Here is a 55,772-nt window from a genome sequence, read left to right on the forward strand (position 1 = left end):
CTGCTGCAGGATCTGGGTGCGGGTCAGCTCGGCGGTTTCCTTGGCGAAGTCGGTGTCCTTGATGCGGCTGCGCGAGGAGGACAGGTTTTCCGACGAGGTCTGCAGGTTGGCCACGACCGAGGTGAAGCGGTTCTGGATCGCGCCGAGGTCGGCGCGGGTGCTGTTGATCGCACCCAGGGCCTTGTCGACGATTTCCATTGCCTGCTGGGCGCCCTTCACGGTGCTCACGTCCAGGTTGCTGGCGTACTTGGCGGCCGGCGCCGCAGCATCGGCAGTGGCCGTGAAGGTCGCCTGCGTGTTGCCTGCCCAGGTGCCGGGGGTCGCGGTGATCGCCTTGAACGAGCCATCAGCGTTGGCGCTGTCCTTGACCGAGGTCAGGGTGACGCCGGCGGTGCCGTTCACTTCGGCGTAGACACCGGTCTCGCCGATCTTGGCGTTGATCGCGGTCACCAGCGCTTCACGCGAGGCCTTGCCGGTGGCAGCGGCGTCGGCGCCCTGCTTGACCGAGACGTCAGCGATGGCCACGCCATTGATGGCCAGGCCGGTGATGCTGAAGTCAGCGTTGGTGCCCGGATCGGCCAGGGCCAGCGCGTTGGTGTCGAAGCGGGCACCACCCAGGGCGTTGGCCTTGGCGTCGATGGTCTTGTCGATGGCGATGGCCTGGCCGGCGTTGGCGCCCACCTGGAACAGCTGGCTCGAGAACGAACCGTCCAGCAGCTTGGTGCCGTTGAAGTCCGACTGCTTGGCGACGCGGTCGATTTCCGAGACCAGCTGGGTCACTTCGGCCTGCAGCGCCTTGCGGTCACTGGCCGAGTTGGTGGCGTTGGAGGCCTGCACCGACAGCTCGCGGACGCGCTGCAGGTTGTTGCCGATCTCGGTCAGCGAGCCTTCGGCGACCTGGGCCAGCGAGATACCGTCGTTGGCGTTGCGGATGGCGACGTCGGTACCGCGGATCTGGGTGCCGAAGCGCTCGGAGATCGCCAGGCCGGCGGCGTCGTCCTTGGCGCTGTTGATGCGCGAACCGGAGGACAGGCGCTGGATGGTGGTGGCCAGCGAGCTGCCGCTGGTGCTCAGGTTACGCTGAGCATTCAACGACATCGTATTGGTGTTGATGACTTGTGCCATGAGGAGAGGTCCTTGAGCGGTTGCACGTGAGTTGGGTTAGACGCCCCCGACGTGCCCCGGGGGCGGCTCATGTCAGCGCTGCAACAGGCTGAGCACGTTCTGCGGTACCTGGTTGGCCTGGGCCAGCATGGCCGTACCGGCCTGCTGCAGGATCTGGGTGCGGGTCAGCTCGGCGGTTTCCTTGGCGAAGTCGGTATCGCGGATGCGGCTGCGCGAGGCCGACAGGTTCTCCGAGGAGGTCTGCAGGTTGGCCACCACCGAGGTGAAGCGGTTCTGGATGGCGCCGAGGTCGGCGCGGACGCTGTTGACCGACTCCAGGGCCTTGTCGACGATCGACATCGCCTTCTGCGCGCCCTCGGCGGTCGTGACGTTCAGGTCCTTGACGAAGCTGACCGCTGCACCGGTCAGGGTGCCGCCGTTGGTGCTGGTCTCGGTCAGGCCCAGGCCGGCGAGGGTGGCGGCGGTGACGCCGGTCGGCGGCGTTGCGGCGCTGACGCCCAGGGCGAAGGTCTGGCCATCCTTGACCGACGCCAGGCTGATGACACCGGCATTGACCGAAGCAACCACGCCGGTTTCGCCCAGCTTGTTGTTGATCGCCGCCGCGGTGGCCGAGGTGATCGATTCGCCGGCCTTCACGGTGAAGTCACTGATGGTGACCGTAGTGGCGGTGCCACCCGGCGGAGTGACCGAGACCTGCAGGCCCGAGTAGGTGGTGTCGGCGGTGGCTTTGTCGGCGGCGGCCAGGCTGGTGCCGGTGTAGCCGTTGGCAAAGGTGGCCGCGCCCAGTGAATCGGCCTTGGCGTTGACCACGCTGTTGATGGCGATGGCCTGGCCGGCGTTGGCGCCGACCTGGAACAGCTGGCTGGTGAAGCTTCCATCCAGCAGCTTGGTGCCGTTGAAGTCGGCCTGCTTGGCCACGCGGTCGATTTCGGAGACCAGCTGGGTCACTTCGGCCTGCAGCGCCTTGCGGTCGCTGGCCGAGTTGGTGGCGTTGGAGGCCTGCACGCCCAGTTCGCGGATGCGCTGCAGGTTGTTGCCGACTTCGTTCAGCGAGCCTTCGGCGACCTGGGCCAGCGAGATGCCGTCGTTGGCGTTGCGGATAGCCACGTCCAGGCCACGGATCTGGGTGGTGAAGCGCTCGCTGATGGCCAGGCCGGCCGCGTCGTCCTTCGCGCTGTTGATGCGCAGGCCGGACGAGAGGCGCTGGATGGTGGTGGCCAGCGAGCTGCCGCTGGTGCTCAGGTTGCGCTGAGCGTTGAGCGACATCGTATTGGTGTTGATTACCTGTGCCATGGGGTCGTCTCCTCTTATATGGAACCCGTTGGTGAATGAAGCGAAGCGCCGCCTGTTTTTTTGTGTGGCTGTGTGCTTCGCCGTTGCCAAATGAATAACGGCGCTTTGTCAACAACCTTTAGCCGTGAATTCCGTTGAAGTCGTAATTCGTTGCCGGAGGCTGTTTTTCCGGGTTTTTCCAACCCCGAAGGGGCGTGTAGGCGCACCCGGAAGGGGCGGTTGGGCAGGCCCAACCAGCGCTGATGAAGGTATCGGCGGGGTGGGGCCGGGCTTGATGGGCAATCACGGAAAATCCGCCGAGCGCTGTCTGGAATGCTTCGCGGCGACGGGCCACGGAAACGAAAAAGGCCGCGATGCAAGCATCGCGGCCTTTCGGGGCTGAGGCGGGGGTGCTGTCAGCCGATCTTGTTGAACAGCGACATCGACTGCATCTGCGAGAAGATCGTCTGTGCCGCCTGCAGCGCGGTGCTCTGCAACTGGTACTGGCTCAGCGCATCGGCGTAGTCCAGGTCGCGCATCTGCGACAGCGTGGTTTTCAGCGTCACGCTGTTGGCTTCGCGCATGTCGGCGGCGTTGTCCAGTGCCTTCAGCTGCGCGCCACCGGCCGCACGCGAATCGATCATCCGCTCCGACGCGCGCGCCACGTCACGCAATGCACTCTGCAGTTCGTTCTGCTGGGCGCTCATCTTCGCGGTGGTGCCGGTGTCGGCATCCAGTGCGGCGATCAGCTTGTCCATGGTGTCAAAGATGTCGCGGCTGCTCGCCGGCTTCACGTTGAAGCTGTCGCCCGCTGCCGGCGCGCCGGTAATCTGCAGCCGCACGCCGTTCACTTCCACGTTGTCACCTGCCTTGAAGGTGCCGGTGCCGGTCACGTTGCCGGCGCCATCCAGCACCTCGTACTGGTCGGCAGCGGTGAAGCGGATGCTGAAGGACTGCCCGTTCCAGCTGTCGCTGCCATCACGGGTGATGTTGGTCAGCACGCCGTTACCGGTGTTGCCCGCCGCAGCGGCGCCATCGACGAAGCCATCGCCGGTGGGGATGCGCATGAAGATTTCGCTGCCGGGCAGGGCATCGCGCACGTAGGTATCGGGGCCGACCTCGATCTGGCGCTGGGTCTGGTCACCGCGGTAGACCACCTTGCCATTGATCCTGGCAAACGGCGGATCGCCGTCGTTGGTGCCGCCGAATACATAGCGACCCGTGCCGTCCTCGGCGTTGGCCAGCGACAGCAGGCCGTCGCGGATCTGGTTCAGTTCGGTGATCAGCGTCTTCTTGTCGGACGCGCTCAGGGCGGGGTTGCTGGCCTGGATGGTCAGGTCGTTGACGCGCCCCATCAGATCATTGACCTGGGCCAGGGTGTTTTCCTGCACGCCCAGCCGGTTCTGCACGTTGCCGGCGTTGAGCTTCATCCGTTCCAGTGCGGCCAGGCTGCGGTCCAGTCCGACCGCTGCGCCGGCCCCGACCGGATCGTCCTTTGCGGAGACGATCTTGCTGCCGGTGGCGATCTGCTGCTCCAGGTGGCTGAGCTTGGCCTGCTTGGCCATCATCAGCGACACCGACTGGTTGTACATCATGCTGGTGGAGATGCGGCTGCTCATCGGCGGACGGCTCCCAGGATGGTCTGGAACATGCTGTCGGCGGTGGAGATCAGCTGCGAGGCGGCCTGGTAGGCCTGCTGCAGGCGCAGCATGTCGGCCGCTTCCTCGTCCAGGTTGACGCCGGACACTTCATCGCGCGCTTCCTGCGCCTTGTCGTTGATCACCAGTTGCGCTTCCAGCGAGTACTCGGCCGAACGGGCCGCAGCACCCACCTGGGTGGTGAGGCCACCCAGCGCGCCGTTCAGCGTCACCGTGCCGGCATTGAAGGCCTTGGCGCTCTCGACCTTGGCCAGCCTGGAGGCGTTGCTGTTGTCGGAGGAGCCGGCCGGCGTCGGGGTGATGTTGAAGGTGTCGCCGACCTTCGGCGCACCGTCCAGCACGAAGCTCCAGCCATTGGCGCTGATGGTCTGGCCGGGCGTGTAGGTCTGCGGCGGGCCACCATCGATGGTGTAGGTGGTGGCCGAGGTGAACACGATCGCGGCCGGATTGCGCAGGTTGGCGTTGCTCGAATCGGTCACGGTTACGCCACTCAGCTTGCCGGTGCCCGTGTTGGCCGTCGCGGCGGCGCCCTTTACCGCGGCAGCGGCTGCAATCCGGGACGGATCGGTGATGGCGATCTCCATGCTGCCGGCGACGCCTGCGGTGGGCTGCAGCAGGAATCGGTCGTTGGCAGCGGGGGTGCCACCCACGACCAGCGTGACGCCGTTGATCACCAGCGGATCGGCGGCGGTGCCGGTGCCGGCCAGCGGAACGCTGGCGCCGGTGTCGGCCCGGCTGGCCTTCCAGTTGCTGCCATCGAACTGCAGCACCACGTTCTGCGCGTCCAGCTTGCCCAGGTCGCCATAGGTGGCGCTGAGGCTGGCGGTGCCGGTGTTGGCGTTGTTGGCGGTGACGCGCGGGTTGCCGATGTTGAAGAAGTCGCCCCCGAGCTGGCCATACATGTCCACGCCCTGGTGGTGGGCCTGGTTGAAGGTCTCGGCCAGGCCGACAGCCAACTTGCCCAGTTCGGCCTGGGCCGGGGTCAGCACGGTGTCGCGGAACTCCATCAGGCCGCCGATCTGGCCGCCTACTGCCTTCGGGTCGAGGCGGATGGTGTTGCCCTGCGTTTCCAGGGCCAGCTGCAGGCGCTCGGGCTGGTACGGGTCGGCCACGGTGGTGACCTTGGTCGCGGTGGTGCCCACCACCAGCGCGTTGCCGCCGGCGGTGTAGACATTCATGATGCCGCCGTCCTGGATCACCGCGGTGCCGCCGGTGTAGCCGATCAGCTGGGTGATCAGCTGGTCGCGCCGATCGAGCAGGTCGGGCGCGGCGGTGGCGATGTTGGTGCCGATCGCACCGTTGATCTGCGCGATCTCCTGCGCCAGGCGGTTGACCTCGGTGGCACCGGCCAGCAGGCCGTTGTTGACCTCGCTGTTGAGGTTGTTCAGGTGGGTGTTGAGCTGCACAAAGCGGTTGGCCAGGGCCTTGCCGCCATCGAGCATGTTCTGGCGATCGGCCGTGCCGGAGGCATTGGAGGACAGGCCACTGACCGAGTCGAAGAAGTTCGACCACACACCAGAGACATTCGTGGCCGCATCAGAGAACAGCGCGTTGACCCGGTCGGCCATGCCCGAAAGCTGTTTCAGGCGCGCCAGTTCGCCGCTGCTGTCGAGCAGGCGCGAGATGGCCAGCTGGTCGGCGGTGCGGCGGATGTCGGTGATGCGGGTACCGTTGCCGACCGTGCCGTAGCCATAGTTCTGCGGATCGGCGGTGGCGAAGTTGACCTTCTGCCGGCTGTAGCCGGGCGTATTGAGGTTGGCCACGTTGTGGCTGGTGGTCGCCAACGCACGCTGGAAGGCGAGCAGGGCACCGGTACCGGTGGAAAGTACGTTGGACATGGGATTCCTCAACGACGGGTGATACCCAGCGCCGCGGTCGCGGTGCTGGCGAAGGTCTGGCCAAGGCGCGAGCCGGCGTCTGCCACGGCGGCGACGGCGCGCTCGATGGTCGGGCCGCCGGCGATCGCGGCGATCTTGGCCGCGTAGCGCGGATCGGTGGCATAGCCGGCGCGCTGCAGGCCACGGGCGAAGCCCTGCACGTCGGTGCCGGCCTGCAGGGCCTGCTGGTAGCGCGGGCTGGTCTTCAGCAGGCGCACGTAGTCGGCAAAGCTCTCGGCCGGCGAACTGTAGGCGCGGAAGCTGGCGGTCTCGTTGCGGCGCACGCCATCGACATATTCATGGGTGCCGGCTACGGCGCGCTGGCCGTTCCAGCCATTGGCCTTGATGCCGAACAGGTTGTGCGAAGTGCTGCCGTCGGCATGCTTGATGTGGCGCTTGCCCCAGCCGGTTTCCAGCGCCGCCTGGGCGACCAGGGCGCGGGCATCCACGCCCAGTTCCTTGGCCGCACGCTGCGCGTGCTGCCAGATGCTGGCGACGAAGCCTTCCGGGGTGTGCTCGCCGAGCCGGGCGACAGCGGTGCGGGTCGCCATCGCATCGGCCGGGCTGATCGCGGTGCCGCGGTTGCTGGCGGTGGCCGACCACTGGTCGCTGTTGGCGGCCCAGTCCTCGCCCTGCAGGCTGCCGATGTACGGATCGTCGGTGCCCAGCGAGCGGTGCATGCTGCTGCTCTCGCGCCCGGCGATCAGATCCAGGGCCTGCTCCATCGGCGCCACTGCCGCCTGCGCACCGTGCTGCGCACCGGCAGCCATCTGCTGCAGCAGGCGCACCGCCTGGCTGCCGTCTTCCAGTGGCAGCGACGGTGCCGGCCTGGCCGGTGCATTGAGCTGGTAAGCACGGCTGGCCTTGGCCGGATCCACGCGGGCATCCAGCGCCGGGCCATCGGCGGCCTGGCCGGACAGCTGCCGGCTGATCATGCTGGACAGGCCCAGGCCTTTGCCGCGGGTCATCGCCTCGGCAATCTTCTGGTCGTACATCTCGCGGAACATCTTGTTCTCGCCGGGAAACAGCGAGTCGCCGAAGCTGGCGTCACGCATGCTCTTGACCAGCATCTGCGCGAACTGGCCTTCCAGCTGGCGCGCCACCTTGTCGATCCTTGCCGGATCGTTCTGTTGCGCCGGGTGCAGGTCGAATGCGGGATTGATGCGCATGTCAGATCACCTCGAGCTCGGCACTCAATGCGCCGGCCTGCTTCAGGGCTTCCAGGATCGCGATCAGGTCGCCCGGTGCCGCACCTACGGCGTTCACCGCATGCACGATCTCGTCCAGGGTGGTGCCGCCGCTGAACTTGAACATGCGGCTGCCGTCGTTGGTGGCGGTGATGGTGGACTGCGGGCTGGCCACGGTGCGGCCGCCGGACAGGGCATTGGGCTGGCTGACGTTGGTGTTTTCCTGGATGGTCACGGTCAGCGAACCGTGCGAGATCGCCGCGGGTCCCACGCGCACCTGCTGGCCGATGACCACGGTGCCGGTGCGCGAATTGACCACCACCTTGGCCGGGGCGCTGCCCGGGGTCAGTTCCAGGTTCTCGATGCGCGCCAGCAGGCCGACGCGTGCGCCCGGGTCGGTCGGCGCGGTGACCGCGACGGTCACGCCATCGATCGCGCGTGCCGCACCTTCGCCGAAGGCGTTGTTGAGCGCGGCGACCATGCGCGAGACCGTGGTGAAATCGTTGTTGTGCAGGTTCAAGGTGATGTCGCCGCCGTTGGCCAGCGGATCGGGCAGGGCACGCTCCACGGTGGCGCCGTTGGGGATACGACCGACGCTGGGCACGTTCACCGAGACACGGGAACCATCCTTGCCCTGCGCACCGAAGCCACCCACGATCAGGTTGCCCTGGGCGATGGCGTAGATCTGCCCGTCGGCCCCGCGCAGCGGGGCCATCAGCAGCGAGCCGCCGCGCAGCGACACCGCGTTGCCGATCGAGGACACCGTGATGTCGATCGGCTGGCCGGGCTTGGCGAACGGCGGCAGCTCGGCATGGATCGCAACGGCGGCCACGTTCTTCAGCTGCGGGTTGACGTTCGGCGGCACGTTCACGCCCAGCTCGCCGAGCAGGTTCTTCAGGCTCTGCACGGTAAAGGGCGCCTGGCTGGTGCGGTCGCCGCTGCCATCCAGGCCGACCACCAGGCCGTAGCCAACCAGTGCGTTGCCACGCACGCCGCCGACCTGTGCCAGGTCCTTGATGCGCTCGGCGCTGGCCGGGGCTGCCACGACCATCAGCATCAGCGCGACGAACGACGCCACGCGGCGCTGCCAGGAAGAAGAGGGGAGGAGTTTCATGGCCATACTCAGAACGGCGTCAGGCCGGAATTGAAGAAGCGGCTCAGCCAGCCCATCGCGTTGGACTGCGCGACCGGTCCGCGGCCGCCGTAGACGATGCGGGCCTCGGCTACGCGGCTGGAGGGAATGGTGTTGTCCTGGCTGATGTCGCCAGGGCGCACGATGCCCTGCACCTGCACCAGTTCATCGCCCTGGTTGAGCCGCAGGTTCTTCTGCCCCTGCACCACCAAGTTGCCGTTGGGCAGGCGCTGGATCACGGTGACCGTAACGCTGCCCTGCAGGCGGTTGCTCTGCGCGCTGTTGCCCTTGCCGGTGAAATCACGCTTGCCTTCCGCACTGGCGCTGAGGATGTCCTTGCCGCCCAGGGTGACCGGCGCGCCAAAGATGCTCGGGCTGCCCAGGCTCAGGTTGGACTCCTTGTTGGTGGCGGTGTTTGCACTGGTCTGCGCGGTGGTGCTTTCCAGCAGGGTGATGGTCAGCAGGTCGCCGACATCGCGTGCGCGGCGGTCTGAATACAGCTGCAGGGTCGGGCCGGCGGCATAGATCGCCCCGGCGGTGGGCGCGGCCTGCGGCGGCATGATCGGCTGGATCGGCGCCATCGCCGGGTAGGGGCGCACGTCGCCCGCGATCACGCAGCCACCGAGCAGGGCGGCCACGGTGCAGGCGAGGGCAGTGCGGGCAAAGTTGGAAATGGGCGACATGGCGGTTTCCCGGTTGGGCCGGTCAGATCTTGTTGTTGAGATAGCCGAGCATCGAGTCGGTGGTGGAGATCGCCTTGGCATTCATTTCGTAGGCGCGCTGGGTTTCGATCATCGACACCAGCTCTTCCACCACATTGACGTTGCTGCCTTCCAGCGCCCCCTGCACCACGGTGCCGAGGCCGTTCAGGCCGGGATTACCGTTCTGGGCCGGGCCCGAGGCCGTGGTTTCCAGGAACAGGTTCTCGCCGCGCGCCTGCAGGCCGGCCGGATTGACGAAGTCGGTCAGGGTCAGCGCACCGACTTCCACCGACGCGGCGTTGTCGGCCATCTTCACGCTGATGGTGCCGTCGCTGCCGATGGTGACCGACTGCGCGCCCTCGGGAATCTGGATGCCCGGTTGCACCGGGTAGCCGCTGTTGGTGACCAGCTCGCTGTCCTGATTGATCTTGAACGAGCCATCACGGGTGTAGGCCGAGCTGCCGTCGGGCATCTGCACTTCGAAGAAGCCGCGGCCGTTGACCATCACATCCAGGGCGCGGCCGGTCTGCTGCTGGCCACCCTGTTCGAAGTTCTTGGCGGTTGCTACCACGCGCACGCCGGTGCCCAGCTGCAGGCCGGTCGGCAGCTGCGTCTGCGCCGACGAAGAGCCGCCCGGCTGGCGCACCTGCTGGTACAGCAGGTCCTCGAAGCTGGCACGGTCCTGCTTGAAGCCGGTGGTGTTGGTGTTGGCGAGGTTGTTGGAAACCACCGACATGCGCATCTGCTGCGCATCCAGTCCGGTTTTCGCGATCCACAATGCCTGGTTCATCTTCGATGTCCTGTCTGGTGAAACCGGCCGCGTGGTGCGGCCCTTGTATGCGGGTGTGCAAGCGGTGTGCCAGCGCCGGCATCAGCCGGCGCCGGAATTCCGTCAACTGCCCAGGCGCAGCATGCTGTTGGCGCTGCGCGCGTTTTCGTCGCCGTGTTTGATCACCTGCACCTGCATTTCGTACTGGCGCTGCAGCTGGATCATCTGCACCAGTGCCCCGGCCGCATCGACATTGCTGCCTTCCAGCTGGCCGCTGTGCACTGCGGTGCCCTGTGCCGGTGCGAACGGCTGTTGCGGGTCGGTATTGCGGAACAGGCCATCCAGGCCGCGCTCGAGGCGCTCGTCCGGTGCCTGCACCACCTTGATCCGGCCGATCTGCGCCATGGTCTGCGGGCCTTCACCCTGCGGGATGATCGAGATCGTGCCGTCGGCACCGATCTCCATCGCCTGGTAGGGCGGAATGGCGATCGGGTTGTTGTTGTCATCCAGTACCGTGCGGCCGCCGGAGGTCACCAGCTGGCCATTGGGGGTGACCGACAAGGCCGCGCCGCGCGTATACGCCTCGCTGCCATCGCTGGCCTGCACCGCCAGCCAGGTGCCGCTCTGCAGCGCCAGGTCCAGCGGTTTGCCGGTGATGTGCTGCGCGCCGGGCGTGCGGTTGAAGCCAGCGTCGACGTGCAGCGCATCCACCCGCGAGGCAAAGCCGGGGCCGCGGATCGGGAAGGCTTCGGTGTTGGCCAGCGCTTCCTTGAAGCCGGGGGTGTCCGAGTTGGCGAGATTGTGGCTGAGCGTTCCCTGCGCCTGCAGGGAGGCGCGGGCACCGGTCATCGCCACGTAAAGGGCTTTATCCATGCGGGGAGTTCCGTGACAGGGTCAGCGGGTCATCAACGGATGTTGATGACCGTCTGGGTGATCTGGTCCTGGGTGGTGATCATCTGTGCGTTGGCCTGGAAGTTGCGCTGCGCGGTGATCATGTTGACCAGCTGCTCGGTGAGGTCGACGGTGGACGCTTCCAGCGAACCTGCCTGGATCTTGCCGAGGTTGGAGGTATCGGGCATGCCGGTGCGCGGCGTGCCCGACTCGAAGGTCTCGACCCACAGGTTGTTGCCCTTCGATTCCAGGCCCTGCGTGTTGTTGAAGGTCGTCAGCGCCACCTGGCCCAGCGGCTTGTCGTCGCCGTTGGAATAGCGGGCGTAGACCACGCCGGATTCGGACACGGTGATTTCATTGAGCTTGCCGGCGGCATAGCCGTCCTGCTGGGTGTTGCGCAGCGCGAACTTCTCGCCGTACTGGGTCGAGCCGTTGATATCCAGCGTCATGTTCAGCTGGCCGGCGCCGGTGGTGGGGGTGAACGTGCCGAGGCCGACCTTGCCGTTGGCCGGGGCGGTCAGCTTGCCGCTGTTGTCGAAGGTGACCGCGGTCGGGGTGCCAGCGGGCTGGCCATCGACATAGTTGTGCACGGTCCATTCGTTGGGGTTGGCTCCCTTGACGAAGTACGAGACCTGGATGTGGCTCACGCCCAGCGAGTCGTACACGGTGATGCCGCCGCTGGAATGGTTGTAGCTGTTGGAATCGGCCGGGTCGAAGGTGGCCACCGTCGGCTGCTTGGCGTTGGCCGGCAGGGTGAAGCCGACCTTCACTTCGCTGGTCTGCTTCGGCGGGCTGTCGGTGGTCAGCAGCTGCAGGTCGACCAGGCGGCCGGCGTCGAAGTTGGTGCCATCGGCATTCGGTGCGAACACCTGCAGGCGCGCACCCTGCGGATTGACCACGTAGCCGGCCGAATCGGTCTGGAAGTTGCCGGCACGCGAATACACCCGCGAACCGTTCATGTTCATGGTGAAGAAGCCCTCACCGGAAATGGCCATGTCCAGGCTGCGCCCGGTCTGCTCGTTGTGGCCCTGGATGAACTGCTGGGCGACGTTGGAGACGCGCACGCCCGAGCCGGTCTGGTTCTTCGACAGGCCGTAGCTGGTGGAGGCGAACAGATCGGCGAACTCGGCGCGCGACTGCTTGAAGCCGGTGGTGTTGACGTTGGCGACGTTGTTGGCGGTGACGCTCAGGTCGGTGTTGGCGGCATTGATGCCGGACAGCGAGACATTGAAGCCCATGGGATGCTCCTGGTTGATGCGGGATGTGCGGCTCAGCTGACGCGGAGCACGTAGTCGATCGGGGCCGTGCCCAGGCCCTTGAGGTTCAGGTACAGGCCGTCGGAACCGACGGTCACGCTTTCCACCGGCGCCTGCACGTAGGTGGACAGCTTGGTGCTCTTGCCGGCGGTATCGACATGGTTGGCGACGATGGAGTACTTGCCCGGCTCCATGCGTTTGCCGTTGGCGTCCTTGCCGTCCCACTGGAAGGCGGTCTCGCCGGCGGCAGTGGCTTCCACGCTCAGCGAGGTGACCTTGGCGCCGTTGGCATCGGTGATGTCCACGGTGATGATGCCGGCCGAGGGCGCGGCCACCGTGCCTTCGACGCTGCCCTCCTTCTCCAGTACCAGCTTTTCCGACGGCACCAGCACCTGGTGGCCGACCAGTGCCGCGCCACGCAGCACCTGGTCGCTGGCCATCGACTCCTGGAAGCCCTTCACCGTCTTGTTCAGATCGGTGATGCCCTGCACGGTGGACATCTGCGCCATCTGCGCGACCATCTGGGTGTTGTCCATCGGCTTCAGCGGGTCCTGGTGCTGCAGCTGCTCGGTCATCAGGCGCAGGAAATCGGCCTGGTCCAGCGTGTTCTTCTTCTTGGTGGCGTTGCTGTTCGGGGCGTTCAGACCAAGTGCGGTATAGACGTCCTGGTTGGTCTGGTTGTTGACGGCGGTGGTCATGGCGGTATCCGGTACTGCGGGCCTCAGCGGCCCATGGTCAAGGTGGCCAGGGCCAGTTCCTTGGCGGTGGTCAGCATCTCCACGCCGGCCTGGTAATTGCGCGAGGTCGAGATCAGGTTGACCATCTGCGCCACCGGGTCGACGTCGGGCTGGTAGATGTAGCCATCGCCATCGGCCAGCGGGTGGCCCGGCTCATAGCGCTTGATCGGCGCCGCATCGCTCTGGGTGATCTCCTTCACCTTCACCGAGGTGATGTTCGGATCGTTCTTGCTGGTGACAGCCTGGAAGATCGGTTCCAGCGGCTTGTACACGGCGTCGGCGGAACCGGCGACGGTGTCGGCGTTGGAGAGGTTGGAGGCGATGGTGCTCATGCGCACCGACTGCGCCTGCAGCGCGGAACCGGCGATATCGAAGATCGGCAGGTTGCTCATGGCTTATTGCCCCGTGATCGCGGTCAGCATGGAACGCACCTTGCTCTCGACGAAGCTGAGCGAGGCGCGGTACTCAAGAGCGGCGCGGCCATAGGCGGCACGCTCGGCATCGGGATCGACGGTGTTGCCGTCCAGGCTGGGCTGCACGCCTTCACGCGCGATCTGGAACGGATTCAGGCCACTACTGATTTCGTAGTGCTGCTCATGGGTGGCGGCCATCAGGCCGTTGGCATCCTGCCCCTGGGCGTGGCGCAGGGCGGCATCGAAGTCCAGGTCCTGGGCCTTGTAGCCGGGCGTATCGGCATTGCCGAGGTTGCTGGCGATCAGCTTCATCCGTTGTTCGCGCAACGGCATGGCCTGGGCGTGGACGCCCAGGTAGTCGGTAATCAGGTTGCGCACGGTGCACTCCCACGGGAACGTTGCCCGGGAAGCTGCAAGGGGTGTGCCAAAGCACGCGCGACATCGCGTCCGCCGGGCATGGCCCGGCGCTACCCCAGGGGTCGGGGAGGTTGTGGTAGCGCCGGGCCATGCCCGGCGGAGACCCGTGACGCGGCCTTACGCCGCCATCGCGACCTTGCGCAGGCGGTCCAGCACGAAGTCAGCCAGCTCGTGCGGCGAGTACTTGGCGACGAAGGCATTGGCGCCGACGCGCTCGACCATCGCGTTGTTGAATACGCCCGACAGCGAGGTATGCAGCAGCACGTACAGGCCGGCAAGGCCAGGGTGGCGCCGGATTTCCGTCGTCAGCGTATAGCCGTCCATGGCCGGCATTTCGATGTCCGAGATGACCATGGCATAGCGCTCGGCCGGGTTCTCGCCCGAGGCGTGGATCTGCAGCAGATGGTCCAGCGCCTGCTTGCCATCGGAAAGCAGGGTGGCGCCAACGCCCAGCTGGTCCAGCACGCTGCGGATCTGCTGGCGGGCCACGCGCGAATCGTCCACCACCAGCACTTGCAGCTGCGGGCCATCGGCAGGCATTGCCATTGCTGGATCGAGTACGGCATCACCGCGTACCTGGGCGATATCGGCCAGCACGCTTTCAACGTCGATCACCTGGATCAGCTCACCCTGGAAGCGGGTCACCGCCGTCAGGTAGCTCGATTCGGCACCCAGTTCCGGCGGCGGGTGGATGTCTTCCACCGCGATATTGACGATGCGCTCCACGCCGCTGACCAGGAAGCCCTGGATCGAACGGTTGAATTCGGTGACGACCAGGTAGCCAGGCGAGGTATCCGCGTCAGGCTCACGCTCGGGGTGGCCGATGGCCAGGCCCAGGTCCAGCACCGGCACCGAGCGGCCGCGTACGTCGGCCACGCCGGCAAACTGGCTGGGCAACCCGGGCACCTGGAACAGCTCCGGGCGCCGCAGGACTTCCTGCACCTTGAAGACATTGACGCCAAAAAGCTGACGTCCGCCGAGACGGAACAACAGCAGCGCCAGGCGGTTGTGGCCGGCCAGTCGGGTTCGCTGGTCGATCCGGTTGAGCAGGTCATGGGACATGGCTGCTGTATCGGCGGGGTGGGCGCCAAACTTGAGGGCGCTCTGCCGCCTGCGCGGTCCGCACCACGTTTGTAGAGTCGACTGTCAGTCGACCGCTCTTCGATCCGATCACGGGAAACCCCGTGCTTCGCGCGAAAGTCGACTGACAGTCGACTCTACCCATCCGGTCGCATCCCCATCCCGGATCCGATCAACGGGCCCCGGCGCTCTGGCACACCCCTTGCACGCACCAGGGCCAGATTCCATCGACAGGAGGCGCCATGCGCCGGGTCACACCTCTATTCGCCATCGTGCTCGCCGCAGCCGCGCCATGGGCAGCCGCTGCAGAGTGGCAGCCGGTTGCCAGCATCCGCGCGGCGGCGTTGTCGACGCTGCCTGCCGGGAGCGAGGGGGAGGCGCAGGTGGCCGATGCGCTGCGCCTGCCCAAGTGTGGCGGCGCGCTGCAGGTGCAGCCCACCGCCAACACCACGGTGGAAGTCAGCTGTCCCGACGCCGGTGGCTGGCGCCTGTTCGTGCCAGTGAAAGTGCGGCGCAACCAGACCGTGCTGGTGCTCAACCGCGGAATCGGTACTGGAGAAACCCTTACTGCTGCCGATATCACCACTGCCCAGCGTGATGCCGCCCGGATTGCCGGTGCGGTGCTGGCCGATCCCAACGCAGCGATCGGCCGCATCGCCCGCCGTCCGTTGCAGGCCGGGGCCCTGCTGTCGAGCAACGATCTGGTGGTGCAGCGTCTCATCAAGCGAGGAGACAATGTGGCGCTGGTCTCGCGTCGCGGCTCGGTCGAGGTCCGTATTGCAGGCCGTGCGATGGGTGACGCGGGTGAGAACGAGCGGGTCTCGGTCGAGAACCTGTCCTCGCGGCGGATCGTGCAGGGCACGGTCGACGCCGCCGGTGACGTAATCGTGGCGCGTTGAATTACCGCAGAATATCCCTAAAGATCACGGCCCTGCGGCCGTTATCCCATGTGAACGGCAACTCCAGGACACCCCATGAGCCAGAAAATCGACGGCAACCTGCAGGTCCCCCAGGCCCTGCGCAGCGTGACGACCCCGGCCAACAAGCCCGGTGTAAGCACCGATGCGGCGGCACGCCCGGTCGAGGCGGCCGACAGCCTGCGCCTGACCGGCGAGGCCACCAATCTGCAGGCCATCGAGCGTGAGCTGACCACCGCCCCGGCAATCGACGCCCAGCGCGTGGCCGCCGTGCGCGAGGCGCTGCAGAACGGCACCTACAAGATCAATCCGGACGCGATCGCATCGCGCATGCTCGAGCTGGACCAGCAGCTGCACGGATGACTGCGGCGATGAGCGAGCCGCTGCAGCGTCTTGCCCAGGCCCTGGACGTTGAACGCCAGGCCCTGGTCGAGCACGACGTGCACGCCCTGATCCGGGCCACCGGCGCCAAGCTGGAAGCGCTGCGTGCGCTGGAAGGCGCGCCGCCGGTCGGGGAAGGCGAGCAGCTGCAGGAACTGGCCGAACGCAACCGCGCCAACGGCGTGCTGCTGTCGCGCCGGCGCCGCGAGGTCAACTGGGCCCTGCGCCAGCTCGGGCGCACCGAAGATGCCTCGGCCTACGATGCCAAGGGGCAGGCGCACACCGTCACAGCGCGCCGCCCACTCGCCGTCGCCTGAGGCGGCGGTCGAACAACCCCATCACGCGGGCTGAAGCCCGCTGCACGAGCGCGTATATTGGGCGTCTGTTCGAATGCCCCCGAGTCGCCGTGTCCGCTGCCAACGCCCTGGTTACCGCCCCCCTTCCGCCACAGCCGGTACTGCAGGCCCTGCTTGAGCGCCTGCGCGAAGGGCTGCTGCTGTTCACCGAAGACGGGCAGGTTGCGCTGGCCAATCCAGCCGCGCAGAACCTGTTGGCAAGCGGTGAGGATGGTGCATTGCCGCCCCCGCAGCGGCTTCGCGAGCTGCTGCCCCCCGATGCGCTGGAACACGCGCGCCAGCATGGTCACTGGAACGGCAGCCTGCCGCTGGGCGAGGGCGTGGTCATCGCCCACCTGTATCACCACGGCCCGGTGGGGCAGGGGCACTTCCTGGCCTTGTTCCGTCATATCGAAGGACAGGAAGACTACGAGCGAGAACTGCAGCAGCGCCACGCCGAGCTGCGCCAGGCCTACCTGCGGCTCAACGGTACCCAGGAGAAACTGCTGCAATCTGAGAAGATGGCCTCGATCGGCCAGCTTGCTGCCGGCGTCGCGCACGAGATCAATAATCCGATCGGCTACGTGCACTCAAACCTGGGCAGCCTGCAGGAGTACCTGCGCAGCCTGTTCACCGTGATCGAAGCCTACGAACGCGCGTTGCGTGCGCCGGACCCGAAGGCGCTGATCCCGGAGATCGATGACATCCGTGACCGCCTGGACATCGATTTCATCAGCCGCGACCTGCCGCAGCTGATGGCCGAATCGCGCGAAGGCATCGAACGGGTGACGCGCATCGTGCGTGATCTGAAAGACTTCTCGTATTCCGGGCGTGATGAGTCGTGGAAGCTGGTCGACCTGCACGCGGGCCTGGAATCGACCATCAACATCATCTGGAACGAGCTCAAGTACAAGGTCACCCTGGTACGCGAGTTCGGCCAACTGCCGCTGGTGGAATGCCTGCCATCGGAGTTGAACCAGGTCTACATGAACCTGCTGCTCAACGCGGGCCATGCCATCGCCGAGCGCGGCACGATCACCGTGCGCACCGGCGTCGATGGCGACCAGGTGTGGGTCGAATTCGAGGACACCGGCGGTGGCATCTCGCCGGAACTGCGCCAACGCATCTTCGATCCGTTCTTCACCACCAAGCCGGTGGGCAGTGGCACGGGCCTGGGCCTGTCGATCTCCTACAGCATCATCAACAAGCACCATGGCCGGATCGACCTGGACAGCACCCCGGGCGTGGGCTCGCGCTTCCGCGTGGTGCTGCCGGTGAAGCAGCCGCGCTGACCGCTTCGGGTAATGCCGGCCGCTGGCCGGCAACCTCATTGCACCCGGCATGCAGAGCAGCCGGCCAGGGGCCGGCTCTACCAAGGCCTGTCCCGGCCTGGGTCGCGCTTCGGGTAGTGCCGGCCGCTGGCCGGCAACCTCATTAACCCCGTCACGTAGCAGCCGGCCAGCGGCCGGCTCTACCAGGCTGGATCGTTACCGCAGCGGGCGGTCCTCGCCGCCGTCTCCGCTCTCCACCGGCGCCGGCCCGGCGTTGCTGCGGCGCTGTTCCTCGTACGTGCGGAACGCCTGGTGGATATGCTTGCGCAGCTCGTCGTCGTTCCATGGCTTGGTCAGGAAGCGGTAGATCGCGCCGCGGTTGATCGCATCGGTCACCGTGTTCAGATCGGTATAGCCGGACAGCACCAACCGGATCGTGTCCGGGTACAGCATCTTCACCCGGCCGAGGAACTCGGTGCCGCTCATGTCGCTCATGCGCTGGTCGGACAGGATCACCTGCACGTCGTTGATCGCCAGCAGGTCGAACGCATCACGCACGTTGCCGGCCGCCAGGATGCGGTAGCCGTCGCGACGGAACAGCCGCACCAGCGATCGCAACACGTTCTCTTCGTCGTCCAGCAAGAGCAGCGTGCGGTCCGGGCGGGTCTCGGCGAAAGCTTCCGGGCGCAGGTAGCGGCGGCGCAGGGTCATGCCTGCGGCATCGGCCGACATCGGTTCGCCGAACAGGTAGCCCTGGAACACATCACAGTCGTTGCGACGCAGGAAGCCAAGCTGCGCCTGCGATTCAACGCCGTTGGCGATCACCGTCATGCCCAGCTGATGGCCCATGGCGATGATCGCGCGGGCGATGGCCGCCTCGCGGTTGCCGGCCGGCGCGCTCTTGATGAAGCTGCGGTCGATCTTCAGCTTGTCCACCGGGTAGCGCACCAGCGCACTGAGACTGGAGTCACCGGTGCCGAAGTTGTCCAGGCTCAGGCTGATGCCCTCGTTGCGCAGGTTGGCCAGCGTCTCATGCACGAAGTTGACGTTGTTGGTCAGCGCGCTTTCGTTGATCTCCAGCGTCAGCATCTGTGCCGGTATGCCCGCGGCCTGGATCAGGCCCATCACTTCGGCGAAGAAGTTCGGCCGCAGCAGCTGCAGGGTGGAGACGTTCACCGCGATGGTGAAATCGTCGAAGCCTTGGTCGCGCCACAGGCGGGCCTGCTTGAGTGCACCTTCCAGCACCCAGGTGCCGATCTGCACGATGATGCCCAGCCGCTCGGCGGTGCGCATGAAGCGCTCCGGCACCAGCATGCCCAGCGTCGGCGACTGCCAGCGCAGCAGCGCTTCCATGCCGACCACGTGGCCATCGCGGGCGCTGACCAACGGCTGGTAGCGCAGTTTCAGTTCGCCGTTGGGAATGGCATCGACGATCTGCCGCGCGATGATGCTCTCGCTGTGCGCGCTCGGCGGCGTGTCCACTGCGTGGATGCGCACCGCGTTGCCGCCCTCGCGGGCGGCCTGGTACAGCGCATCTTCGGCGTGGTCCAGCAGGCGTGAAACGTTGCTGGCATGCTCCGGGCACAGGCTCACGCCCAGCTTGCCGGTCATGAACAGCGTGTACGGCAGGACCGACAGCGGCAGTTCCATCTGCTGCCGGATTTCCTCGGCGAAATCCTCCGGCAGTGGCACCTCGGCTGTGCGTGGCACCGCGATCAGGAACTCGTCGCTGCCGTGGCGCCACAGTTTGCCGCGCCCTCGCAGGTAGGACTGCAACCGCTGCGCAACCAGCACCAGGGCCTGGTCACCTACCTCGGCGCTCATGTTTTCGTTGACAGAGGCGAAGTGGTCGATGTCCACATGCATCAGCATGAGTGCGGTACCGCCCGAGGCCGCCTCGGCGACCATCACCTGCAACTCGGGGTTGCCGGCACCGAGGCGATCAGGCGCATCATCGATGCTGACCGGGGGCTGGTTGGGATTCCACATAGGCTCAGTAGTCCGGTGACTCGGCGGCGGCCATGCTGGCTGCCTGGTAGGGGAGATGAACGTCGATCAGGGTGCCTTCACCGTGCGCGGATTCGATCCGTACATGGCCACCGACGCTCTGCGCACGCTCGCGCATCACGATCAGGCCCAGTCCGCGCGGGCCGTCGGGGTCGAAACCCTCGCCGTCGTCGCGGATCTGCAGGTGCAGGCCGCGCTGGCCGACGTCGCGCAGCTGCAGCTGTACCTGGCTGGCACGGGCGTGGCGCAGCACGTTGGTCAGGCTTTCCTGGGCAATACGGAAGCAGGCCTGCTCGATGCTGTTGTCGGGACGGTGCGGCAGCGGCTCGATCTCGGCCAGCAGCTCCACCGGCGAGGAACGGAACAGTACCCGTGCCTGCCAGCTCAGCGCCGCTTCCAGGCCCAGTGCGTCCAGCTGCGGCGGCCGCAGCAGGGTAGAGATGTCGCGCAGCTTGGCCACCGTGGTATCGGCCAGGCTGACGATCTGTGCCAGGTCCTCACCGCGGCGTTGCGGATCGTCCTCGTCCTGCGCGGCATAGGCAGACAGCTTGATCGCCGTGATCGCCTGGCCGATATCGTCGTGCAGGTCGCGCGAGATCGCGCGGCGCTCATCCTCCTGCAGCGAGAACAGGCGGCCGGCCATGGCCTGCAGTTCGCGGTTGCTGGTTTCCAGTGCGCTGCGGATGCGTTCGGAATCACTGAGATCGCGCACGATCAGCAGCTTGCAGTCGCGGCCGCCATAGCGCACCTCGCCCACTGCCAGGCCGGCATGGAAGCTGCGGCCATCTGCGCGCTGCATCGCCACCACGCTGCTGTGGCCCGGCCCCAGGTGCAGCTGGCCCGCACGCAGCTGGCTGCGCACGCGGGCCAGATCGGCGCTGTCCACCAGTGCCGAAAGCGGTTCGCCCAGCAAGGTGTGGCTGCCATAGCCGAACAGGCTGGCGGCCCAGGCGTTGGCGTACAACACGTGTTCGTCGGCGAGGATCACCACACCATCGGGCAGCACCCGCACCAGCTCGCGGAACTGTTCCTCGCGCTCGCGCAGCAGGCGACGCGACTGCTCGCGCTCGGTCACGTCCTGCAGGGTGCCCAGCACGCGGCTGCGGCCAGCTTCATCGATACCGCTGGCGGCGCGCAGGTGCACCATCAACGCGCGCCCGTCCATCGACAGGACGGGCAGCAGCACGTCCACCTGCACCGGCTCGCCGGAGCATAGTTCGGCCAGCAGCTGTTCGGTCTGGGTGGCAGTGGCCGGATCGGCCGGCACCAGCAGTTCGTCGAAGCGGTGCCAGCGGCGGGCCTCGGGCGGGCGGCGGCCAAGCAGCCGGTAGACCTGGTTGGAGTAGCGACCCAGCCCGGTGGACGGGTCCAGCTCCCAGGCGCCGATACGGGCCAGCTCGTGGGCTTCCTCGACCCGGGCCAGCGCCTGGTCGCGGCGCAGCTGGGCCAGGTCTTCGGCGGTGCGGTCGATGGCAATCAGCAAGCGGGCGTTGTGGCCGTCATAGCTGATGGCGTTGGACCGCAGCTCCATCTGCCGTAGCGAGCCATCACGCAGTTGCAGCTGGGCACGCAGGATGCAGAGCTCCTGCGGCGCCTCGCGGATCGCCTCCAGCTTGGTCTGCAGTGCCTGGTCCTGGCCGGGCGGCCACAGCACGTCGATGGTCTTCTCCAGAAGGTCACCGCGCTCCCAGCCGAACGCGCTGCAGGCAGCCGGATTCGCGTCGAGGATCGCCAGCGTGTCCAGGTCGTAGACCAGGATCGGGCCGGGATTGCCCTCGAACATCTGCCGCAGGCGCAGCTCGGAGGCCTGTTGGCGCGCGTGGGTGTGCAGCACGTGCTCGGCCAGCGGGCGCAGCAGCAGATACAGCAGGCCTGCGCTGGCCAGGGCGAAGAACGAGCCCTTCAGGCCCTGCCACAGTGCCGCCTGCTGCGGATCGGGCACCAGCGCCTGCACCACGCTGTCGGTAGAGATCATCCAGGCCAGAGCCATCACCAGGTAGCTCAACACCACCCGGCGCCGGTCACGGCTGAGCGCCTGCGCCATCCGCGGGTCGGGAACAGGGGCGTTGCCGGTCGGTTCTGCAGGCATGGACGAGGCGGGTGACAGGGGCGCTGGTCATCTTACCCCGCAGCGCGCCGTGACCACTCAATTATCCGCCGCAGGCGCCGTTAACCACTGCGTGCCCCGCTGACGGGCGTGTCATCCGGAGCAAGATCGCGTGGACCAAGGGATCATCGCCAGCCTGCTGCAGCACCCGCTTGCGTCGGCGCTGGTCATCGTCGACCGTACCGGGCGTCCGCTGGCGGCCAATCCGGCCGCGCGCGAGCATGGCCTGCCAGCCACCGTGGCGGCGTATGCGCCGATGCTGGAAGATATGCGCCTGATGGCCGCCGATGGCGGCATCGTGGCCTGCACGCTGCCGGGCGGCCCCCGCGGCCACTACGACGGCCACCTGCGTGCGGTGCACGACGGCGCCGGCAACCTGCTGGCCTTCACCCTCAGCATCCCCGAGCCGGTGCCGGTGGACGGTGGCGGGCGCTGGGAACTGGCGCTGGACAGTGCCGGCCACAGCCTGTGGGACTGGGACATCCCCAGTGACCGCGTGATGCGGACGCCGACGCTGGGCGACGAGACCGCCACCGAGCTGCTGGCTCGGGTGCACAGCGAGGACATCGCCCTGGTGCGCGCAGCGCTCGACGAGCACCTGCATGGGCGCAGCGAGCAGTACAGTGCACAGTTCCGCTTTCGCCAGGCCGATGGCCAGTGGCGTTGGGTGCTGGATCGCGGCCGCGTGGTCGCGCGCACCGCCGATGGCCAGCCCCTGCGCATGGTCGGCACGCATACCGATATCGAGCAGCAGAAGCAGCTCGAATCGCTGCTGCAGGAACAGCAGCTGCACCTGAGCGAGGCCCAGCGCATCGCCAGCATGGGCAGCTGGTCGTTTGATCCCAACAGCGGGCATTTCTGGTGGTCGCCGGAACTGCGTTCGCTGCTGGCCCTGGAGCAGGGCGCCGTTCCGGGCCAGCGGCGTTGGCTGAAGCAGCTGCATCCACGCTCCCGCGGCGCGCTGCGCGCGGCATGGCGGCGGTTATGGCGCGATGGCCGCGCTGCCAACCTCGAGCTGGAGCTGACCCGCGGCCATGAGCCTTCGCAGCACCTGCGCCTGTGGATGCAGCCGCTGCTCGACATGGACGGGCAACCCAAGCGCCTGCTCGGCCAGGTGCAGAACATCACCGAACAGCACCAGACCGATGCGTTGATCCGCTGGCGCACCGAACTGCTGAACCGGGTCTCCGCGCTGGGCCGCATCGGCGGCTGCGAGATCGAGGTGCAGACCCGCAGCATGCAGTGGACAGAGGAGTGCTACCGCATCCATGGCCTGCGCAAGGAACCGATCACCCTCGACCAGGCGCTGGCGCTGTACACGGAGGACTCGCGCAACGCGTTCGAGGCGGCACTCGCCCGTATCGCCAACGGCGGCCTGCCCGAGCAGCTGGACCTGTGCTTCTACCGCCAGTCCGGCCTGCGCGTGTGGGTGCAGGTGCTGATTGAACTGGACCGCCGTGACGGCCTGCCGCCGCGGTTCGTTGTCCTGTTCCGTGACATCACCCGCGAGCGCGAAGCCAACGAACGCATCGAACTGCTGGCCCACTACGATCTGCTGACCGGCCTGCCCAATCGTGTGCTGCTCGGCGAGCAGACCGCCGAGGCCATCGAGGAAGCACGCGACCGCGGAACCTCGCTGGCGATGCTGTTCATCGATCTGGATGGCTTCAAGACCATCAACGACAGCTTCGGCCACGCCACCGGCGATGCGCTGCTGAAGGCGGCGGCCACCCGCCTGCACCAGAACCTGCGCAACAACGACCTGTTCGGCCGCTTCAGTGGCGACGAGTTCATTGTGGTGCTGCGCGACCTGGCCGAGCCGGAAGACGCCGGCCACGTGGCGCGCAAGCTGATCGCCTCGTTGGCCGAGCCGCTGCGCCGTGGCAAGACCACGTTGAAGGTCGGCGCCAGCGTCGGCATCGCGATGCTGGGCGATGCGCAGACCGACTTTGATTCCCTGCTGCGTGCTGCCGACGCCGCGATGTACGCGGCCAAGGAAGCCGGGCGCAATACCTACCAGTACTACAGCCAGGACGCATTGGCCCGCATCCAGCGCCGGCTGGACGTCGAGCATGCCCTGCATGGGGCCATCGAGCGCGACGAGTTCAGCCTGGCCTACCAGCCGTTGCTGCACGCTCACCACGGTGAGCCACCGGCGATCGAGGCACTGTTGCGCTGGCACCGGCCCGGGATTGGCTACTGCAGCCCGGCCGAGTTCATTCCCATTGCCGAAAAGTGCGGCGAGATCGTGCGCATCGGCGACTGGGTGCTGAACGAGGCCTGCCGCCAGGCCACCGCCTGGGACCGCGCCGGACTGCAGTTTGATCGCATCGCGGTCAATGTGTCGGCGGTGCAGCTGCGTGATCGTGGCTTCGCCGAACGCGTGATCGAGATCTGCCATGCCCATGGCTGGCCGCCGCAACGGCTGGAACTGGAGCTGACCGAGTCGGCGCTGATCCGTGACACCGACATCCTGCGCCATTGCTTCGACGTGCTCGAACGGCACGGCGTACCGTTGGCGGTGGACGACTTCGGCACCGGCTTCTCCAACCTCAATTATCTCAACCGCTTCCCGGTGGGGCGCCTGAAGATCGACCGCAGTTTCGTGCAAGGGATGCTGCATGACTCGGGCACGGCGGAAGTCACCCAGGCCATCGTCCACCTGGGACACGCGCTGGGCATGAAGGTGGTGGCCGAAGGCGTGGAAACCCATCAGGAAGAAGACATGCTGCGCCGCCAGGGCTGCGACGAGATCCAGGGTTACCTGTACTCGCGCCCGCTCAGCCCGCGCGACCTGGCGCAGTGGCTGCGCCAGCCGCAGCCGGTTTCGCTGCGCACCGACGCCAGCGGCGAAGCGGTGCTGGTGCGCTGACAGCCATACTTTGGTAGGTGCCGACCGTTGGTCGGCACGAATGCATGTACCTCGCGATCACCCACGCTCGGCGTGCAACTACTTACCGCGGGTATCCAGTTTGGTTGGTCGCGCCTTGGCGACTGTCGCAGCAAGGGCTTCCAGCTCAGCGAGACGATCTGTCTTCACCAGATGCGCCGCATTCCAGCCACCTTCGGAAACCGCGGGCGAAAAGCTGTAGATCTCATTCGGAGCCAATGGCCCAAGTCGGTCAAGTGCATGCGCATGCAGGGGCCGCTCATCGTCGTCGGTGACGTCAAGATAGGGCCCATCCAGGGCCTCCAGCAGGAACGCCAGTTTCCAGTTGCGTTCCGCCGCATCGGCGGGGTCTGGCACATCCGATTCTGTCGTGACGTGTCCACTGTGTGGATCGATGCTGATCTGCGTGGAGGTGTTCTCCCCACACAGCAGAATCTGGCCGAAAGCTGTTACCGCGTAGACATGGAAAGTATCGGCACCCTCCATGGGATTGCCTTGCAGGAACGCAGTAGCAACCTCCGCATAATCGCCACGAACCAGCTGCACAGGCCGATCACCCGCACCTCGTGCCGTCGCGCGTTGAGTACGATGCGACCGCGCATCACGGGGAAGTAGCGCAGGCCGAAGCTCGGCGCGAAGCTCTCGCGGAACGCCATGCTGCCATCGGGCAGCGCATGGAAGGCCAGTCGCAGCCACTTGTCCTGCGGCAGGTCACATTCCAGGCTGCCCAGCGAGAGGCGCGCCTGCATGGCCGGTGACGCCGCAATGCGTTCGTTGAACAGGATGATGCCCCAGCTGAAATAGCCGGCTACCCAGGCCATCAAGAGGACGGTCTCCAACAGCAGGAGTGCGATCAGGGCGATGGCCATCGGTCTTCCATGGACGGGACCGGGCAATCATGCCATGGGCAGCCGTGGCCGCCCCCGCGGGGGGCGAGTCCGTGCAGCAGGTCATGCGTTTCTCGGGATCGACTTGGGTCAATCTTCTTCGGCGAGATCGCTTAGGTCCAGGATCTGCGGATCAACGCTGCTGGCTACGATGCTCCTGATCAGCCCCGGGCGGCGGCGAAGCGAGTAGGCGCGAATCGCATGGATGGGACTGAATTCACACAGGGGGTAGCGTGAGTGCCCCATGATGACGGGCCTGTTGAAGTGGATGTCTTTAGGGTCATCAAGTGGCAGGGCCCACTTCCCGCCGTGTAGCAGCCTGACGGTCTCCCCTAGATATCGGGCGAACACGACCGTCAGAGAGTCCCGCTCGTCCTCAGATAGCGTGGCTGCCATCAAGTCATGGAGGCGTTCCAGCCTGTCGAGGCTTTCGGGGCTGCCATCCAGTTCAATGCCATGCGTTTGAGCCTGCGCGACCAGCCATTCTATCTGGCCGTCCATCAGCATAAGGAATTGCTCAAAAGCCTCGCGGGCTTCTTCCAGATTGAACGTCATGCGGAGGCCAGAGAGACAGGGGGAGTGGGCAGTGTGTCCTCGTCCCCTTCCTCAGGCTATGCAACAAATCCTAAAAGGCGACAGGCAAAGCAGAGGTGCAGATATCGCGGCGGCCATCCACGCATGGCGTGGATCTACTTCAGCGCTTCCCCATCCAGCCCGAGATCCCAGGCCAGGCCCAGCAGCGCCTCGTCCGCCCGCGACGGGGCCGGGCGCGCGTCCGCCAGCTGCTGCAGTTCGCGGATCTCCTCGCGGGCGACCTCTTCCAGTTGCTGCAGCTGCTCACGCACGCTCGCGTTGCGCGGGCGCTCGGTGTCGGTGAGGGCGGGCAGGGCGCGGATCAGGGTCATGGTGCGCGTACAGGATGCATCCAATGGCGGGTTACAGGCAAAGGCCCCGGACGAACCGGGGCCTTGCGGGCTGCCGGCGAGGGCAGCGGACATCAGGATCAGAACAGCTCGACGGTGCCGGCGCCCATGCTCTGCTGGGCAACCGGCTTGTGCGGCGGGCGTTCCCATTCGCTGCGCAGTTCGCGCAGGCGGCTGCCGGTGCGCTGCAGGGCGGTGGCGATCTCTTCGTCGAACACGCCGCCATTGCGGTGCAGCAGTTCCTGCAGCGCCACCGCTTCACGGTTGATCGCGGTCAGGCGGTCCAGGTGGGTGTGCACGCCGCCCAGGGCCTGGGTGGCGATGTCTTCGAACTGCAGGGCGCGCACGGCTTCAGCCACGCTGCCATCGATCGCACGGGCGCACTCGGACACTTCACGCATGCCGTCGCCCAGCGAGGCATTGATCTGGGCCACGTTGTCGAGCATCGCGGCCGCTTCCTGGCGCGCTTCACGGGAGCGGTCCATGTCGCGCGATGCCATGTGCGAGACCGTCTCGCGCACCTTGGCAATGGCGTCCTTGGAGCTGTGTGCCAGCTTGCGGATCTGCTCGTTGAAGGTGGTCGAGCGCTCGGACAGGTTGCGCACTTCGTCGGCGACCACCGCGAAGCCTCGGCCGGCTTCACCGGCACGCGCGGCTTCGATGGCGGCGTTCAGCGCCAGCAGGTTGGTCTGGTCGGCGATCGACTTGACGTCTTCCAGCAGCGCGAAGATGCCATCCAGGTGCTGCGCCATCTGGTCGATGTGCTGCACGGTGGTGCTGCTCTGGCCGCTGACCTGTTCCAGTGCTTCCACCAGCTGCTCCATGCGGTGGCTGGCGTGCTGGGCGAAACGGGCAACGTCGAGGCCGGCATTGCCTTCATCACCGGCGCGGTCGACGATGCGCGACAGGGCCTGGCTCTGCTGGCGCGACTTGCGGTTCATCGCATCGAAGCTGCCACCGAGGCTGGAGACGGCCTGGCGGATCAGGTCACGGGCGCGTTCCACTTCGCCGCGCGAACCCTCAATCTCGTTGCCGACGAAGTTGCGCAGTTCGGTCAGCAGCTGGTCCTGCTCACGCAGGACACGGGCATGTTCCGGGGAACGATGCGCCTGGGCGCGGGTGGTCCACCACGCAAAGCCGAGCCAGCTCAGCGTCATCGTGGTCAGGATCGCCCAGCGCAGGGCGGCCGGCCATTCGAAACCGATGGCGAAGGGGAGCAGCAGGGTCAGAGCCAGGGGGGCGGCCAGACGGATGAAAATGCGTGAGTACATGGACGTTCTCGGGAGGTGCACGGAGGATGTATCGGCCGTACCCCCTTTCTCTTTAACGTCGATGTGCCCCGAAGTGCATTCTGAATGCGCCGGTTTTCCGGCGCTGGCGGTGATTCGGTGTCCGATTCCCTTTTCCATGGAAAAGCGCCCGGACCCCATGCGCTTACGCCAGCTGGCGGTCCACCGCCTCGATCATCGCCTTGCGGCCGAACAGGAAGTCCCAGTAGCTGCCGCCCAGCTGCCGCCACAGCACCGCCGCGCGCACCGCGGCCAGCAGCAGGGCTCGGATCTCCGCCACCACACCGGCCTGGCCAAGGTAGTGCGGGTTGCCCTGCACCATCACCCGCGGCTTGAGGTGGCTGATGGTGTCCGCGTACAGGCTGCCCAGGCTGGCCAGCACATCCGGGTGGCCGCTGTCGCCCAGCTCGGCGGCCTGGCGCTGGGCGCGCTCGATGCCCGAGGCGACCTTGTTCACCGTGGCGCCATCCTGAACGAAGCGGCGCTCCAGCTGCAGCACCGACAGGGCCAGCTTGGGCAGGATCGGATCCTGGCCCTGGCTGCGGAAGTAGTTGTGCAGCAGGCGCAGCCCGGCCTTCAGTGCATGGCGGTCACCGAATACCGCCTGCGGCGAGGACGCATCGACACGGAACACGCTGTCCACGGCGGTGCGCACGGCGGCGGCGTCGGAATGGCCGGTATCGGCGATGCGGCGGACCTGCTGCAGGGCCTGTGCAATGCCGGCCAGGGCCAGGACGCGGTCGTCGACAGTGAAACTCATGCAGCGGATACCTCAAAAGGGGAAGGAGTGGTGCGCAGACGCTGTTCCAGCGGCGCATCGGTGGCGGCGATCACCGCGCCACCCAGGCACACATCACCGTCATACAGCACCAGCGATTGACCGGGGGTAACGGCACGCTGCGGGCGCGCGAAGGTGACCAGCACGCTGCCATCGTCCAGCACCTGGACCGTACACGGCTCGTCAGGTTGGCGGTAGCGGGTCTGGGCGGTGCATTCAAAGCGCCGCGACGGCGGCGAGCCGGCAATCCAGTGCGCGGTTTCCGAACGCAGGCGGTTGGAAAGCATCCACTTGCTGTCGCGGTCCTGGTCCACGTACAGCACGTTGCTGGCCACATCCTTGCCGACCACGTACCACGGTGCGGCCGGGCGGCCGCGTACGCCGCCGATGTTCAGGCCCTCGCGCTGGCCCAGGGTGAAATAGAACACGCCCGGATGTTCGGCGATCACGCTGCCGTCGGCCGGGTCAAGGATCTGGCCGGGCCTGGCCGGCAGGTAGCGGCCGAGGAATTCGCGGAAATCCCGCTCGCCGATGAAGCAGATGCCGGTGGAATCCTTCTTGGCGTGGGTCGGCAGGCCGACGTCGCGCGCAATCCGGCGCAGGTCGGTCTTTTCCAGGTCGCCGATCGGGAACAGGGTCGCTGCCAGCTGCGCCTGGCCCAGCTGGTGCAGGAAGTAGCTCTGGTCCTTGGAGCGGTCGGCGCCACGCAGCAGCAGCCATTGGCCACCGCGCTGGGCTACGCGCGCGTAATGGCCGGTGGCGATGCGCTCGGCGCCCAGCTCGCGGGCGGCATCCAGGAAATGCTTGAACTTCACCTCGCGGTTGCACAGCACGTCCGGGTTCGGCGTGCGGCCAGCGGCGTACTCGGCCAGGAAGTGCTCGAACACACCCTGCCAGTACTCGCTGGAGAAGTCCCGGAAGTGGAACGGGATACCGAGCAGGCCGCATACGGCGACCGCATCGCGGCGGTCATCCTCAGCGCGGCAGTCACCGCTGCCGTCGTCGGCCCAGTTCTGCATGAACAGGCCTGCCACGGCCTCGCCCTGCTGTACCAGGCGCCAGGCCGCGACGGAAGAGTCTACGCCACCGGAGACGCCCACCATCACGCGCGGCGTGCTCATGCGACCTCCCGGACCAGCGAAAGCGGATGGCGCTGGCCACCCAGGTAATCCGCCACCACCTGCCAGACCAGCGGGCTGCGCTGGCGCTCGCCGGCGGCCTGCAGCTCGGCCGGGGTCAGCCACAGCGCGCGGTCGATGCCGGTGTCCAGCGGCTGCGCCGGGTCGTGCGAGAGCGGGCGCGCTGCGTAGCAGAAGCGCAGGAACGCGGTGCCGTCGCCGGCAGTCCACTGGTAGCAGCCGATGAAATGGGTCAGCTGCACGGTCCAGCCGGTTTCCTCGCGGGTCTCGCGCAGGGCTGCCTCGGCCAGGCTTTCGCCCGGCTCGAGGTGGCCGGCAGGCTGGTTCAGCACTTGGCGGCCGTCGATGGTCTCTTCAACCAGCAGCACGCGGCCGCCGTCGACCACCACCGTGGCGACGGTGGCGTGCGGTGCCCAGCGCGGGTCCGGCGTGGCGTTCAACTCAGAACTCGTCCTTCTTGGTCAGCTCCAGCTCCATCGCGTCGGCGGTGCGGATGGCCGCATCGATGGCGTCACTGAGCTGGTCCGGGGTGGCATCGGCATCGATCTTCACCACGAACATGGCGGTGGTGTCCTGCTTGACCCAGCCGCCCATCTTGGCGTCCTGCGAATCTTCCAGCAGGCGGTTGGCCACGGCCACCGGGAACTGCTTGGTCTTGGCGTTGTACGCCGGCGACCAGATCTCTCGGATGTTGTGGCTGCCGAAATCTTCCACCGCCGAGCGCACGTAGACCATCTGGGTGCGGTCACCCTCGACGTCGAAGACCATGCGGTAGTCGCCGTCCTCGTCGACTTCATAGGTATAGCCCAGCTTGTCCAGGTGGCGGCCCACGGACTTGTCGGCGGTGGTTGCGGCGGTGGCGGCGCCGGCAGCAGCCAGGGCGATCAACAGGGCGGTAAGAAGGGTCCTTTTCATGAAGATCCTGTGAAACAGTGTTGAGAGAAGATGCAATTGTGACGGCGGCCGTGCGTGCCGTCCAATCTGCGGCGGGCCGACGCAGGCTTCTCCGAGCCTCTATAATGGACGGATGCCCCATGAGTCCTCCCCCGATTCCCAGCACGAGCACGGCGTTGCGGTAGAACCTGCGCGCCCGGAAGTGGCGCCGCCGCCGTTCTACCAGGTGATGCTGCTCAATGACGACTACACCCCGATGGATTTCGTGGTGGACGTGCTCCAGCAGTTCTTCAACATGGACCTGGACAAGGCCACGCAGGTGATGCTGCACGTCCATACCCGCGGCCGCGGCGTGTGCGGGGTGTTCACCCGCGAAGTGGCCGAGACCAAGGTGGCCCAGGTCAACGAGTATTCGCGGATGAACCAGCATCCGCTGCTGTGCACGATGGAGAAGGCCTGACCGGCCTTTTGTAGAGCCGAGCCCATGCTCGGCTGCTGTTCGTGCAGGTATCCAGATCGCTGGCAGAGCAGCCGAGCGCAGGCTCGGCTCTACAGCCGGATCACGCTTCCGCCAGCGCCTGCAACGCCATCCTCGCGACCGATTCGTCCACAACCGCTTGGTCGCCATCATCGCGGAACCACACCGCCGACAGCCCTGCGCTGGCAGCGACCCAACGCAGCAGGCGGGTGCGCTCGAGGCCGGCCAGCGCGGTCACCTGTTCTGCGCGCGCGGCAAACCGCTCGGGCCGGGTGGCCACATGGATGCCCGGGCCGCAGAGATCCGGGTTGCTGAACAGCGTCGTGTAATCGAACGCGCGATCGCCCAGCAGCCGCTTCGGGTCGATCGCCAGCCAGCCGCGCGCGCCGAAGTCGAGCACGTTGTCGTGGTGCAGGTCGCCGTGCAGCGGCCGGATCTCCTGTTCGTCACGCAGCACCCCCTCCGCCAGTGATCTGCACTGTTCCAGCAGTGGCGGCAGCGCAGCCCTTGGCTGCAGCAGGTCGGCGAACCATCTACGCAGGCAGACCAGTTCCGCTGGGCGCGCGCTCCGTGGCCGGTGCAGCCGCTGCAGGACCTGGCACAGGACCGTGGTGCAGGCGTCATCGTCGCCCGCGATTGAACGTTGCCGCAGCGAATCGCCTTCGGCGCGCTCGATCAGGATTGCCGGCCCCTCGTGGGCCAGCAGGCGGGCAGCGCCATCACCGTCCCACCAGCGCAGCAGGCGGTGGCTGTTCTGCTCCTCCGCTTCGCTGCTGATCTTCAGCATCGCCGGCGCGCCGGCAGCGGTCAGCACCGGCCAGAGCCGGGCGTGGGGCGTGCAGATGGCCGGGCCATCACGCCGCAATCGCCAGCGGCTCAGGTAGGGTTCGCTCATGCCGGTTGAGGTCTTCTGGAGTGAATGAAGATCAAGCGTTCTGCAGTGCTAACGCCATCTGAACGCAGCAATCCGCTAGGGTGATGGAAATCGCGTAGTCAGGCCGCATATTGTTCCCATCTGCCGCCGGAGTAATCCATGTTCAGCAAAGACCTCGAACACACCATCGGCCAGTGCTACAAGCGCGCCCGTGAGGCCCGGCATGAGTTCATGACGGTCGAACACCTGCTGTTGGCACTGCTCGACAACCCGTCCGCCCAGGCCGTACTGAAGGCCTGCGGTGCCGACGCCGAACGCCTGCGCCAGGAGCTGGAGCAGGCCATCGAGGCCTCGGTGTCCCGCCTGGCCGAAGATGACGGCCGTGACACCCAGCCGACCCTGGGCTTCCAGCGGGTGCTGCAGCGGGCCGTGTACCACGTGCAGTCCTCGGGCAAGAAGGAGGTCACCGGCGCCAACGTGCTGGTCGCCATCTTCGGCGAAAAGGACTCCCACGCCGTCTACTACCTCAACCAGCAGGATGTCACCCGGCTGGATGTGGTCAATTACCTGTCCCACGGCATCGCCAAGCTGGGCGAGGAAGGCGAGCAGCCGTCCTCTTCCTCCGAGGGTGAGGGCCGTATGGAAGGCGGGGATGGCGAGCCGAAGGGCGATGCCCTGACCGAATTCGCCAGCAACCTCAACGAACAGGCCCGGTCCGGCCGCATCGATCCGCTGGTCGGTCGTAGCGACGAGATCGAGCGCACCATCCAGGTCCTGTGCCGGCGCCGCAAGAACAATCCGCTGTACGTGGGCGAGGCTGGCGTGGGCAAGACCGCCATCGCCGAGGGCCTGGCCCGCCGCATCGTCGAGGGCTCGGTGCCCGACGTGCTGGCCGACGCGGTGATCTACTCGCTCGACCTGGGCGCGCTGGTGGCCGGCACCAAGTACCGCGGCGACTTCGAGAAGCGGCTGAAGGGTGTGTTGACCGCGCTGAAGAAGGTGCCCAACGCCGTGCTGTTCATCGACGAGATCCACACCATCATCGGCGCCGGCTCGGCGTCGGGTGGCACCATGGATGCGTCCAACCTGATCAAGCCGGCGCTGGCCTCCGGCGAGCTGCGCTGCATCGGCTCGACCACCTTCCAGGAATATCGCGGCATCTTCGAGAAGGACCGGGCGCTGGCCCGCCGCTTCCAGAAGATTGATATCGTAGAGCCGACCGTGGGCGAGGCCTACGAGATCCTGCAGGGCCTGAAGTCCAAATACGAGTTGCACCACAGCGTGACCTATTCGGACGAAGCGCTGCAGGCGGCGGTGGACCTGTCGGTGAAGCACATCGGCGACCGCCTGCTGCCGGACAAGGCCATCGACGTGATCGACGAGGCCGGTGCCCGCCAGCGCCTGCTGCCGGAAGGCCAGCGCAAGGAGCTGATCGACGTCGAGGAAGTGGAAGCGATCGTGGCCAAGATGGCGCGTATCCCGACCAAGCAGGTCAGCGCCACCGACAAGGACGTGCTGCAGCATCTGGAGCGCAACCTGAAGATGGTGATCTTCGGGCAGGATCCGGCGATCGAGACGCTGTCCTCGGCGATCAAGCTGGCCCGCTCGGGCCTGGGCAACCCGGAGAAGCCGATCGGCAACTTCCTGTTCGCCGGCCCGACCGGCGTCGGCAAGACCGAGGTGACCAAGCAGCTGGCGCTGCAGCTGGGCATCGAGCTGGTCCGCTTCGACATGTCCGAGTACATGGAGCCGCATTCGATCAGCCGCCTGATCGGCGCCCCTCCGGGCTATGTCGGCTTCGACCAGGGCGGCCTGCTGACCGAGAAGATCGTCAAGACACCGCACTGCGTGCTGCTGCTGGACGAGATCGAGAAGGCGCACCCGGACATCTTCAACATCCTGCTGCAGGTGATGGACCGCGGCGTGCTGACCGATACCAACGGTCGTGAAGCCAACTTCAAGAACGTGGTGCTGGTGATGACCACCAATGCCGGCGCGGCACAGGCCTCGCGGCGCTCGATCGGCTTCACCAAGCAGGACCATGCCACCGATGCGATGGAGACCATCCGCCGCAGCTTCACCCCGGAGTTCCGCAACCGCCTCGATGCGGTGGTGCAGTTCCAGGCGCTGGGCTTCGAGCACATCCTGCGCGTGGTCGACAAGTTCCTGATCGAGCTGGAGATGTTGCTGCAGGACAAGCACGTGAGCCTGTCGGCCACCCCGACCGCCCGCGACTGGCTGGCCCACCACGGCTTCGACCCGCTGATGGGTGCGCGCCCGATGGCCCGCGTGATCCAGGACAAGATCAAGCGCCCGCTGGCCGACGAGCTGCTGTTCGGCAAGCTGGTCAACGGTGGCAAGGTCAGCATCGATGTCCGCGACGACGAGCTCGTGGTCGAGACCCAGGCCGAACCGGAGCGGCTGCTGCCGGTTACGGTGGAGTGAGCTGAAGGCTTGGCGTGAAAGACTGGGAATGACAAGGGCGGCTTCGGCCGCCCTTGTCCAGTATGGGGTCAGCGGCTGCGGCGGCGTGCTTCGCGCTTGAACCGCCCGGCATCGATCGGCTCGATGCGCGCAACCTCGCAGCTGCCGCGACCGGTGTCCAGAACGCTTCGGCCATCGCTGCACAGCTCGCCAGCCTCCTTGCCGTCGGTCTTGAAGCCGAGGCGGGTGGCCAGCACGGCAGAAGGGCAGCTGTTGCGGAAATGCACCACATAGTGGTCTTCACCGGCGCGAAGCAGGACGTTCCTGTCAGCGCCGGCGCGAACGATCTGCTGTTCGTCGGTCAGTGGTACGCATTGCGCCGGCGGGGTGCCAGCGGCATGGGCGGGCGGCGCCAGGGTGATGGCAGACAAAGCCAGGGGGACCAGCAGGGAAGACAGGTTCATGGCGGGGCAGGGGCGGCGATCCGGACTGGATCGGATTCCAGGTTGCCGCAGCCGCTGCAAATGCGAATCTGCCGCAAGCAAGGCTGACCGACGTCACGGTGAGATCGGTCACGATGACCTTTGGCGCGTCAGGCGGCGATTGAGCGGAATCCTTGCTGGCGCCCCTGGTCGCCGCCATCCTCGATGACGAATGCGACTGCCTCATGTGGAATATGCAGGCGCTGCTTGAGTGTGCTGCCCATGTGTGGGACCTCGCGCTGCACGGCCAGATACAGTGGGTGGGATGCGTCCATGCTGGTACAGACCAGGCAGGGCTGGCCGAACCAGGTGCCGTCCGGCCCCTTGCTGGCGTAGCAGCGGCTGGTGACGGACTGCGGGTCCAGGACGATCAGGTAGGTCATGCGCGCAGCGCCCTCTGTGAAGAACGCGTTGAGTCTAGAGTTCCGGCGCGATGCTGGATTTCAGACAAGGACGAAAATCGAATGGCCCCGGAGACTTTGACTTTATTCCGTGCACGACAAAGGGCCGGAAGCGAGGCCGGCCCTGTCGGAGTGGCGCAATGCGCCGACCGCTTACTTCATGCGGTAGGTGATACGGCCCTTGGTCAGGTCGTACGGGGTCATTTCAACCTTGACCCGGTCACCGGTGAGGATGCGGATGTAGTTCTTGCGCATGCGGCCGGAGATGTGGGCGATGATTTCGTGCCCATTTTCCAGACGAACGCGGAAAGTGGTGTTCGGCAGCGTCTCGCTGACGGTGCCCTCGAACTCGATGGAATCGTCTTTCGACATGTAGTCCTGTGCGGTTCAGAAAACGGCCACGCTGGGCCTAAGGCGCGGTATTTTACGCGTGATGGGCCCGGCTTGCAAAGTTTGTGTTAACCCCCGGCCAAACGCCGTGCTGGCAAGCGTCCGACCGCCTGGGTCCAGGGGCCTTCACGGCCGTCACGGTGTACGGCCTGACGGACGTGCTCCAGAAAGTCCGCGCGCGGCAGGTGCTCGGCGCCCATCCGCAGCAGGTGCGGGTTCTCCACCTGGGCATCGATCAGTTCCCAGCCCCAGTCACGCAGGGTGGATGCGAGGGCGGCCAGGGCGATCTTGGAGCCGCCGCTGGCGCCACTGAACATGCTTTCGCCGAAAAACATCGATCCGATCGCCACCCCATAGATGCCGCCGACCAGCGTCTGCCGGTCCCAGACCTCGAAGGAATGGGCAAAGCCGAGGTCGTGCAGCTGGCCATAAGCCTCGACCATCGCCGGGCTGATCCACGTACCGTCCTGGCCCGGTCGCGGTGCTGCGCCGCAGGCACGCATCACACGACTGAAAGCGGTGTCGGCGGTGATCTCCCACGTGCTGCCGCGCAACTGGCGGCGGAAGCGGCTGGACAGGTGCACGCCCTCGGTACGGAACACCATGCGCGGGTCTGGCGACCACCACAGGATTGGCTCGCCCTCGCTGAACCAAGGAAAGATACCGCCGGCGTAGGCATTGAGCAGGCGCACCGGATGCAGGTCGCCGCCCACCGCGAGCAGGCCGTCGGGCTGGTGCAGGGCGGTCTCGGCTGGAGGGAAGGGCGCGTCCGGCGCATCGGCCAGGCGCCAGGGCAGCTGGCGGGTCATGCCGTCATTGTATTCGCCGTGGCGGTCGCTGATGTCTGTCACCATCAGCGTCCTACGGCAAGGAGCCCACGCATGAGTGACGCCATCACCGCCATCCTCGACGTGCACGACACCGCGCGCTCGCGCAACGACAGCCAGAGCATGCTGCTGGCGCTGGCCACTGAGCAGCCGGGCCAGCTTGGTGCGCTGATGCTGCTGGCCCTTGCCCGGCGTTCACCCAGCTCGGCCTTTCTCGACATGGCGCTGGATCTGCTGCCCGATGAAGCGATTGTGCCGGTCTGTACCGAGGCCAGGCGTCGCTATCGTAATGGCGAGCGCGGCGAACTGCTGGCCAGCGTGATCGAATTCACCAGCTACCAGGCGCCGCAGGTGCTGCAGGACGACTGGGAGGCCTTGCTGGCGCTGGCCACCGAAGACGAGCTGCAGCTGGCTTCGCAGGTATGGCAGGGCCTGCCCTCCGTCATTGCCGTGCAGTGGGCGCAGATTCTGGCTGAGGCCGACGACGATCGCGAGATGGCGCGGGCCAGGGCGCTGCTGCTGGCGGCGCAGCCCGAGAGCTATGCCGTTGCCCGCGGCTACCTCGCTGACTGGGGCGCGCTGGATGCTGAGGTCTGGGCGCATTGGGCCGGCGTCGCCGACGGACCGCAGCCGCGGCGCCTGCATGGGGAGCGGCCGCTGCACATCCGCTTCGGCCGCGAGCAGCATCGCGCGCAGCAGGCGGACGAACCGAGCTGGCGCAAGCGCATCTGGCGCCTGCACCCGACCTGGAATGGTGGGCAGGTGCGTCACGCCGGTTGTATGGGAGGGCCGCTGGAGGCGCAATGTGGCAGCTGCCATGCGCCGTTGCAGCGCCTGTTGCAGACAGATGCCGCCGCGCTGCAGCCGGGCGCAACGGGTGAGATCACGCTGGGGCTGTGCCTGGACTGCTGCGGTTGGGAAGATCCGCCCGTGCGTTTCTATCGCCACGATGCCGCCGGCCTGCCCAGCTGCCACCCCAGCCAGCATCGGGAGGTGCCGGCCACGCCGACCGACAGCGGTGACCTGATGCAGGCCGAGGTCGGCCTGGCCGCCATGGACACCATGCGGTGGGAGCAGCAGGACTGGGGCCAGTCCAATCATCGGCAGAACCTGTCGCGCGTGGGCGGCGCACCGAGCTGGGTGCAGAGTGCTTGGTATCCGGCGTGCATCGATTGCGGTGAGGAGATGCCCTTCGTGATGCAGCTGGATTCGACGCTGCCGACCACCGGTGGAGGCGCGCTGCTATGGGGCAGTGGCGGCATGCTCTACACGTTCTGGTGTGCGAAGTGCCGGGTGAGCGGGCACTTCTGGCAGTGCACCTGACGGTCCCGGTGGTTGGAAGGTTTCCTTTTTTGAGATTTGTTGCATTCCCGTGGGATGCATCGCCAGTCACCCTCTTGGTTTACATGCCCCGAGCTGACCGCCATGACCTGTGTTGTCGCCATGCAAGAGCTGCTTGAATTGGCCCGAATGCCGGGAGGCTCAGACGGAGCCTTGGTTGCGATGCTGGATCTCTATGGACGTGATCCTGCCGCCCTCACGACACTGCTCATCCTGGCGATGAAGTTTCAGGCGGAGAAGAGCCGGATGCTGATGGCTGCGGCGGAGTTGCTGCCGGATGAAAGTGTCGCAGAGGTGTGCCGATTTGCCTGGGGCGAGTTCAAGAGCGGTAGCCGCCATTGGCTGGCGACCAGGATCGCGGCGCAGGCGGCCTATCGTCTCCCCGGATTGCTTCATGATGACTGGGATGCCGTCCTTCGCCTGTCGGCACACGAGCCAATAGAAGGCCCATTCTGGCGGGAGCTGCCGATTGAGGTCGGTCGGAGATGGATCCAGGAGGCAAGAGGGCCGTCGTCGTCTGATGCTGGCTTGCCCGGGTTGCCGCTTGAAATGAGTGGGATAGTGGAGTTCCAGGACGCCGTGCGTGACCCATCTGGTTCACGGGATGAACCTTGGGCGACAATCGGTAGGGGGGGATTGTCTGGCCTTGAGCTGGGCTCGGGACGCGCATTGCATGGAGAGCGTGGTCTCCACCTGCGTTTCAGTGCGCAACTTCAGCGCTTGCAACTGGCGGAATCCACAAAGGTCGAGCGTCGCCTCCAGCACTTTCATCCCACCTGGAAGGGTGGGAGTGCGAAGGCAACGGCGCATGTGGGTGGCCGCCTGGAAGGGAGATGCGGAATATGCGGCTCACCGCTGCAGCGTTTGCTGGAACTGGAGCTGGCATTGATCGGCCCGTGCACCCTCTCGAAGGTGACGCTCGGCATATGCCTGGACTGTCCCGACAATGGAGAGTCCGGTTGGTGCCACGGAGATCCCGTGTATTTCCGCCACGATTCACAGGGCTTTCCCAACGCCCATGAATCGCAGGTATTCGATTCGCGGGCATGTCCTGAAACGTCCACCACCCTGATGGAGGCGGAGGTCGATCTGGTCGAGCTTCCGGGTCGGTTCTGGCAGCCGCCGAGCTATGTGGGTGGCTGGCAGAACTACAGCCGGGTGGGCGGACTGCCATCCTGGATCCAGAGCGGGCTCTATCTGTCCTGTCCCGACTGCTGCCGCACAATGTTCTTTGTCATGCAGCTCGATTCTCACATTCCTTTGGACGATGGCTCCCTGATGCAGTGGATGAATGGAGGAATGCTCTATACGTTCTGGTGTGACCATTGCCAGATCAGTGGGCACTACAGCCAGTACTCCTAGCTCATCCGAGCAAGCTCGACTCTACGTTCCTACGCGGAACGGACCATGCCCCTGCAATTCCTGCTGGTACCGCCGCACACTCTGCCGCTCCTGCCGGCACCAATCCTGCAGTGCCTCTGCGAAATCCGGATCGGCCACCCGGTGTCGGCTGCGCACCAGCGTCGGCAGGAACCCGCGCGCCAGCTTGTGCTCGCCCTGTGCGCCGGGCTCGAAACGGCTCAGGCCTTCGCGCAGGCAGTATTCGATGCCCTGGTAGTAGCAGGCTTCGAAGTGCAGGCCGGGCAGGGTGGCGCCGCCCCAGTAGCGGCCGTACAGCGTATCGCCACCGCGCAGGCACAGCGCGCCGGCAATCGGCTCGCCGTCCTGTTCGGCCAGAAACAGCACCAGCCCGCGTCCCAATGAAATGGCCAGATGGCGCAGGAAGGCCTCGGTCAGTGCCGGGGCGTTGCCGTACTCGAGGAATGTCTGCAGATAGAAGCGGTACATCGCCTGCAGGTCGGCGCGGCCGGCCTCGTCGCCATGTACCACGCGGAAGGTGATTCCCTGGCGGGTGACTTTGGCCCGTTCCTGGCGGATGTTCTTGCGATGCTTGTGGTCCATCGCAGCGAGGAACTGGTCGAACGTCGCCCAGTCACCCGGATTCTGCCATTGGAACTGCACGTCCTCGCGCAGCAGCCAGTCGTCATCGAACAGAGCCTCATCGCTGGCGGTGTGGAAGTTGATATGGGCCGAGGATACGTGCAGCGCGGGCAGCGCCTCGCGCAATGCCGACAGCAGCGCGATGCGCCCTGAATCGTGACGGGCCAGCAACCGCGGGCCGGTGACCGGCGAGTACGGCACCGCGCCCAGCCACTTCGGATAGTAGTCGCGGCCGTGGCGGGCATACGCGTTGGCCCAGGCATGGTCGAACACGAACTCGCCGTGCGAATTGGTCTTCAGGTAACCCGGAATGGCGCCGACCAAGGTGTTGCCTTCCCAGAGCGTGAAGTGCCGGGGCTGCCAGCCCCAGTCCTCGCGCAGGCAACCGTGCTGTTCAAGTCCGGAAAGGAAGGCGTGGCTGACGAAGGGGTTGCGGCCGTCGTGCAGGGCATCCCAGTCGGTCGCGGCGATGGACTGCAGGGAGTCGAGGAAGCGGGGGGAAGACATGGGGGAAGGATAGGGCAGATGAAACAGAAAGGCCGACGCACTGGCGTCGGCCTATCATCCGGAGTCGGGCGTGGCGCGACCCTACAGGAGCGGGTCAGCCTCTCAGCTGGCCTTGCCCTGGGCGTCCAGGTAGCGCTCGGCATCCAGTGCGGCCATGCAGCCGAAGCCGGCCGAGGTGATCGCCTGGCGGTAGTGCTGGTCGGCCACGTCGCCGGCGGCGAACACGCCTTCCACCGAGGTCTGGGTGGCATTGCCGCCCAAGCCCGAGCGGATCTCCAGGTAGCCGTTGTTCATCGCCAGCTGGCCGTCGAACAGCTGGGTATTCGGATGGTGGCCGATGGCCACGAAGAAGCCGTGGGCGTCGATGTCACGGGTACTGCCGTCCAGCGTCGACTTCACGCGCACGCCGGTCACGCCGGCGTCGTTGCCCAGCACTTCCTCCACCTGGTGGTGCCAGACGGTCTCGATCTTGCCGGCAGCAACCTTGGCAAACAGCTTGTCCTGCATGATCTTTTCCGCCTTCAGGGTGTCGCGGCGGTGGACCAGATAGACCTTGCGGGCGATGTTGGACAGGTAAAGGGCCTCTTCCACGGCGGTGTTGCCACCGCCGACCACGACCACGTCCTGGTCGCGGTAGAAGAAGCCGTCACAGGTGGCGCAGGCGGACACACCGCGGCCCTTGAAGGTCTCTTCGGTCGGGATGCCCAGGTATTTGGCGGTCGCGCCGGTGGCGATGATCAGCGCATCGCAGGTGTACTCGTGGCTGTCGCCGATCAGCTTGAACGGGCGCTGCGACAGGTCGGCGGTGTGGATGTGGTCGAAGATGACCTCGGTCTCGAAGCGCTCGGCGTGCGCCTGCATGCGCGCCATCAGGTCCGGGCCCATCAGGCCGTGGGCGTCACCCGGCCAGTTGTCCACCTCGGTGGTGGTCATCAGCTGGCCACCCTGCTGCAGGCCGGTGATGACGACCGGCTTCAGGTTGGCACGGGCGGCGTAGACGGCGGCGGTCCAACCGGCCGGTCCGGAACCGAGGATGACGAGGCGCTGGTGGCGGGAGGGCAGGCTGGTGCTCATGTAGACTCGCGAAAAGGTAGATGGGACAAGGCGCTGGCGATGTTTGCGCAGCATCCGTGGCTGGTCATAGAGTGGCGGCTGGGGCAGGGCGATTCAAGCCGATGAACGGAACGCCGTCATCCAGCAGTGGTTTCGGCCCTCGGATTGCCCTGTCGGACGTCGCATAACTGAAAACTGACGCCGTCTCATTTATTATCAATCACTAACAGCGCATTCCAAAGGTATGGTCTAAGGTGGCGAAGCAGGTCCCCGAACGCTCCAAGTCCGACGACAGCAAGGCGTCACGTCGCACGGCCGCGGCGGCGACGACCGACAATCCACGCCGCCAGCGCCTCTGGCGCGACCTGGGCCTGATCGCCATCGCGCCGGCCCTGCTGTATCTGGCGGCCAGTCTTTTCACCTATTCAGCGACTGATCCGGGCTGGTCGCACACCGGCAGCGTGGTTGCGCCGGTGCACAACCTGGGCGGCCGCGCCGGCGCCTGGATCGCCGACGTGCTGCTGCAGCTGTTCGGCTACATCGCCTTCCTGCTGCCGGTGGTGCTCGGCGCGCTGGCGTGGATCGCCATGTTCGGCCTCAAGCGCGAGAGCAAGGGCGAGAACGACCTGGATCCGGCACTGCGCCTGGTCGGTCTGGTCGGTTTCCTGATCGCCGGCACCGGCTTCCTGCATGTGCGCCTGTTCAGTGGCGATGTCGCCAGTGCCGGCGGCATCCTCGGCAAGCTGGTCGGCAATTCGCTCACGGTGGGCTTCGGCGCGCTGGGGGCGAACCTGTTCGTGCTGGTGCTGCTGCTGGCCTCGATCACCCTGGCCACCGGGCTGTCCTGGTTCACGGTGATGGAGAAGATCGGCCGCGGCGTGATGTCGCTGGCGCCGTTGCTGGAACGCAAGAAGGAAGAAGTCACCGAGTGGAAGCAGACCCGGGTGATGCGCGAGGAACGCCAGGAAGTACGCAAGGCCGACGCCGAGGTGCGCGCCAAGCGCGAGCCGGTGAAGATCGAGCCGCGTCCGGAGCCGGTGATCGAGAAGAGTGATCGGGCCAAGCGCGATACCCAGATTCCGATGTTCCGCGGCGTCAACGGTGATGGCTCGGACCTGCCGCCGCTGGCGCTGCTGGATGATCCCAAGCCGCAGCCCAAGGGCTACGACGAAGAGACGCTGGAGACCCTGTCGCGGCAGATCGAGTTCAAGCTGAAGGACTTCCGCATCGATGCGCAGGTGGTCGGCGCCAATCCCGGCCCGGTCATCACCCGCTTCGAGATCGAGCCAGCACCGGGTATCAAGGTCAGCCAGATCAGTTCGCTGGACAAGGACATCGCGCGTGGCCTGTCGGTGAAGTCGGTGCGCGTGGTCGATGTCATTCCGGGCAAGTCGGTGATCGGCCTGGAAATCCCCAATGTCACCCGCGAGATGATCTTCCTGTCCGAACTGCTGCGCTCGAAGGAATATGACAAGTCGGCCAGTGTGCTGACCCTGGCGCTGGGCAAGGACATCGCCGGTCGCCCGACCGTGGCCGACCTGGCACGCATGCCGCATCTGCTGGTGGCCGGTACCACCGGTTCGGGCAAGTCGGTGGCGGTCAATGCGATGGTGCTGAGCCTGTTGTTCAAGGCCTCGCCGAAAGACCTGCGGATGCTGATGATCGACCCGAAGATGCTCGAACTGAGCGTCTACCAGGGCATCCCGCACCTGCTGGCGCCGGTGGTCACCGACATGAAGGAGGCCGCCAACGGCCTGCGATGGTGCGTGGCCGAGATGGAGCGCCGCTACAAGCTGATGAGCGCGGTGGGCGTGCGCAACCTGGCCGGCTTCAACAAGAAGGTGAAGGAAGCCCAGGACGCCGGCCAGCCGCTGATGGACCCGCTGTTCAAGCCGAACCCGGAGCTGGGCGAGGCACCGCGTCCGCTGGAAACGCTGCCGTTCATCGTCATCTTCATCGACGAATTCGCCGACATGATGATGATCGTCGGCAAGAAGGTGGAAGAGCTGATCGCGCGCCTGGCACAGAAGGCGCGTGCGGCCGGCATCCACCTGATCCTGGCCACGCAGCGCCCGTCGGTGGACGTGATCACCGGCCTGATCAAGGCCAACATCCCGACCCGTATCGCCTTCCAGGTCAGCTCCAAGATCGACTCGCGCACCATCCTCGACCAGTCCGGCGCGGAAACCCTTCTCGGCCACGGCGACATGCTGTACCTGCCGCCGGGCACCGCGCTGCCCGAGCGCGTGCATGGTGCGTTCGTGTCCGATGACGAAGTGCACCGCGTGGTCGAGCACCTCAAGGCGATGGGCCCGGCCGACTATGTCGACGGGGTGCTGGACGAGGTGCAGACGATGGGCGACGGCGTGGTCGTCGGTGCCACCGGCCTGCCCGAGACCAGTGCAGCCGGCGACGAGTCCGACCCGTTGTATGACGAAGCACTGCGGGTGGTCACCGAGACCCGCCGTGCCTCGATTTCCGGCGTGCAGCGCCGGCTGAAGATCGGCTACAACCGTGCAGCGCGACTGATCGAGGCCATGGAAGCGGCCGGCGTGGTCAGCCCGCCCGAGCACAACGGCGACCGCACGGTGCTGGCACCGCCGCCGCCGAAGTAAGACCCGACGTATCCCCCACGACGTCCAAGGAACCGACGCATGCTTCACCCCGTATCAAGCGCGCTGGCGCTGGCGCTGGCAGCCCTGATGGCTGCCGGCCCGGCACTGGCAGAAACCGCCACCTCCGCGCCCGCCACGGCGCCGCCTTCCACCAGCGGCGATACCGAAGCCAGCAATAATTTCAGCATTGTCCGTTACCGCGCCGACTACCAGGTCCGGCCGGACGCGGGCAATGTGCAGACCGAAACCTACGAAGTCCTGCTCAAGACCAAGGCCTCCGTCGAGCAGTTCAGCCAGGTGCGGCTGAGCTACAGCGAAAAGATGGAGACGCTGGAAGTGCTCGGTGCCTACACCATCACCGCCGATGGCCAGCGCCGCGACGTGCCGGCCGACCGCATCTACACGCAGGAGAGCTACTCCAGCGCCTCGGCGGCGATGTATGCCGACCGCAAGGTGCGGGTGATCGTGTTCCCGAACCTGGCCCCGGGCACGCGCCTGTACTACAAGGTGCGCCGCACCCAGGCCACGCCGTACTTCCCGGGCTATTTCGGCCTGTGGGAGACCTTCAACGTCTTCACCGAGTACGAGGACGCCGAGGTCACCCTGAGTGCGCCGGCCAACCTGCCGATGTTCGTCGACAGCCGCGGCGTGCAGGGCAGTGACCGGCCGACGGTGAAGAACGGCCAGGCGCAATGGCGCTGGCGCTACCAGCGTCGTGAGGCGATGCCGGCGCAGAACTGGTCGGCGGCGGGCTGGGAGTTCGGCCCGAACATCATGGCCAGCACGTATCGTGACTGGTCGCAGATGGGGCGCGCCTACCAGCTCAAGGCGGGCCCGGCGGCCGAGGTGACCCCGGCGCTGCAGGCGCTGGCTGATGAGATCACCGCCGGCATCAGTGACCGCCGCGAGCAGGCTGATGCGCTGTATCGCTGGGTCGCGCAGAACATCCGCTATGTGGCGGTGTACCTGGGCAACGGCGGCCTGGAGCCGAACAGCGCGCAGAGCATCCTCGACAACCACTACGGCGACTGCAAGGACCATGTGACGATCCTGGAGGCGCTGCTGGCGGCCAAGGGCATCGCCAGCTCGCCGGTGCTGATCGGTGCGGGCGGTGGCCCGACGCTGCCGAAGATTCCGGTGCTGGGCCGCTTCAACCACGCCATCACCTACATTCCCGAATTCGATCTGTACCTGGATTCGACCACCGCGTGGGCGCGCTTCGGTCAGCTGCCAGAGGGTGACCTGGGTGCACCGGTGATGCGTACCCGTGACGCCACGCTGGCGCGTACCCCGGCCAATACGCCGGAGCGCAATGCGACGTCGATGGAGGTGCGTTTCACGTTTGATGCCAACGGCAACCTGCGCGGCGAGACCATTCCCAAGTTGGGTGAGAACGCCGAGATCGGCATGCGCGCGCAGTTCTCCCAGCTCAACGCGCAGAACCGTGCGCGCGCTGAGGAGCAGATCATGGCCTCGTCCGGTTTCGATGGGCGAGGGCAGCTGCAGATCCAGGGCGTGCCGGTCGACCTGACCCGGCCGTTCGGCTACCGCATGGCGTTCCAGGCCGAGGACTACGCCGATTTCAGCGTGGCCGGCGGCATGGCCGTGCCGGATCCGCCGGGTGGCGAGTCGGTGCGGGGGTTGTATGCCACCGCCTCGGCGCCGGCCAACGAAACGCCGTTCTACTGCAACGCCAGCCTGCGCGAGGAAACCTATCGCCTGCAGTTCCCGGCCAATGCGCCGATCATCGCCATTCCGGCCAGCCAGCGCTTTACCAATGCCGCTGGCGAATACCGGGTGGACTGGAGCCGCGAGGGCCAGGACGTGATCGTGCACCACCGCTTGCAGCAGAATGCGGTGCGTGGGCCGGAGGCGCTGTGCCAGCCGCAGGACTACCCCGCGTTCCGCGCGCTGTACCGCGAAGTGCGGCGCGGCTTCCGCGGCCAGGTGCTGTACGGCAAGCTGCCGACATCTGGCGGCTGAATCGCCGATGGACGTTCAGGGCGGCATAATGTCGCCCTGATCGCCCATTCATCTTTCCCTGGGCACACTGGCAACCACCTTTCCTGGCGCCCGCGCCCACAGGATTTCCGCATGAACTTCCACTTCCGCCGTTTCCTTGCCACTACTACCCTGGCCGTCGCCTGTGCCGCTGCCGGCAGTGCCTGGGCCGGTGCCCGCGATGACCTGAAAACCTTCACCAGTGGCCTGAAGGGCTTGGACGGACAGTTCAGCCAGCAGGTGTTCGACAGCCGCGGCAAGGTGAAGGAATCGACCAATGGCCGCGTGGCGCTGTCGGCGCCGCGCCTGTTCCGCTGGGAATACGTGCGCCCGCATGAGCAGTTGATCGTGGCTGACGGCAAGAAGGTCTGGATGTACGAGCCGGACCTGGAGCAGGCCACCGTGCGCGAGCAGGGCAAGGAAGAACAGAACAGCCCGCTGACCGCGCTGATCAACCCGGCGCTGCTGGAACAGCAGTACGACGTCAGCGAAGAGGCCGCGCAGCGCGACGGCCTGCAGTGGCTGTCGCTGTCGCCAAAGCGCGAGACCGAAGCCAGCTTCCAGTACGCCGCGCTGGGCTTCAACGCCCAGGGCCTGGCCAGGATGGAAATCACCGATGCGGTTGGCCAGCGTACCGTGATCACCTTCAGTGGCTGGAAGCGCAACCCGGGCTTCGCGGCCGGCACCTTCAGCTTTACGCCGCCGAAGGGCACCGACGTTATCGGGAATTGATTGCGGTCGCCGGGCATGGCCCGGCGCTACCTGCTCTGGTGGGTGTCAACCGGCACCGCCTTGGTGGGGGTCAACCTTGGTTGACACGCTGTTGATCTGCCGGCCAGCGGCCGGCACTACCGGACATCGCGTCCCGCCCGCCGGGCACGGCCCGGCGCTACCGTTGGGCGGCGCGGTACAATGAGCGGGTGGCAAGACATCGTTCAACTTCCTTCCCCGGCCCCGATCTGCTGAGTGTTGATCGGGAACATCTGCGCCCGCTGGCCGAGCGCATGCGCCCGCGCACCCTGGACGAAATGGTCGGGCAGAAGCGCCTGCTGGCGCCGGAGAGCGCACTGCGCCGTGCAGTCGAATCCGGTCGCGTGCATTCGATGATCCTGTGGGGGCCGCCCGGCTGCGGCAAGACCACGCTGGCGCTGCTGCTGGCCGAGTACGCCGATGCGGAATTCCGTGCCATCTCCGCGGTGCTTTCCGGGTTGCCGGAAGTGCGCCAGGTGCTGGCCGAGGCCGCGCAACGCTTCGCCGAAGGCCGCCGCACCGTGCTGTTCGTGGATGAGGTACATCGCTTCAACAAGGCGCAGCAGGATGCGTTCCTGCCGCATATCGAGCGCGGCACCATCCTGTTCGTCGGTGCCACCACCGAGAATCCATCGTTCGAGCTGAATTCGGCGCTGCTGTCGCGTTGCCGCGTGCATGTGCTGGAAGCGGTATCACCAACCGATATCGTCGAAGCGCTGGAACGCGCACTGGGCGATCGTGAGCGCGGCCTGGGCGAAGAAGGCATCGAGGTCGCTCCCGAACTGCTGCTGGAGATCGCCACCGCTGCCGATGGTGATGTGCGTCGTGCGCTGACGCTGCTGGAAATTGCCGCCGAACTGGCGGGCGGGGAGGGGGGGCGCATCACGCCACAGACCCTGACCCAGGTGCTGGCCGATCGTACCCGCCGCTTCGACAAGGGCGGCGAGCAGTTCTACGACCAGATTTCGGCGCTGCACAAGTCCGTGCGCAGCTCCAACCCCGATGCTGCGCTGTACTGGCTGACCCGCATGCTCGATGGCGGCTGCGATCCGTCGTATCTCGCGCGCCGGCTGACCCGCATGGCCATCGAGGACATCGGCCTGGCCGATCCGCGCGCGCAGAGCATGGCGCTGGAAGCCTGGGACATCTACGAGCGGCTGGGCAGCCCGGAAGGCGAGCTCGCGTTCGCCCAGTTGGTGCTGTACCTGGCGAGCACCGCCAAGTCGAACGCGGGCTACGCCGCGTTCAACCAGGCCAAGGCCGACGTGCGCCAGAGCGGTACCGAAGAGGTGCCGCTGCACCTGCGCAATGCGCCGACCAAGCTGATGAAGGAGCTGGGCTACGGCGCCGAGTATCAGTACGACCACGATGCCGAAGGAGGCATCGCGCTGGACCAGACCGGTTTTCCGGACGCGATGGGCGAACGGGTGTACTACAACCCGGTGCCGCGCGGCCTGGAGATCAAGCTGAAGGAAAAGCTGGATCGGCTGCGCGCCGAGCGCGAGGCGGCGCGGGCCGCGAAGGGCCGTTGAGTCGGCTCATGTAGCGTCGAGCCACGCTCGACTCCGCTCTGGACCGATCCAGCAGCACCTGCGGAAACAGCAGCCGAGCATGGCTCGGCTCTACAGGGGTAATCGCAGTCGAGTGTGGTTCGTCACCACATTGTCCTGCGGGCGCTCCTTTGGCACACTGCGCGGCTACTTTTTCAAGGATTGATGCCGTGCAGGAAATGATTCTGCCGTTGAAGCGTTACGCCCAGTTCGAGGGCCGTGCCAACCGTCGCGAATACTGGATGTTCCAGCTGTTCCTGTTGATCGTCTCGGCCGTCCTGATGGTCCCGCTCATCGCCGGGTTGGTGATGCAGTCCGACGTGCTTGGCATCGCGTCGATCATCCTGTTCGTCGTGTTCTGGCTGGCGACGTTCGTGCCGGTCATCGCCGTCACCGTGCGCCGCCTGCACGACTGCAACCAGTCGGGCTGGATGTACCTGCTGGCCTTTGTTCCGTTCGGTGGCCTGGTGATCTTCGTGTTCGCGCTGCTGCCGGGTACACCGCAGGAGAACGTCTACGGCCCGGTGCCTGCGGGGCCGTGAGACTGCGTGAGTCGAGCATGGCTCGACTTCTACGGGACGGGAAAACGAAGCCGGCGTTTCGCCGGCTTCCTTCTTACTTGATGCTGCAGTCGCCGAAGGACAGGTAATCCGTTCCCGAGCTGAACTGCAGCGTGCAGCTGGCGGTGAAAGTCGCGCCTTCTTCCAGCGCACCCAGCTTGGCCGCCTGCTGCTCATCGTCGCTGGTCAGCCGGGCCAGGACATTGCCCTGGTCATCGCCGGCCTCGATCAGCGGTTCGCCCGCCAGGTTGCTGGAAACGCTCAGTGCCACGGCAGTGAATGTCACCGTCTGGTTGAGTTCGTCCATGCCCAGTGAAGAATTGCCGGCTTCTTCAAAGGCCTGGTAGAGCGTTGGCAGGTCCTGTGCGGCATGGGCGGCCAGCGGTGCAAGCAGGCCGAGGGAAAGGGCGATCAGTGCGTTGTGCTTCAAGGGTTCTCACAATCATGGGATCCAATCCCATGGCGTTTGTGTGCAGATGAACGCGACCCGGATGGCGGCAAGTACCCGCCATCCATGGCTGCGCTGGAAGCGGGGCGATCCAATACCCCGATGGGCCGCAAAATAGGGGAAGTGCTGCCCCTTGCGCAAGCCGGGCATGCGCGCGCGTGATACACAGCGTGACGTTTGATCGATGTGATAATCATTCGCGTTTAAGGTAGACTGCGGTCCCCTGTGAACCGGCGGCCATCGGCCGCTCCTGCCGCCGCTGATGAAGCATTTCGTCCCGCCTTTGCGCCGTGGTCCACTGGCCCGCGGCATGGCCGCCCTGATGATGGGGGTCCTGATGGCCACGCCCTACGCCCATGCGCAGCAGCGCAATCCGCTGCAGAAGATCGGCCACACCGTGCTGGACGAGCCGGCGGCCAGCTATCGCTTTGAACGTTTCGTGGTGGACAGCCCGGACCAGCAGCGCCGTTGGCGGGTGAACCTGGCGATCCCGGTCAAGGCCAGCAAGGTGTCCTCTCCGGTGCTGTACGCGCTGGACGGCAACGCCGTCGCCATGGTCCTGGATCAGCCGTTGCTGGCCGAGCTGGCCGCGCGCAAGGCGCCTCCGGTGCTGGTGCTGATCGGCTACGACAACGACCTGCGCATCGATTCCAGGGCGCGCACCCGCGACTACACCGCGTGGATCGACCGTGCCGATGACGAGAGCGGTGCGACCCAGGCGGTCGGCGGTGGTGCTGCGGTTTTCCTGGATGTGATCGAACGCCGCATCAAGCCGGAAGTCGAGCGACGCGCACGCATCGATACGCAGCAGCAAGCACTGTGGGGGCACTCGTTGGGCGGGCTGTTCGTGCTCAATGCGCTCTACACCCGCCCCGCCGCCTTCCAGTCCTATCTGGCGGCCAGTCCCTCGCTGTGGTGGAGCCAGGGCGCGGCGCTGGGTGATCCGGAACAGCAGTTCGTGCAGAACGTGCATGGCCAACCGGCAAAGCTCTGGCTGATGCTGGGCGGTGCCGAGCGTGTTGGCGATCGTGGCAAGCGCGACCTGAGCAACCCACGGGTGGTCGCGCACCTGCGCCGCATTGGCGGTGCCACGCCGGATGCGGCGACGCAGCTGTCCGAGCGGCTGGCCAAGGTGCCGGGCCTGAGCGTGCAGTACCGCGAGTTCCCGGGGCTGGGACACGGCCCGATGCTGCCGGCCTCGTTCCATGCCGCGCTGCATGAACTGTACGGCGTGACCGACCGCAGCGCCGGCGATGGCGCGCCCAGTGGCGGGGACAACGCCGCCGAATGAATGCCTTCGCACGCGATGCCGTGCGACCCCACTACCCAGGCGAGGCTGCCGGCGTGCAGCGGCCCAGGCAACCGATGACTCCCGCGCCGCGTGGCGCGGCCTACGTGTGCAAGGAGCCTTCCATGTCGTTCCGTCCGTCTTTCCGTCTCACCTCTCTCGCCGCCGGCCTCTTGCTGGCGGTGACCGCCACCGCGCAGCCGGTGTTCGACCAGCCGGCCAACGCCACCTTCAAGGGTGAAGTCGTCTCACGCGGTGAGAACGTGGTTCCCGGCAGCACTGCCGACGTGGTCGGCCGTGGGTTCTTGCCGGGCCAGAAGGTCAGCCTGCTGCGCGGTGACAGCGTGCTCAACGCGCAGCCGCTGGTGGTCGATGCTGATGGCAACTTCAAGACCCAGTTGAGCATTCCGGCCGACGCGGTGCCGGGCACTCATCCGGTGGTGGTGCGCGCCAGCCAACCGGCTGCGGCCACCGTGCTGAAGCTGCGCGTCTCGCCGCAGCTGCCGCTGTCCGGCCAGGCGCAGTTCGCCACCCAGTCCAACAAGCTGGTGCCGGGCCTGTACCAGTCCGCCTACAGCGCCGCCAGCAACGCGGTGTTCGTGACCTCGGCGGTGGGTCGCCCGCCGGTGACCCAGTCGCAGCTGCTGAAGCTGGACCCGAAGTCGCTGAAGGTGACCAAGGCGATCACCCCGGCGCAGGTGCCGGGCAGCACCAATGGTGCGGTGTATGCGGTCTACGGCGTGGGTGTGGATGACACCAACGGCAATGTGTGGGTGACCAATACCCGCCAGAACTCGATCGCCGTCTATCGCCAGAAGGACCTGTCGCTGGTCCACCAGTTCCCGGTCGACACCGTGCCGCATGCGCGCGACGTGGTGGTCGACGGTACGCACGGCAAAGTGTTCGCTTCTGCCACCGGCGAGGACCACCTGACGGTGTTCGATGCGAAGACCCTCAAGGAACTGCCGCAGGTGACGCTGGAATCCGGCGTGGACGACGGCAAGTTCACCCCGATGAGCCTGGTGCTGGACGAGAAGGGCGGCAAGCTGTTCACCGTCAGCATCGGCACCCCGGAGGCGGCGGTGATCGATGTGGCCAGCGGCAAGGTCGACAAGGTCATCGACCTGGGCAATTCGATCAGTGCCTCCGGCGTGGCCTTCGATGCGGCACGCAACCGTCTGTACGTGGCCTCGCAGGGCACCGACAACCTGCTGATCGTCGACGTGGCTGCCGGCAAGGTGCTGCATGACGTGCCGGTCGGCGCCGGTGCGCTGAACGTCGCCTTCGATGATGCCTCCGGCCTGGCCTACGTCAGCAACCGTGGCGCTGGCACGGTCGCCGTGGTGAACGGCGACGGCAAGGTGGTCGCCAACCTCGATGGCGGTACGCTGCCGAACCACGTCCGTGCCGATGGCAAGGGCAACGTGTTCGCGGTGAACAAGTCGCGTGGCGCCGAAGATCCGAAGGGTGACCGCATCACCCGCATCACCCCGAAGCAGTAAGTCACAGGGCAGGGCGGCCTGCACGTCGCCCTGCCAGCAAGGAGAACGAGCATGAACATCGCGTCCCGTCTGCGCCTGTGTGCGCTTCCGTTGGCTGTTTCGCTGGCGCTGTCTGCCTGCAGTGGCTCGTCAACGCCGCCGGATGGCCACAAGGCCGCCGAGCCGCCCGCCGCAACCGCCGCTGCGGACACCGCGTTGCCGGCAGGCTGGCAGCGCGTGGCCGGTGCCGAAATGCCGGCCGTGCACGGCCGGAAGGCGGTGCTCCCGGCCAAGGTGCATTCCGACGATGGCGCTGACATTGAAGTGGCCGATACCAGTCGCATCATCGCCGGTGGCGACGACGTCATCGCGGTGATCGAAGCACTGGGGCTGGGCAAGCAGGTCTTCGCCGCGCCGACCAACACCACCACCCAGGCCGGCCTGGCCGCGCCGCACCAGTTCCTGTTCAACCGGACCACTGGCGTGGAGGGCGTGCTGAGCCTGCAGGGCTCGCTGTTCCTCGGCAACAGCCTGCGCCGCCACACCGAGCTGGCGAAAAAGCTGCGCGAGGTGGGCGAGCCAGCGGTGGTCATCGATGACCTGCAGCCGGCGCCGGACAAGGTGCGCAAGGTCGCCGCCGCACTAGGGCTGGCCGAGGCAGGGCAAGCACTGGCCACGCAGGTGCAGCGCCAGCTCGACGAGGCTGCAGCGATTGGCAAGGGCCTGGGCCATGCACCACGAGTGATCCACGTCTCGGCCACCGGCGCCGGTGGCTCTCCGACCGTCGCCGGTGCCGACAGTGCGTCGGCGCAGCTGATCGCACTGGCGGGCGGCATCAACATCGGCACCGAGGCGGGGGTGAAGAACTACTCGCAGCTGAGCAATGAAGGCGTGGTCGCCGCAGCGCCCGAGGTGATCCTGGTGACCGAGCATGACCTGCAGCTGTTCGGCGGTGCCGAGGGCCTGTGGAAGGCGTACCCGACGTTGAAGCAGACCCCGGCCGGGCAGGCCAATCGGGTCTGGGTGATGCCGGACGTGCAGCTGAAGTACACCAGTGTCGGTTCCGGTGCTGGTGCGCTGGCGCTGGCCAAGGCCCTGGCGGCGTTGCCGAAGGCATGAGTCCGGCGGATCGGCGCCGCCGCCGCGGGCGGACGATGTTGCTGGTAGCGTTGCTGGCACTGCTGGGTGCGGTGCTGGCCTCGTTCGCCGTGGGCCCGCTGCGGCTGCCGCCGCTGGAGGTGATGCAGGCGTTGGCGGTGAAGCTGGGTCTGCTCGACCCGCAGGCGGTCAGCAACCGCGATCTGGCGGTGGTCTGGCAGCTGCGTATTCCGCGTGCCCTGTTGGGCGCGATGGTCGGTGCGTCGCTGGCGATGGCCGGTGCCAGCCTGCAGGGCCTGTTCGGTAACCCGCTGGCCGACCCCGGCATCGTCGGTGTCAGCCAGGGTGCCGCACTGGGTGCGGTGGCCGCCATCGTGCTGGGCGCCGCCGGTGCGGCGGGCTGGCTGGTGCCTGTGGCCGCGTTCGTCGGCGGTGCGCTGGCGATCGGCCTGACGTATGCGTTGGCCCGGCCTGGCAAGGGCACGGGTAACGCCACGCTGCTGCTGGTCGGTATCGCGATGGCCGCGTTCTGCTCGGCGCTGATTGGTTTCCTCACTTACATCGCCAGCGAAAGCGAACTGCAGTCGCTGGTGTTCTGGCAGATGGGCTCGCTCGCGCGCGCCAACTGGGCCGACGTGGCTGCGGTGGTGCCGTTGTTTGCGATTGGCGTGTTCGCATTGCAGCGATTGGCCACGCCGCTGGACATGCTGGCGCTGGGGGAGCGCCAGGCACAGCACCTCGGGCTGGATGTCACCCGCACGCGTCGTCGCCTGGTGGCGTTCAGTGCGCTGCTGGTGGGCGCGGCGGTGGCCTTTGCCGGCTCGATCAGCTTCGTTGGCCTGGTGGTGCCGCACGTGGCGCGCCTGTTGGTCGGCCCCGGGCATCGCTGGCTGCTGCCGTTGTCCGGCCTGCTCGGTGCGCTGCTGATCGTGGTGGCCGACACCGCCGCACGCACGCTCGATCCGCCCGCGGAGATTCCGCTGGGCTTGTTCTCGGCCGCGCTGGGCGCACCGTTCTTCCTCTGGCTGGTGCTGCAGCAGCGCCGCAAGGCGGCCCCATGAGCGTGCTGCTGAAACTGCACGAGGTGGTGGTGCGCCGCCAGCAGCGCGAGATCCTGCATGGCATCTCGCTGGCGTTCGAGCCGGGTACGGTGACCGCCCTGGTTGGACCGAATGGCGCGGGCAAATCCACGCTGTTGGCGGTGGCTGCCGGTGACCTGCGCGCCGATGCGGGCGAGGTGAGCCTGTTGGGCAATCCGCTGGCCAGCTACAAGGCCGGACCACTGGCGCGCGAGCGCGCGGTGATGCCACAGGAGCACGGCGTGCGCTTTGCCTTCAGCGTGGAAGAAGTAGTGGCGATGGGGCGGTTGCCGCATCCGCCGGACCCGGTCACGGACGATGCCCGGGTGGAAGCGGCCATCGATGCAGCCGAACTGCAGGCGCTGCGCCTGCGCGAGGTGCAGCAGCTGTCCGGTGGTGAATCGGCTCGCACCACGTTCGCGCGCGTGCTGGCACAGGAGACGCCGCTGCTGCTGCTGGATGAGCCCACTGCTGCGCTGGATCTGCGCCATCAGGAGCGCACGCTGCGCAGTGTCCGTGCCTGTGCCGAGGCCGGTGCGTGCGTGATCGTGGTGCTGCACGACCTCAATCTGGCCGCGGGCTATGCCGATCGCATCGTGCTACTGGAACAGGGCAGGGTGGCGGCCGATGGCACGCCATTGCAGGTGCTGACCGAAGACAATCTTCAGCGCGTGTACCAGCAGGATGTGGTGGTGCTGGAGCATCCGCGCCGTGGCGTGCCGTTGGTGGTGGTCACCTGATTCTAGAGTGGTGTCGTAAACAGCCGCGTCTTTCACGTCGTCCTGAGCGGCTTTCGGGTGATTCTCCGCCCCTGCCACAGGCGAAGCTGGGATGTTGGGCCTTGAGGTCGTAGGAGTTGCGCTGGCTGAGCCCCTCCTTCAGGTATGTGCGGTGGAAGTTGATTATTGCTTTGATGTTTCGTGCTGACTGACCATTGGGCGTTCCAGAGGGAGGAAGCCCATATGTTCACCTTCGGCCGCGAGCATGAAATCAAATGCGCGATTCGCAGACACCGCAAGGAAGATGAACTCCAGATAGTGCTTGCCATCATCAATGCCATTCACGATTTCAAGGATGGCATCGTTCCTATCGAGAGCGCACTGAATGCGATTCGCAAGGGTCTTGTGGACGGCGCCTCGGGAACATGGGAGACATCTGGCAGTTGGCTTTGCAAGCTGAATGATGCGTATGCAGCTACAGAGAGTGTCTGGTTTGAACTGGCATCCCACCCGATGGCCAAAGTCAGATTCCGAGTGGCGTGCCACATGCTTTGGATCTCAGAGGGGCTTGCCACGAAGTTGCATCCGACACTCGCAAAGGATAGGAGCCGCCGCGTCAGGGAGCAGGCGCAGGGAAACTGGGACTACCTGCAGCACCCGGAAAAGTACGGAGGGAATTCATAGCCCCTATGTGGCTGAGGCTATGCCGACCGCATCGTGCTGCTGGAGCAGGGCAGAGTGGCGGCAGACGGCACGCCGATGCAGGTGCTGACCGAAGACAATCTTCAGCGCGTGTACCAGCAGGATGTGGTGGTGCTGGAGCATCCACGACGTGGGGTGCCGCTGGTGGTGGTGACCTGAGCGAAGGCCGTCAGGTTGCTCCGGGTATCATGGTTGCTTCGTTTTCTTCAATGGACTGATGCCATGATCCGTACCGTTACGCGCGGCGTGCTGCTTGCCGCGATGGTTGCTTCGGTGTGCGCTGCCAATGCAGCGTCGACCTCCCAGGTTTCGCTGGCCAATGCGGCCGAGCACGCCTCGCTGATCGAGACCCGGCATTCCAGTGGCGACG

54 protein-coding genes and 1 pseudogene (1 of these 55 running past the window's edge) are annotated in these 55,772 nt (G+C 66.4%); 22 read left to right on the forward strand and 33 right to left on the reverse strand.

Translation table 11 applies throughout. The annotated features are described in order from the left end of the window. The 14 genes from AC5P8C_RS00005 to AC5P8C_RS00070 form a co-directional block, all read right to left on the reverse strand. Positions 1-1,125 (reverse strand): flagellin (locus AC5P8C_RS00005; RefSeq protein ID WP_495218175.1); only part of this gene is annotated, 1,125 nt, incomplete at its 3' end. Between the two features lie 72 nt (positions 1,126-1,197). Beyond that, positions 1,198-2,418 carry a flagellin gene (locus tag AC5P8C_RS00010; protein WP_019659613.1) on the reverse strand — a complete coding sequence of 407 codons (1,221 nt, stop codon included), beginning with the start codon at positions 2,416-2,418 and terminating at the stop codon, positions 1,198-1,200. 395 nt (positions 2,419-2,813) lie between these two features. Further along, positions 2,814-4,016 (reverse strand): flagellar hook-associated protein FlgL, encoded by a 1,203-nt coding sequence (gene flgL / locus AC5P8C_RS00015; protein ID WP_019659614.1) that lies wholly within the window; start codon positions 4,014-4,016, stop codon positions 2,814-2,816. Beyond that, positions 4,013-5,893, reverse strand: coding sequence for a flagellar hook-associated protein FlgK (flgK, locus tag AC5P8C_RS00020; RefSeq protein ID WP_019659615.1), 1,881 nt, complete (start codon positions 5,891-5,893; stop codon positions 4,013-4,015). Before flgK ends, flgL begins: the two co-directional genes overlap by 4 nt. Before the next feature lie 8 nt (positions 5,894-5,901). Further along, positions 5,902-7,101 carry a flagellar assembly peptidoglycan hydrolase FlgJ gene (flgJ, locus tag AC5P8C_RS00025; RefSeq protein WP_019659616.1) on the reverse strand — a complete coding sequence of 400 codons (1,200 nt, stop codon included), beginning with the start codon at positions 7,099-7,101 and terminating at the stop codon, positions 5,902-5,904. A 1-nt stretch (position 7,102) separates the two neighbouring features. After that, a complete protein-coding gene (locus tag AC5P8C_RS00030; RefSeq protein WP_019659617.1) occupies positions 7,103-8,239 on the reverse strand; it encodes a flagellar basal body P-ring protein FlgI in 1,137 nt (378 codons plus the stop codon). A gap of 2 nt (positions 8,240-8,241) precedes the next feature. Beyond that, positions 8,242-8,934 (reverse strand): flagellar basal body L-ring protein FlgH, encoded by a 693-nt coding sequence (flgH, locus tag AC5P8C_RS00035; protein ID WP_019659618.1) that lies wholly within the window; start codon positions 8,932-8,934, stop codon positions 8,242-8,244. A gap of 22 nt (positions 8,935-8,956) precedes the next feature. Then, positions 8,957-9,742, reverse strand: a complete 786-nt coding sequence (flgG, locus tag AC5P8C_RS00040) for a flagellar basal-body rod protein FlgG (RefSeq protein WP_005416457.1) — start codon at positions 9,740-9,742, stop codon at positions 8,957-8,959. Positions 9,743-9,844: 102 nt separating this feature from the next. After that, positions 9,845-10,594 (reverse strand): flagellar basal body rod protein FlgF, encoded by a 750-nt coding sequence (locus AC5P8C_RS00045; protein WP_019659619.1) that lies wholly within the window; start codon positions 10,592-10,594, stop codon positions 9,845-9,847. Positions 10,595-10,626: 32 nt separating this feature from the next. Continuing rightward, positions 10,627-11,850, reverse strand: a complete 1,224-nt coding sequence (gene flgE / locus AC5P8C_RS00050; RefSeq protein WP_019659620.1) for a flagellar hook protein FlgE — start codon at positions 11,848-11,850, stop codon at positions 10,627-10,629. A 32-nt stretch (positions 11,851-11,882) separates the two neighbouring features. Beyond that, entirely contained in the window at positions 11,883-12,566 is a 684-nt protein-coding gene (locus AC5P8C_RS00055; protein WP_019659621.1) for a flagellar hook assembly protein FlgD, read from the reverse strand. Positions 12,567-12,589: 23 nt separating this feature from the next. After that, positions 12,590-12,997, reverse strand: a complete 408-nt coding sequence (gene flgC / locus AC5P8C_RS00060; protein WP_005409575.1) for a flagellar basal body rod protein FlgC — start codon at positions 12,995-12,997, stop codon at positions 12,590-12,592. Positions 12,998-13,000: 3 nt separating this feature from the next. After that, entirely contained in the window at positions 13,001-13,396 is a 396-nt protein-coding gene (gene flgB, locus AC5P8C_RS00065) for a flagellar basal body rod protein FlgB (RefSeq protein ID WP_495218176.1), read from the reverse strand. A 156-nt stretch (positions 13,397-13,552) separates the two neighbouring features. Next, positions 13,553-14,497, reverse strand: coding sequence for a chemotaxis protein (locus AC5P8C_RS00070; RefSeq protein ID WP_019659622.1), 945 nt, complete (start codon positions 14,495-14,497; stop codon positions 13,553-13,555). 260 nt (positions 14,498-14,757) lie between these two features. Between AC5P8C_RS00070 and flgA the strand changes: the two genes are divergently transcribed. The 4 genes from flgA (at position 14,758) to AC5P8C_RS00090 (ending at position 17,440) form a co-directional block, all read left to right on the forward strand. Further along, positions 14,758-15,414, forward strand: coding sequence for a flagellar basal body P-ring formation chaperone FlgA (gene flgA / locus AC5P8C_RS00075; protein WP_019659623.1), 657 nt, complete (start codon positions 14,758-14,760; stop codon positions 15,412-15,414). A 75-nt stretch (positions 15,415-15,489) separates the two neighbouring features. Continuing rightward, positions 15,490-15,795 (forward strand): flagellar biosynthesis anti-sigma factor FlgM, encoded by a 306-nt coding sequence (gene flgM / locus AC5P8C_RS00080; protein WP_019659624.1) that lies wholly within the window; start codon positions 15,490-15,492, stop codon positions 15,793-15,795. Continuing rightward, positions 15,792-16,130 (forward strand): flagella protein, encoded by a 339-nt coding sequence (locus AC5P8C_RS00085; RefSeq protein ID WP_010485882.1) that lies wholly within the window; start codon positions 15,792-15,794, stop codon positions 16,128-16,130. Before flgM ends, AC5P8C_RS00085 begins: the two co-directional genes overlap by 4 nt. 89 nt (positions 16,131-16,219) lie before the next feature. Continuing rightward, positions 16,220-17,440: an ATP-binding protein gene (locus tag AC5P8C_RS00090; protein WP_019659625.1), complete on the forward strand. Its 1,221-nt coding sequence runs from the start codon at positions 16,220-16,222 to the stop codon at positions 17,438-17,440. A gap of 195 nt (positions 17,441-17,635) precedes the next feature. Here the strand turns inward: AC5P8C_RS00090 and AC5P8C_RS00095 are convergent, their stop codons facing one another. Then, positions 17,636-19,408 (reverse strand): EAL domain-containing protein, encoded by a 1,773-nt coding sequence (locus tag AC5P8C_RS00095; protein WP_019659626.1) that lies wholly within the window; start codon positions 19,406-19,408, stop codon positions 17,636-17,638. Positions 19,409-19,412: 4 nt separating this feature from the next. Beyond that, positions 19,413-21,515 (reverse strand): sensor histidine kinase, encoded by a 2,103-nt coding sequence (locus tag AC5P8C_RS00100; RefSeq protein ID WP_058980052.1) that lies wholly within the window; start codon positions 21,513-21,515, stop codon positions 19,413-19,415. Positions 21,516-21,645: 130 nt separating this feature from the next. Here AC5P8C_RS00100 and AC5P8C_RS00105 point away from each other — a divergent pair, with 130 nt between their 5' ends. Beyond that, positions 21,646-24,405, forward strand: a complete 2,760-nt coding sequence (locus tag AC5P8C_RS00105) for a bifunctional diguanylate cyclase/phosphodiesterase (protein WP_495218177.1) — start codon at positions 21,646-21,648, stop codon at positions 24,403-24,405. 78 nt (positions 24,406-24,483) lie between these two features. Here the strand turns inward: AC5P8C_RS00105 and AC5P8C_RS00110 are convergent, their stop codons facing one another. The 9 genes from AC5P8C_RS00110 to AC5P8C_RS00150 all read right to left on the reverse strand — a co-directional run bounded on the left by AC5P8C_RS00110 (position 24,484) and on the right by AC5P8C_RS00150 (position 30,354). Then, entirely contained in the window at positions 24,484-24,909 is a 426-nt protein-coding gene (locus tag AC5P8C_RS00110; RefSeq protein ID WP_019659629.1) for a DUF1851 domain-containing protein, read from the reverse strand. Beyond that, the gene (locus tag AC5P8C_RS00115; protein ID WP_233652867.1) at positions 24,873-25,292 is read right to left on the reverse strand and encodes a hypothetical protein; all 420 of its coding nucleotides are present in this window, start codon (positions 25,290-25,292) and stop codon (positions 24,873-24,875) included. The genes AC5P8C_RS00110 and AC5P8C_RS00115 overlap by 37 nt, the downstream gene beginning before the upstream one ends. 108 nt (positions 25,293-25,400) lie before the next feature. Then, positions 25,401-25,865, reverse strand: coding sequence for a hypothetical protein (locus AC5P8C_RS00120; RefSeq protein ID WP_495218179.1), 465 nt, complete (start codon positions 25,863-25,865; stop codon positions 25,401-25,403). Between the two features lie 134 nt (positions 25,866-25,999). Beyond that, positions 26,000-26,215: a hypothetical protein gene (locus tag AC5P8C_RS00125; RefSeq protein WP_233652866.1), complete on the reverse strand. Its 216-nt coding sequence runs from the start codon at positions 26,213-26,215 to the stop codon at positions 26,000-26,002. A gap of 98 nt (positions 26,216-26,313) precedes the next feature. Next, entirely contained in the window at positions 26,314-27,504 is a 1,191-nt protein-coding gene (locus tag AC5P8C_RS00130; protein WP_019659632.1) for a methyl-accepting chemotaxis protein, read from the reverse strand. Between the two features lie 163 nt (positions 27,505-27,667). After that, positions 27,668-28,282 carry a high frequency lysogenization protein HflD gene (gene hflD, locus AC5P8C_RS00135; protein ID WP_233652865.1) on the reverse strand — a complete coding sequence of 205 codons (615 nt, stop codon included), beginning with the start codon at positions 28,280-28,282 and terminating at the stop codon, positions 27,668-27,670. Continuing rightward, positions 28,279-29,421, reverse strand: coding sequence for a tRNA 2-thiouridine(34) synthase MnmA (mnmA, locus tag AC5P8C_RS00140; RefSeq protein ID WP_495218180.1), 1,143 nt, complete (start codon positions 29,419-29,421; stop codon positions 28,279-28,281). The genes hflD and mnmA overlap by 4 nt, the downstream gene beginning before the upstream one ends. Beyond that, positions 29,418-29,879: an NUDIX hydrolase gene (locus AC5P8C_RS00145; protein ID WP_019659635.1), complete on the reverse strand. Its 462-nt coding sequence runs from the start codon at positions 29,877-29,879 to the stop codon at positions 29,418-29,420. Before AC5P8C_RS00145 ends, mnmA begins: the two co-directional genes overlap by 4 nt. Position 29,880: 1 nt before the next feature. Beyond that, the gene (locus tag AC5P8C_RS00150; RefSeq protein WP_019659636.1) at positions 29,881-30,354 is read right to left on the reverse strand and encodes a hypothetical protein; all 474 of its coding nucleotides are present in this window, start codon (positions 30,352-30,354) and stop codon (positions 29,881-29,883) included. A 112-nt stretch (positions 30,355-30,466) separates the two neighbouring features. On the opposite strand from AC5P8C_RS00150, the gene clpS reads away from it, so the two are divergent. Next, positions 30,467-30,793 (forward strand): ATP-dependent Clp protease adapter ClpS, encoded by a 327-nt coding sequence (gene clpS / locus AC5P8C_RS00155; RefSeq protein ID WP_019659637.1) that lies wholly within the window; start codon positions 30,467-30,469, stop codon positions 30,791-30,793. Between the two features lie 100 nt (positions 30,794-30,893). Here the strand turns inward: clpS and AC5P8C_RS00160 are convergent, their stop codons facing one another. Beyond that, positions 30,894-31,706: an APH(6) family putative aminoglycoside O-phosphotransferase gene (locus AC5P8C_RS00160; RefSeq protein WP_495218181.1), complete on the reverse strand. Its 813-nt coding sequence runs from the start codon at positions 31,704-31,706 to the stop codon at positions 30,894-30,896. Positions 31,707-31,844: 138 nt separating this feature from the next. Between AC5P8C_RS00160 and clpA the strand changes: the two genes are divergently transcribed. Beyond that, positions 31,845-34,130, forward strand: a complete 2,286-nt coding sequence (gene clpA / locus AC5P8C_RS00165) for an ATP-dependent Clp protease ATP-binding subunit ClpA (protein WP_019659638.1) — start codon at positions 31,845-31,847, stop codon at positions 34,128-34,130. A gap of 68 nt (positions 34,131-34,198) precedes the next feature. Here clpA and AC5P8C_RS00170 read toward each other — a convergent pair whose 3' ends face one another. From AC5P8C_RS00170 to aat, 4 genes are all read right to left on the reverse strand, one after another. Further along, on the reverse strand, positions 34,199-34,573 hold the full coding sequence (locus tag AC5P8C_RS00170) for a hypothetical protein (protein ID WP_233652863.1): 375 nt from the start codon (positions 34,571-34,573) through the stop codon (positions 34,199-34,201). A gap of 128 nt (positions 34,574-34,701) precedes the next feature. Then, positions 34,702-34,974 (reverse strand): hypothetical protein, encoded by a 273-nt coding sequence (locus tag AC5P8C_RS00175; RefSeq protein ID WP_019659642.1) that lies wholly within the window; start codon positions 34,972-34,974, stop codon positions 34,702-34,704. A 171-nt stretch (positions 34,975-35,145) separates the two neighbouring features. Continuing rightward, the gene (gene infA, locus AC5P8C_RS00180) at positions 35,146-35,364 is read right to left on the reverse strand and encodes a translation initiation factor IF-1 (RefSeq protein WP_005409596.1); all 219 of its coding nucleotides are present in this window, start codon (positions 35,362-35,364) and stop codon (positions 35,146-35,148) included. 86 nt (positions 35,365-35,450) lie between these two features. Further along, entirely contained in the window at positions 35,451-36,191 is a 741-nt protein-coding gene (aat, locus tag AC5P8C_RS00185; RefSeq protein WP_026346973.1) for a leucyl/phenylalanyl-tRNA--protein transferase, read from the reverse strand. A gap of 72 nt (positions 36,192-36,263) precedes the next feature. On the opposite strand from aat, the gene AC5P8C_RS00190 reads away from it, so the two are divergent. Both AC5P8C_RS00190 and AC5P8C_RS00195 read left to right on the forward strand, forming a co-directional pair. Next, positions 36,264-37,532: a hypothetical protein gene (locus AC5P8C_RS00190; RefSeq protein ID WP_019659644.1), complete on the forward strand. Its 1,269-nt coding sequence runs from the start codon at positions 36,264-36,266 to the stop codon at positions 37,530-37,532. Positions 37,533-37,634: 102 nt separating this feature from the next. Further along, positions 37,635-38,912 carry a hypothetical protein gene (locus AC5P8C_RS00195; protein WP_241873914.1) on the forward strand — a complete coding sequence of 426 codons (1,278 nt, stop codon included), beginning with the start codon at positions 37,635-37,637 and terminating at the stop codon, positions 38,910-38,912. Between the two features lie 21 nt (positions 38,913-38,933). Here the strand turns inward: AC5P8C_RS00195 and AC5P8C_RS00200 are convergent, their stop codons facing one another. Both AC5P8C_RS00200 and trxB read right to left on the reverse strand, forming a co-directional pair. Beyond that, a complete protein-coding gene (locus AC5P8C_RS00200; RefSeq protein ID WP_019659646.1) occupies positions 38,934-40,058 on the reverse strand; it encodes a GNAT family N-acetyltransferase in 1,125 nt (374 codons plus the stop codon). Between the two features lie 102 nt (positions 40,059-40,160). Next, positions 40,161-41,132 (reverse strand): thioredoxin-disulfide reductase, encoded by a 972-nt coding sequence (gene trxB / locus AC5P8C_RS00205; RefSeq protein WP_019659647.1) that lies wholly within the window; start codon positions 41,130-41,132, stop codon positions 40,161-40,163. A gap of 233 nt (positions 41,133-41,365) precedes the next feature. Here trxB and AC5P8C_RS00210 point away from each other — a divergent pair, with 233 nt between their 5' ends. From AC5P8C_RS00210 to AC5P8C_RS00230, 5 genes are all read left to right on the forward strand, one after another. Beyond that, positions 41,366-43,726 carry a DNA translocase FtsK gene (locus AC5P8C_RS00210; protein ID WP_019659648.1) on the forward strand — a complete coding sequence of 787 codons (2,361 nt, stop codon included), beginning with the start codon at positions 41,366-41,368 and terminating at the stop codon, positions 43,724-43,726. Between the two features lie 39 nt (positions 43,727-43,765). Then, complete coding sequence (locus AC5P8C_RS00215; protein ID WP_019659649.1) at positions 43,766-45,709, forward strand: DUF3857 domain-containing protein; 1,944 nt, start codon at positions 43,766-43,768, stop codon at positions 45,707-45,709. Positions 45,710-45,820: 111 nt separating this feature from the next. Then, the gene (gene lolA / locus AC5P8C_RS00220) at positions 45,821-46,459 is read left to right on the forward strand and encodes an outer membrane lipoprotein periplasmic chaperone LolA (protein ID WP_019659650.1); all 639 of its coding nucleotides are present in this window, start codon (positions 45,821-45,823) and stop codon (positions 46,457-46,459) included. Between the two features lie 272 nt (positions 46,460-46,731). Further along, a complete protein-coding gene (locus AC5P8C_RS00225; RefSeq protein WP_019659651.1) occupies positions 46,732-48,009 on the forward strand; it encodes a replication-associated recombination protein A in 1,278 nt (425 codons plus the stop codon). A gap of 188 nt (positions 48,010-48,197) precedes the next feature. Next, positions 48,198-48,569: a DUF805 domain-containing protein gene (locus AC5P8C_RS00230; protein WP_026346975.1), complete on the forward strand. Its 372-nt coding sequence runs from the start codon at positions 48,198-48,200 to the stop codon at positions 48,567-48,569. Positions 48,570-48,642: 73 nt separating this feature from the next. Here AC5P8C_RS00230 and AC5P8C_RS00235 read toward each other — a convergent pair whose 3' ends face one another. Further along, positions 48,643-49,017 (reverse strand): hypothetical protein, encoded by a 375-nt coding sequence (locus AC5P8C_RS00235; RefSeq protein WP_233652857.1) that lies wholly within the window; start codon positions 49,015-49,017, stop codon positions 48,643-48,645. A 280-nt stretch (positions 49,018-49,297) separates the two neighbouring features. On the opposite strand from AC5P8C_RS00235, the gene AC5P8C_RS00240 reads away from it, so the two are divergent. The 8 genes and pseudogenes from AC5P8C_RS00240 to AC5P8C_RS00275 form a co-directional block, all read left to right on the forward strand. Continuing rightward, entirely contained in the window at positions 49,298-50,326 is a 1,029-nt protein-coding gene (locus tag AC5P8C_RS00240; RefSeq protein WP_019659654.1) for an alpha/beta hydrolase, read from the forward strand. A gap of 122 nt (positions 50,327-50,448) precedes the next feature. Next, complete coding sequence (locus tag AC5P8C_RS00245) at positions 50,449-51,825, forward strand: YncE family protein (RefSeq protein ID WP_019659655.1); 1,377 nt, start codon at positions 50,449-50,451, stop codon at positions 51,823-51,825. Positions 51,826-51,876: 51 nt separating this feature from the next. Then, the gene (locus AC5P8C_RS00250) at positions 51,877-52,923 is read left to right on the forward strand and encodes a heme/hemin ABC transporter substrate-binding protein (protein ID WP_019659656.1); all 1,047 of its coding nucleotides are present in this window, start codon (positions 51,877-51,879) and stop codon (positions 52,921-52,923) included. After that, positions 52,920-53,963 carry a FecCD family ABC transporter permease gene (locus tag AC5P8C_RS00255; protein WP_495218182.1) on the forward strand — a complete coding sequence of 348 codons (1,044 nt, stop codon included), beginning with the start codon at positions 52,920-52,922 and terminating at the stop codon, positions 53,961-53,963. Before AC5P8C_RS00250 ends, AC5P8C_RS00255 begins: the two co-directional genes overlap by 4 nt. After that, a complete protein-coding gene (locus tag AC5P8C_RS00260) occupies positions 53,960-54,721 on the forward strand; it encodes a heme ABC transporter ATP-binding protein (protein WP_100445626.1) in 762 nt (253 codons plus the stop codon). Before AC5P8C_RS00255 ends, AC5P8C_RS00260 begins: the two co-directional genes overlap by 4 nt. A gap of 222 nt (positions 54,722-54,943) precedes the next feature. Next, on the forward strand, positions 54,944-55,384 hold the full coding sequence (locus tag AC5P8C_RS00265) for a hypothetical protein (RefSeq protein WP_071306135.1): 441 nt from the start codon (positions 54,944-54,946) through the stop codon (positions 55,382-55,384). A 15-nt stretch (positions 55,385-55,399) separates the two neighbouring features. After that, positions 55,400-55,561, forward strand: a pseudogene (locus AC5P8C_RS00270) (hemin ABC transporter ATP-binding protein); the annotation flags it as partial. Positions 55,562-55,624: 63 nt separating this feature from the next. Then, positions 55,625-55,772: the start of a hypothetical protein gene (locus AC5P8C_RS00275; RefSeq protein ID WP_100445628.1), read on the forward strand. 602 nt of this gene lie beyond the right edge of the window; the window shows 148 of its 750 coding nt (coding positions 1-148); it begins with the start codon at positions 55,625-55,627; its stop codon lies beyond the right edge, outside the window.

The sequence above is a fragment of the Stenotrophomonas sp. YJH_SMC_46 genome, from assembly GCF_059370315.1.

Excerpts from the sequence above, each read along its gene's own strand:
- lolA (WP_019659650.1), top strand. The coding sequence starts at position 45,821 with ATGAACTTCCACTTCCGCCGTTTCCTTGCCACTACTACCCTGGCCGTC.
- hflD (WP_233652865.1), bottom strand. The coding sequence starts at position 28,282 with ATGAGTTTCACTGTCGACGACCGCGTCCTGGCCCTGGCCGGCATTGCA.
- infA (WP_005409596.1), bottom strand. The coding sequence starts at position 35,364 with ATGTCGAAAGACGATTCCATCGAGTTCGAGGGCACCGTCAGCGAGACG.
- AC5P8C_RS00030 (WP_019659617.1), bottom strand. The coding sequence starts at position 8,239 with ATGGCCATGAAACTCCTCCCCTCTTCTTCCTGGCAGCGCCGCGTGGCG.
- AC5P8C_RS00045 (WP_019659619.1), bottom strand. The coding sequence starts at position 10,594 with ATGGATAAAGCCCTTTACGTGGCGATGACCGGTGCCCGCGCCTCCCTG.
- AC5P8C_RS00055 (WP_019659621.1), bottom strand. The coding sequence starts at position 12,566 with ATGACCACCGCCGTCAACAACCAGACCAACCAGGACGTCTATACCGCA.
- mnmA (WP_495218180.1), bottom strand. The coding sequence starts at position 29,421 with ATGAGCACGCCGCGCGTGATGGTGGGCGTCTCCGGTGGCGTAGACTCT.
- flgJ (WP_019659616.1), bottom strand. The coding sequence starts at position 7,101 with ATGCGCATCAATCCCGCATTCGACCTGCACCCGGCGCAACAGAACGAT.
- AC5P8C_RS00100 (WP_058980052.1), bottom strand. The coding sequence starts at position 21,515 with ATGCCTGCAGAACCGACCGGCAACGCCCCTGTTCCCGACCCGCGGATG.
- AC5P8C_RS00215 (WP_019659649.1), top strand. The coding sequence starts at position 43,766 with ATGCTTCACCCCGTATCAAGCGCGCTGGCGCTGGCGCTGGCAGCCCTG.
- AC5P8C_RS00130 (WP_019659632.1), bottom strand. The coding sequence starts at position 27,504 with ATGTACTCACGCATTTTCATCCGTCTGGCCGCCCCCCTGGCTCTGACC.
- AC5P8C_RS00110 (WP_019659629.1), bottom strand. The coding sequence starts at position 24,909 with ATGGAGGGTGCCGATACTTTCCATGTCTACGCGGTAACAGCTTTCGGC.
- AC5P8C_RS00150 (WP_019659636.1), bottom strand. The coding sequence starts at position 30,354 with ATGAAAAGGACCCTTCTTACCGCCCTGTTGATCGCCCTGGCTGCTGCC.
- flgK (WP_019659615.1), bottom strand. The coding sequence starts at position 5,893 with ATGTCCAACGTACTTTCCACCGGTACCGGTGCCCTGCTCGCCTTCCAG.
- AC5P8C_RS00125 (WP_233652866.1), bottom strand. The coding sequence starts at position 26,215 with ATGACCCTGATCCGCGCCCTGCCCGCCCTCACCGACACCGAGCGCCCG.
- AC5P8C_RS00170 (WP_233652863.1), bottom strand. The coding sequence starts at position 34,573 with ATGAACCTGTCTTCCCTGCTGGTCCCCCTGGCTTTGTCTGCCATCACC.
- flgG (WP_005416457.1), bottom strand. The coding sequence starts at position 9,742 with ATGAACCAGGCATTGTGGATCGCGAAAACCGGACTGGATGCGCAGCAG.
- AC5P8C_RS00070 (WP_019659622.1), bottom strand. The coding sequence starts at position 14,497 with ATGTCCCATGACCTGCTCAACCGGATCGACCAGCGAACCCGACTGGCC.
- flgA (WP_019659623.1), top strand. The coding sequence starts at position 14,758 with ATGCGCCGGGTCACACCTCTATTCGCCATCGTGCTCGCCGCAGCCGCG.
- clpA (WP_019659638.1), top strand. The coding sequence starts at position 31,845 with ATGTTCAGCAAAGACCTCGAACACACCATCGGCCAGTGCTACAAGCGC.
- AC5P8C_RS00255 (WP_495218182.1), top strand. The coding sequence starts at position 52,920 with ATGAGTCCGGCGGATCGGCGCCGCCGCCGCGGGCGGACGATGTTGCTG.
- aat (WP_026346973.1), bottom strand. The coding sequence starts at position 36,191 with ATGACCCGCCAGCTGCCCTGGCGCCTGGCCGATGCGCCGGACGCGCCC.
- AC5P8C_RS00250 (WP_019659656.1), top strand. The coding sequence starts at position 51,877 with ATGAACATCGCGTCCCGTCTGCGCCTGTGTGCGCTTCCGTTGGCTGTT.
- AC5P8C_RS00200 (WP_019659646.1), bottom strand. The coding sequence starts at position 40,058 with ATGTCTTCCCCCCGCTTCCTCGACTCCCTGCAGTCCATCGCCGCGACC.
- AC5P8C_RS00120 (WP_495218179.1), bottom strand. The coding sequence starts at position 25,865 with ATGACGTTCAATCTGGAAGAAGCCCGCGAGGCTTTTGAGCAATTCCTT.
- AC5P8C_RS00225 (WP_019659651.1), top strand. The coding sequence starts at position 46,732 with ATGCGCCCGCGCACCCTGGACGAAATGGTCGGGCAGAAGCGCCTGCTG.
- AC5P8C_RS00085 (WP_010485882.1), top strand. The coding sequence starts at position 15,792 with ATGACTGCGGCGATGAGCGAGCCGCTGCAGCGTCTTGCCCAGGCCCTG.
- AC5P8C_RS00010 (WP_019659613.1), bottom strand. The coding sequence starts at position 2,418 with ATGGCACAGGTAATCAACACCAATACGATGTCGCTCAACGCTCAGCGC.
- AC5P8C_RS00240 (WP_019659654.1), top strand. The coding sequence starts at position 49,298 with ATGAAGCATTTCGTCCCGCCTTTGCGCCGTGGTCCACTGGCCCGCGGC.
- clpS (WP_019659637.1), top strand. The coding sequence starts at position 30,467 with ATGCCCCATGAGTCCTCCCCCGATTCCCAGCACGAGCACGGCGTTGCG.
- flgC (WP_005409575.1), bottom strand. The coding sequence starts at position 12,997 with ATGAGCAACCTGCCGATCTTCGATATCGCCGGTTCCGCGCTGCAGGCG.
- AC5P8C_RS00115 (WP_233652867.1), bottom strand. The coding sequence starts at position 25,292 with ATGGCCATCGCCCTGATCGCACTCCTGCTGTTGGAGACCGTCCTCTTG.
- AC5P8C_RS00095 (WP_019659626.1), bottom strand. The coding sequence starts at position 19,408 with ATGTGGAATCCCAACCAGCCCCCGGTCAGCATCGATGATGCGCCTGAT.
- AC5P8C_RS00245 (WP_019659655.1), top strand. The coding sequence starts at position 50,449 with ATGTCGTTCCGTCCGTCTTTCCGTCTCACCTCTCTCGCCGCCGGCCTC.
- AC5P8C_RS00265 (WP_071306135.1), top strand. The coding sequence starts at position 54,944 with ATGTTCACCTTCGGCCGCGAGCATGAAATCAAATGCGCGATTCGCAGA.
- AC5P8C_RS00195 (WP_241873914.1), top strand. The coding sequence starts at position 37,635 with ATGACCTGTGTTGTCGCCATGCAAGAGCTGCTTGAATTGGCCCGAATG.
- AC5P8C_RS00175 (WP_019659642.1), bottom strand. The coding sequence starts at position 34,974 with ATGACCTACCTGATCGTCCTGGACCCGCAGTCCGTCACCAGCCGCTGC.
- flgL (WP_019659614.1), bottom strand. The coding sequence starts at position 4,016 with ATGAGCAGCCGCATCTCCACCAGCATGATGTACAACCAGTCGGTGTCG.
- flgH (WP_019659618.1), bottom strand. The coding sequence starts at position 8,934 with ATGTCGCCCATTTCCAACTTTGCCCGCACTGCCCTCGCCTGCACCGTG.
- trxB (WP_019659647.1), bottom strand. The coding sequence starts at position 41,132 with ATGAGCACCAGCCTGCCCTCCCGCCACCAGCGCCTCGTCATCCTCGGT.
- AC5P8C_RS00190 (WP_019659644.1), top strand. The coding sequence starts at position 36,264 with ATGAGTGACGCCATCACCGCCATCCTCGACGTGCACGACACCGCGCGC.
- AC5P8C_RS00260 (WP_100445626.1), top strand. The coding sequence starts at position 53,960 with ATGAGCGTGCTGCTGAAACTGCACGAGGTGGTGGTGCGCCGCCAGCAG.
- flgM (WP_019659624.1), top strand. The coding sequence starts at position 15,490 with ATGAGCCAGAAAATCGACGGCAACCTGCAGGTCCCCCAGGCCCTGCGC.
- flgE (WP_019659620.1), bottom strand. The coding sequence starts at position 11,850 with ATGGGCTTCAATGTCTCGCTGTCCGGCATCAATGCCGCCAACACCGAC.
- AC5P8C_RS00160 (WP_495218181.1), bottom strand. The coding sequence starts at position 31,706 with ATGAGCGAACCCTACCTGAGCCGCTGGCGATTGCGGCGTGATGGCCCG.